General features: G+C 31.6%; 49 protein-coding genes and 1 riboswitch (1 of these 50 only partly in view). Of the genes, 19 read left to right on the top strand and 30 right to left on the bottom strand.

Translation table 11 applies throughout. The features are described 5' to 3' along the window. The 11 genes from NRK67_02250 to NRK67_02200 all read right to left on the bottom strand — a co-directional run. Window positions 1-75, bottom strand: the 5' end (the start) of a protein-coding gene (locus NRK67_02250; GenBank protein UUV17679.1) for an energy-coupling factor ABC transporter ATP-binding protein. Its footprint begins 654 nt before the window's first position; the window shows 75 of its 729 coding nt (coding positions 1-75); the start codon lies at window positions 73-75; the stop codon falls past the left edge of the window. Between the two features lie 70 nt (window positions 76-145). Then, window positions 146-952, bottom strand: a complete 807-nt coding sequence (locus NRK67_02245; GenBank protein ID UUV17678.1) for an energy-coupling factor transporter transmembrane protein EcfT — start codon at window positions 950-952, stop codon at window positions 146-148. Between the two features lie 71 nt (window positions 953-1023). Then, window positions 1024-1986, bottom strand: a complete 963-nt coding sequence (gene cbiM / locus NRK67_02240; GenBank protein ID UUV17677.1) for a cobalt transporter CbiM — start codon at window positions 1984-1986, stop codon at window positions 1024-1026. Between the two features lie 265 nt (window positions 1987-2251). Further along, window positions 2252-3835 (bottom strand): L-lactate permease, encoded by a 1584-nt coding sequence (locus tag NRK67_02235; protein ID UUV17676.1) that lies wholly within the window; start codon window positions 3833-3835, stop codon window positions 2252-2254. 113 nt (window positions 3836-3948) lie between these two features. Next, entirely contained in the window at window positions 3949-5355 is a 1407-nt protein-coding gene (locus NRK67_02230) for an FAD-binding protein (GenBank protein UUV17675.1), read from the bottom strand. Between the two features lie 13 nt (window positions 5356-5368). After that, entirely contained in the window at window positions 5369-6571 is a 1203-nt protein-coding gene (locus NRK67_02225; GenBank protein UUV17674.1) for an electron transfer flavoprotein subunit alpha/FixB family protein, read from the bottom strand. A 9-nt stretch (window positions 6572-6580) separates the two neighbouring features. Then, a complete protein-coding gene (locus NRK67_02220; protein UUV17673.1) occupies window positions 6581-7363 on the bottom strand; it encodes an electron transfer flavoprotein subunit beta/FixA family protein in 783 nt (260 codons plus the stop codon). Window positions 7364-7717: 354 nt separating this feature from the next. Then, window positions 7718-8398: an FCD domain-containing protein gene (locus NRK67_02215; GenBank protein UUV17672.1), complete on the bottom strand. Its 681-nt coding sequence runs from the start codon at window positions 8396-8398 to the stop codon at window positions 7718-7720. A 216-nt stretch (window positions 8399-8614) separates the two neighbouring features. Further along, window positions 8615-10798, bottom strand: a complete 2184-nt coding sequence (locus NRK67_02210; protein UUV17671.1) for a transporter substrate-binding domain-containing protein — start codon at window positions 10796-10798, stop codon at window positions 8615-8617. A gap of 159 nt (window positions 10799-10957) precedes the next feature. Further along, a riboswitch (cyclic di-GMP riboswitch) is annotated at window positions 10958-11042 on the bottom strand. Between the two features lie 150 nt (window positions 11043-11192). Beyond that, the gene (locus NRK67_02205; GenBank protein UUV17670.1) at window positions 11193-12035 is read right to left on the bottom strand and encodes a patatin family protein; all 843 of its coding nucleotides are present in this window, start codon (window positions 12033-12035) and stop codon (window positions 11193-11195) included. Window positions 12036-12182: 147 nt separating this feature from the next. Next, on the bottom strand, window positions 12183-12476 hold the full coding sequence (locus NRK67_02200) for an antibiotic biosynthesis monooxygenase (GenBank protein UUV17669.1): 294 nt from the start codon (window positions 12474-12476) through the stop codon (window positions 12183-12185). 281 nt (window positions 12477-12757) lie between these two features. Between NRK67_02200 and NRK67_02195 the strand changes: the two genes are divergently transcribed. Together NRK67_02195 and NRK67_02190 are read left to right on the top strand one after the other, a co-directional pair. Continuing rightward, window positions 12758-13069 carry a helix-turn-helix transcriptional regulator gene (locus tag NRK67_02195; protein ID UUV17668.1) on the top strand — a complete coding sequence of 104 codons (312 nt, stop codon included), beginning with the start codon at window positions 12758-12760 and terminating at the stop codon, window positions 13067-13069. 181 nt (window positions 13070-13250) lie between these two features. Next, entirely contained in the window at window positions 13251-14099 is an 849-nt protein-coding gene (locus tag NRK67_02190) for an EamA family transporter (protein UUV17667.1), read from the top strand. A gap of 88 nt (window positions 14100-14187) precedes the next feature. Here the strand turns inward: NRK67_02190 and NRK67_02185 are convergent, their stop codons facing one another. Beyond that, the gene (locus NRK67_02185) at window positions 14188-14562 is read right to left on the bottom strand and encodes a lipocalin family protein (GenBank protein UUV17666.1); all 375 of its coding nucleotides are present in this window, start codon (window positions 14560-14562) and stop codon (window positions 14188-14190) included. 297 nt (window positions 14563-14859) lie between these two features. On the opposite strand from NRK67_02185, the gene NRK67_02180 reads away from it, so the two are divergent. From NRK67_02180 to NRK67_02140, 9 genes are all read left to right on the top strand, one after another. Further along, a complete protein-coding gene (locus NRK67_02180) occupies window positions 14860-16236 on the top strand; it encodes an MATE family efflux transporter (GenBank protein ID UUV17665.1) in 1377 nt (458 codons plus the stop codon). Between the two features lie 95 nt (window positions 16237-16331). Next, window positions 16332-16598: a metal-sensing transcriptional repressor gene (locus tag NRK67_02175; GenBank protein ID UUV17664.1), complete on the top strand. Its 267-nt coding sequence runs from the start codon at window positions 16332-16334 to the stop codon at window positions 16596-16598. Between the two features lie 223 nt (window positions 16599-16821). Then, window positions 16822-17016, top strand: coding sequence for a hypothetical protein (locus NRK67_02170; protein UUV17663.1), 195 nt, complete (start codon window positions 16822-16824; stop codon window positions 17014-17016). A gap of 262 nt (window positions 17017-17278) precedes the next feature. Continuing rightward, window positions 17279-17983: a 2-phosphosulfolactate phosphatase gene (locus tag NRK67_02165; protein UUV17662.1), complete on the top strand. Its 705-nt coding sequence runs from the start codon at window positions 17279-17281 to the stop codon at window positions 17981-17983. Between the two features lie 73 nt (window positions 17984-18056). After that, on the top strand, window positions 18057-18959 hold the full coding sequence (locus NRK67_02160; protein ID UUV17661.1) for a hypothetical protein: 903 nt from the start codon (window positions 18057-18059) through the stop codon (window positions 18957-18959). Window positions 18960-19064: 105 nt separating this feature from the next. Beyond that, window positions 19065-19949: a hypothetical protein gene (locus NRK67_02155; GenBank protein ID UUV17660.1), complete on the top strand. Its 885-nt coding sequence runs from the start codon at window positions 19065-19067 to the stop codon at window positions 19947-19949. 34 nt (window positions 19950-19983) lie between these two features. Beyond that, complete coding sequence (locus NRK67_02150) at window positions 19984-22875, top strand: hypothetical protein (protein UUV17659.1); 2892 nt, start codon at window positions 19984-19986, stop codon at window positions 22873-22875. A gap of 11 nt (window positions 22876-22886) precedes the next feature. Further along, complete coding sequence (locus NRK67_02145; protein ID UUV17658.1) at window positions 22887-24641, top strand: hypothetical protein; 1755 nt, start codon at window positions 22887-22889, stop codon at window positions 24639-24641. Between the two features lie 50 nt (window positions 24642-24691). Beyond that, window positions 24692-25291 (top strand): hypothetical protein, encoded by a 600-nt coding sequence (locus NRK67_02140; protein UUV17657.1) that lies wholly within the window; start codon window positions 24692-24694, stop codon window positions 25289-25291. A gap of 577 nt (window positions 25292-25868) precedes the next feature. Here NRK67_02140 and NRK67_02135 read toward each other — a convergent pair. The 13 genes from NRK67_02135 to NRK67_02075 all read right to left on the bottom strand — a co-directional run bounded on the left by NRK67_02135 (window position 25869) and on the right by NRK67_02075 (window position 40328). Continuing rightward, a complete protein-coding gene (locus tag NRK67_02135) occupies window positions 25869-26531 on the bottom strand; it encodes a phosphatase PAP2 family protein (GenBank protein UUV17656.1) in 663 nt (220 codons plus the stop codon). 58 nt (window positions 26532-26589) lie between these two features. Continuing rightward, window positions 26590-26751 carry a hypothetical protein gene (locus tag NRK67_02130; protein ID UUV17655.1) on the bottom strand — a complete coding sequence of 54 codons (162 nt, stop codon included), beginning with the start codon at window positions 26749-26751 and terminating at the stop codon, window positions 26590-26592. A gap of 194 nt (window positions 26752-26945) precedes the next feature. Further along, entirely contained in the window at window positions 26946-27617 is a 672-nt protein-coding gene (locus tag NRK67_02125) for a response regulator transcription factor (protein UUV17654.1), read from the bottom strand. A gap of 16 nt (window positions 27618-27633) precedes the next feature. Next, window positions 27634-28956, bottom strand: a complete 1323-nt coding sequence (locus tag NRK67_02120; protein UUV17653.1) for a HAMP domain-containing histidine kinase — start codon at window positions 28954-28956, stop codon at window positions 27634-27636. Window positions 28957-29769: 813 nt separating this feature from the next. Beyond that, on the bottom strand, window positions 29770-30684 hold the full coding sequence (locus NRK67_02115; protein UUV17652.1) for a DMT family transporter: 915 nt from the start codon (window positions 30682-30684) through the stop codon (window positions 29770-29772). Between the two features lie 288 nt (window positions 30685-30972). Continuing rightward, window positions 30973-32277: a Na+/H+ antiporter family protein gene (locus NRK67_02110; protein ID UUV17651.1), complete on the bottom strand. Its 1305-nt coding sequence runs from the start codon at window positions 32275-32277 to the stop codon at window positions 30973-30975. A gap of 364 nt (window positions 32278-32641) precedes the next feature. Further along, window positions 32642-34330, bottom strand: a complete 1689-nt coding sequence (locus NRK67_02105; GenBank protein UUV17650.1) for an ABC transporter substrate-binding protein — start codon at window positions 34328-34330, stop codon at window positions 32642-32644. 199 nt (window positions 34331-34529) lie between these two features. After that, the gene (locus NRK67_02100) at window positions 34530-34721 is read right to left on the bottom strand and encodes a hypothetical protein (GenBank protein UUV17649.1); all 192 of its coding nucleotides are present in this window, start codon (window positions 34719-34721) and stop codon (window positions 34530-34532) included. Between the two features lie 21 nt (window positions 34722-34742). Continuing rightward, entirely contained in the window at window positions 34743-35708 is a 966-nt protein-coding gene (locus NRK67_02095) for an ATP-binding cassette domain-containing protein (protein ID UUV17648.1), read from the bottom strand. Beyond that, a complete protein-coding gene (locus NRK67_02090; GenBank protein UUV17647.1) occupies window positions 35708-36673 on the bottom strand; it encodes an ABC transporter ATP-binding protein in 966 nt (321 codons plus the stop codon). Before NRK67_02090 ends, NRK67_02095 begins: the two co-directional genes overlap by 1 nt. Before the next feature lie 12 nt (window positions 36674-36685). Continuing rightward, window positions 36686-37561: an ABC transporter permease gene (locus tag NRK67_02085; protein UUV17646.1), complete on the bottom strand. Its 876-nt coding sequence runs from the start codon at window positions 37559-37561 to the stop codon at window positions 36686-36688. 19 nt (window positions 37562-37580) lie between these two features. Next, a complete protein-coding gene (locus NRK67_02080) occupies window positions 37581-38543 on the bottom strand; it encodes an ABC transporter permease (GenBank protein UUV17645.1) in 963 nt (320 codons plus the stop codon). Between the two features lie 90 nt (window positions 38544-38633). Continuing rightward, the gene (locus NRK67_02075) at window positions 38634-40328 is read right to left on the bottom strand and encodes an ABC transporter substrate-binding protein (GenBank protein ID UUV17644.1); all 1695 of its coding nucleotides are present in this window, start codon (window positions 40326-40328) and stop codon (window positions 38634-38636) included. Between the two features lie 554 nt (window positions 40329-40882). Here NRK67_02075 and NRK67_02070 point away from each other — a divergent pair. Continuing rightward, window positions 40883-42115 (top strand): hypothetical protein, encoded by a 1233-nt coding sequence (locus tag NRK67_02070; GenBank protein UUV17643.1) that lies wholly within the window; start codon window positions 40883-40885, stop codon window positions 42113-42115. Between the two features lie 168 nt (window positions 42116-42283). On the opposite strand, the gene NRK67_02065 is transcribed toward NRK67_02070, so the two are convergent. Then, entirely contained in the window at window positions 42284-42700 is a 417-nt protein-coding gene (locus NRK67_02065) for a hypothetical protein (protein ID UUV17642.1), read from the bottom strand. A gap of 128 nt (window positions 42701-42828) precedes the next feature. Here NRK67_02065 and NRK67_02060 point away from each other — a divergent pair, with 128 nt between their 5' ends. Further along, on the top strand, window positions 42829-43245 hold the full coding sequence (locus NRK67_02060; GenBank protein ID UUV17641.1) for an FMN-binding protein: 417 nt from the start codon (window positions 42829-42831) through the stop codon (window positions 43243-43245). 599 nt (window positions 43246-43844) lie between these two features. Here NRK67_02060 and NRK67_02055 read toward each other — a convergent pair. After that, on the bottom strand, window positions 43845-44654 hold the full coding sequence (locus NRK67_02055; protein UUV17640.1) for a formate/nitrite transporter family protein: 810 nt from the start codon (window positions 44652-44654) through the stop codon (window positions 43845-43847). A gap of 387 nt (window positions 44655-45041) precedes the next feature. On the opposite strand from NRK67_02055, the gene NRK67_02050 reads away from it, so the two are divergent. From NRK67_02050 to NRK67_02025, 6 genes are all read left to right on the top strand, one after another. Further along, a complete protein-coding gene (locus NRK67_02050) occupies window positions 45042-45521 on the top strand; it encodes an NAD(P)H-dependent oxidoreductase subunit E (protein UUV17639.1) in 480 nt (159 codons plus the stop codon). Beyond that, window positions 45505-46770, top strand: a complete 1266-nt coding sequence (locus NRK67_02045; protein ID UUV17638.1) for an SLBB domain-containing protein — start codon at window positions 45505-45507, stop codon at window positions 46768-46770. Before NRK67_02050 ends, NRK67_02045 begins: the two co-directional genes overlap by 17 nt. A gap of 48 nt (window positions 46771-46818) precedes the next feature. Continuing rightward, window positions 46819-49497: a formate dehydrogenase subunit alpha gene (gene fdhF, locus NRK67_02040; protein ID UUV17754.1), complete on the top strand. Its 2679-nt coding sequence runs from the start codon at window positions 46819-46821 to the stop codon at window positions 49495-49497. Between the two features lie 878 nt (window positions 49498-50375). Continuing rightward, entirely contained in the window at window positions 50376-52277 is a 1902-nt protein-coding gene (locus NRK67_02035) for a hypothetical protein (protein ID UUV17637.1), read from the top strand. Window positions 52278-52280: 3 nt separating this feature from the next. Further along, window positions 52281-52985: an OmpA family protein gene (locus tag NRK67_02030; GenBank protein ID UUV17636.1), complete on the top strand. Its 705-nt coding sequence runs from the start codon at window positions 52281-52283 to the stop codon at window positions 52983-52985. After that, the gene (locus NRK67_02025; GenBank protein UUV17635.1) at window positions 52972-53808 is read left to right on the top strand and encodes an HNH endonuclease; all 837 of its coding nucleotides are present in this window, start codon (window positions 52972-52974) and stop codon (window positions 53806-53808) included. The genes NRK67_02030 and NRK67_02025 overlap by 14 nt, the downstream gene beginning before the upstream one ends. 15 nt (window positions 53809-53823) lie before the next feature. Here the strand turns inward: NRK67_02025 and NRK67_02020 are convergent, their stop codons facing one another. From NRK67_02020 to NRK67_02010, 3 genes are all read right to left on the bottom strand, one after another. Next, complete coding sequence (locus NRK67_02020) at window positions 53824-54405, bottom strand: class I SAM-dependent methyltransferase (GenBank protein ID UUV17634.1); 582 nt, start codon at window positions 54403-54405, stop codon at window positions 53824-53826. Then, window positions 54405-56777 carry a DEAD/DEAH box helicase family protein gene (locus tag NRK67_02015; protein UUV17633.1) on the bottom strand — a complete coding sequence of 791 codons (2373 nt, stop codon included), beginning with the start codon at window positions 56775-56777 and terminating at the stop codon, window positions 54405-54407. The genes NRK67_02020 and NRK67_02015 overlap by 1 nt, the downstream gene beginning before the upstream one ends. Before the next feature lie 211 nt (window positions 56778-56988). After that, window positions 56989-57513, bottom strand: coding sequence for a nitroreductase family protein (locus NRK67_02010; GenBank protein UUV17632.1), 525 nt, complete (start codon window positions 57511-57513; stop codon window positions 56989-56991). Window positions 57514-57671 lie beyond the last annotated feature (158 nt).

Raw genomic sequence — 57671 nt, 5'->3', positions numbered from 1 at the left:
TATATCAAGATTGATATCCTGTAGGACTTTTCTGTTTCTATATTTAAAGTTTATATTTTTTAATTTTATATCCATAAATTCTCCTAAGTGATTTTTTTTAATAGTTCTTATAAAGAGGTAATATAAATTTAAACCAAATACTCTATTATTTTAATTTATATACTTTGATAATTATAAAAAGTGATACGATAAGCATATTTACCAATATATATATATAGTCTAGTGACTTTAGTTCAACCTTTTGTTTATAATGATATTCACCTGTAAATCCTCGACATTCCATGGCACCGATCATTTCTTCGCTTAGTTTAACTGAATTTAAAAACATATTCCCCATTATCGGGAAAAGACTTTTTTTAGTTCCCCTGCTTTTTCCAATAGATTTTATTTTCAAAGCTTGTAAAACTTCAAGAGAGTATTCACCTAACAATAAAATATATTTCAACGTCAGTTCCATTATCCATATAAACATATCCGGAACTAATAAAAACTTTAAAGATTTTATAAAAGCTTGTCTAGTTGCAGTGGTAGAAATAATATTTATTAACAAAATATTTATAAAAACTTTATATATTAACAAGCCACTATGAAATATATTTCCTTTTATTATAGCCGGAATAAGTATTATCGATGTAAAAAAAGGAAAAATTAAACTTACTAGCATTATCCTAAGTCGCTTACTTTTGTCTATACTGAGCAGTAAAGACAAAAGTAAAATATTTAAGACCCCAAGAAATAAAAAATTTCTTGATAGAGTAATCAATAAAATATTTAATACTATGGAAAACATTTTAACTGTAACATTTATTTTATAAATATAAGTATTTCCTTGCTCCTCTTTTTTTATATTATTAATTATTTTTAAAAACGAAAAAATACTTTTGTCTATAAATCTTTCTTTGGTATCGTTAGGTTCATATTCTTCGCTTTTTAATAACCAATTTTCAATCATAATTTATATCTCTCCATCTTAAAAAATTTATGGTATTACTTTTTAACACCGTAAATATTGAGTTTCAAACTTCATTTTAAATTTTTCTTAAATAATAATTTTGTTAATACAAATATCAGAGTAATTCCTGTAATGGCAGAGAGTATATATCCAAACATTTCACCTAACCCTGCTATTGCATAATCTGGCATCATAGATTCAAAATTAAATCCACTTTTAAAACCTTTGGGAATAAAACCTACAATCTCTCCAAGTTCTTTAGCGCCCCATTCCCCCCATGCTGTTCCCGTAGCAATGAGTCCAATAGGAGTGATTAAAGCCATTGACCCAATTAATATATATAGAAGCTTAATAGAAAATTCATTTCCTTTATAAATAATTTCAGGTGAAACCTTTTTAATATAAGAATATACAGATGATGTTACAATACCTTCAATTATTCCTGCTAAAAGTAGATGTGGTATTAAGATTGCAGGGAGAGCAATATCAAGTCCATATGGGTTATAAAGTGGTAATCCGACTGCATCCCTAAACATATATGGCTGTATTCCAAATTGAAAAGCCGTAAAAAAAGCAGATATATTAAGGGATATATATCCTGCAGCGAAAGTTGCAATTAGCTCTTTTTGCTTGAAATTGGTTTTGTTCATTATAAATTTATAGATATAGTAACCTGTAAATGGCATAATGAAAGCCATATTAAAACAATTTGCTCCAAGAGCTAATATACCACCATCACCAAAAAAAAGTGCTTGAATAGCTAGAGCTATAGTAATTGCTAGTACGGCAGCATGAGGACCTAAAAGTATTGCTACAAGGGTAGCTCCTACAGCGTGTCCCGTAGTTCCCCCAGGGAGAGGTACATTAAACATCATTATTAAAAATGAAAAAGATGCACAAATCCCAACTAAAGGCATTTTTTTACTACTTATTTGCTCTTTTACTTTTTTTGTAGCTCTTCTCCATACAGGAATCATTATTCCAAACAATACTGCACACGTTGATGGGCTTAAATAATTATCAGGTATATGCATATTTGATCACTCTCCATTCTTTTATTTTTTATACACTAATTACAATAATTAATATTTGATCTATAAATTATAAATCAAATATTAACTCTCAGGAATTTTGTAAATTTACAAAGTTCCTAATATATAAAACATAACAAGTTAACTATGAATTATAAAAGTTAAAATAAATTATTTAGTCTTTCGTCATTAAATGACTTTCCTCTATACCATGAAAATCAATGAAAATGGATCTATAAACTAATTAAAAATTAAATTAGTTATGAATCTAACTAAAAGCAAAGGCTACAATACCTATACCTAATGAATAGAAGATACTAGGTATGAATACCTTTCTAATTACTATCCCTTCTTTACCAGATAACCCAACAACAGTACACGCTGCTACAACTACATTAATACAAATTATATGTCCTACCCCTGCTCCAAGAGTTTGCTCTGCAAGGATTAGTGTCGGATTTAAACTTATGATATTTGCCACATCATGTTGAATAGCACCAAAGGTAAGATTTGATACTGTACCACTACCAGAGATAAAGGTTCCGAGCATCCCTATAAATGGAGCAATAAAGATCCAAGAGTCTGAAAATGAAGAACTCATTGCAGTGGCTATATATTGCGGCATCGATATATAACCAGTAGCATTGATCCAGGAATTTGAAAATATCTGTACCAATGCCAGTGTAGAAAATAGAATCAATGTAGTATTTTTTACTTGGCCAAATGAAGTGAAACAGGCTCTTTTAAATGAATCCAAATTTGAATTTTGAATGAATATAGTTAAAAATGCTACTAGTATTAATACAGTTCCTGGAGAATATAATAAAGGCCACTTCCCAGAGATTTGTTCAAACCCCATTATATGTTTCCAAGAAAGGTCTATAGCCGAAGTTGTGAAACCTTTGATAACAGGAAATATTCTAGTAATTAATAGAGTTATAACTACAAGGATATATGGGACCCAAGCTCTAAATAACGACATCTCATTTTTAGAGTCATTTTCCTCTCCCTTTGATTCTTCATCTAAAGCTTCTAACCATACATGCTTAGGAATTAAAAATTTCATCTTACAAGTAATAGTTGCTACAAAAAGTCCAGTAATAGGAGCAAGAATCGAAACAAATTCAGGTCCCACAAGGTTTGCATATAAGTATGCAGAGAGTGTATAGACTAGACCTATCAAAATAGACCAAGGAGCCATTTCAAGGATAGATTTTATCTTGTTTTTTTTACCAAATGATAATACTAATACCACTACAAGAAGTAAAGGCATAAAGGTACCAAGAAAGATATCTAGCTTAGTTATTAGTGTTGCTATACTATCAAAATCTTTTGCTCCTAACTCTGAAATATTACTGAGTCCTACAAAAATTGGAGTTCCCACAGCTCCAAATGGAACTGGAGTACTATTTGCAATAAGCACTAATATAGCTGCAGTTAGTGGTTGAAATTCTAACGCAACCATTAAAGCACCAACAACAGCAACAGGAGCACCAAACCCAGAAACACCTTCTAAGAGAGCACCAAATAAAAATGCAAGTATTATAGCTAATATTCTCATATCTTCAGAAAGAGATTTAAATCCCTTGTTTAACCTAGTAATAGCGCCTGTATTTTTCAACATATTTAAAAGAACCATAGCACCAAATAATATGAGAAGTATCGTTAGTGCTTTATGGATACCCTGAAGTGATGAAGCAACCAGAACTTTAGACTCCATCCCCCAAATAAAATAAGCACCTATAAGTAGAATTATATAACTTAATGCCATTCCTTTTTTAGCCGGCATTTTTAATACAACTAAAAACAATAAGGGAAAAAGCACTGCAATAAGGGCTGTAAATAATAACATATTTGCCTCCTTTTTATGAAAAATTATATAAAAAAATACCCCCATCTATAGATGGTAATGGGAGTATTTATGTTAGATAGTAAAACCTTTTATTAAAAGAATTACTACTGATTCTATTGACAAACCTTTCCAGGATTTAAAATGTTTTTAGGATCAAAAGATTTTTTTATACCAACCATCAAATTAAGATGGCCTCCATTGTATTGATCAAACATATATTCCTTCTTGGCAAATCCAATCCCATGTTCTCCAGATACTAATCCTCCTAATTCCAAAGATTTATCATACATTTTTTTAAAGACATCCTCTCTTTTTTTAGTCCATAACTCCACATCCATATTATCTTTACAGATATAAACATGCAGATTTCCGTCTCCAGCATGACCAAAACTAGGTATTCTGATATCAAATTCTTTGGCTAAAATTTTTGTATATTTAATAAATTCTGCTACATTATTTCTAGGAACTACCACATCACATTCATCCATTTCATCGGTAGAACCATGTATAGCTTCTAAAAATGCTCCTCTAGCAGACCAAACAGCTTCCTTCCTTTCCTCTGTATCTACTAAGTAAGCATCCAAAGCCCCTATTTCTAAACACAAGTCAGCTACTTTTTCATAGTCTTTCTCTACCTGTTCCTTTGAGTTTCCATCAAAAGTTAATAAAAGATAAGAATCACTGGATTTATCTGGAAATACTTTCCCTAGATATTCCTCTGCAGCAAAAATTACTTCCCTCTGTAAGAATTCAATAGCTGTAGGTATGGCTTTAGATTTAATAATACTAGGAACTGCATCGATAGCAGTATTCAGCTCCTCAAATGGAACCAACAAACTTATGGTATGTTTAGGTAACGGTATTAATTTTAAAATTACCTTTGTGATAATTCCCAAAGTCCCTTCGGAACCTATAATTAAATCTTTAATACTATAACCGGAAGAGTTTTTTACAACTTTCCCTCCCAGTTCAATAATTTCTCCAGTGGGAAGAACTACTTCTAACCCCCTTACATAATCTCTAGTTACGCCATATTTTACAGCTCTCATTCCCCCTGCATTGGTACTTATATTCCCTCCAATTGTTGCACTTTTTTCCCCTGGATCTGGAGGGTAGAAAAAATCATGTTCTTCTACATATTTACTGATCTCCATAAGTAATACTCCAGGCTCTAATGTCAGAGTTAAGTTTTCCTCATCCAATTCCAAGATCTTATTCATTCCTGTAGTCTCGATAACTATTCCTCCAAAGAGAGGAACACATGCTCCTACAAGTCCTGTTCCTGATCCTCTGGCAGTTACAGGAATCTGATTTTCATAGGCATATTTCATAATATCTGAGATTTCTTTAGTGGTATAAACTTTTACCAATATATCCGGCATTTTTTCTATCCCGCCTAATTCATCGTGGGAATAATCTGGGTTGATCTCATCTTTAAAGAGTACTCTTTCTGTATCTCCAATTAACTTTTTTATATTTTCAAAATCACTCATGTCTATCTCTTTATATTTATTCTGCATCTTAGTCCTCCATTTAAAAAGTAATTTTTCTGTCTTTTTTTATTTCTTCTGTCAATTTTGGAATGACCTTATATAAATCTCCTACAATCCCATAATGTGCCACATCAAATATTGAAGCCTGTTCATCTGTGTTTACAGCAACTATTGTTTCGGCTCCATTCATCCCAGCAGTAAACTGAACTGCTCCATGGATTCCAAATGCAAATAATAATCTTGGTTTTACAGTCCTTCCACTAAGTCCAACCTGTAGTTTATTGCTCATCCATCCACATTCGATAAGAGGTCTAGTACAAGCTATTTTTCCATCTACAAGATCTGCAAACTCTTGAATCATCTCAATATCTTCCTCTTTTTTTATCCCTCTTCCTATGGCAATAATTACCTCCGCATCAGCTATAGATACCTCTTTATCTTTTTTTACTACGTCTAAAACTTGAATTTTTGAATTTAATTTATTTATATCGATCTCATGATCTATTATTTCACCACTTTTTTCTACCGTTCTTTCAGGAGCATCAAATATCTTCGCTCTCACTGTACATAACTGAGGTCTATGTCTTTCTGTAACTATTTGTGCCATTATATTCCCACCAAATGCTGGTCTTATCTGCACTAAATCTGTATTATCTTTCATCTTTAAGATAGTACAATCTGCAGTAAGCCCCGTTCTAAATCTTGCAGCTACCCTTGGAGCCAAAGATCTTCCTAATGTTGTAGCTCCTACCAATATGGAAGATGGTTTTTTCTTTTCAATATAATCAGCAAATATCTCTGTATAATTTTGAACTTTAAAATGCTCCAATTCTTTATAGTCATAGACATGAATTTGATCTACGCCATAATGTTCTAATTCTTCTGCTATTTTTTTTACATTTGAACCAATTAAGATCGCCTGGACCGGATGACTGATTATTTCAGCTAATTCTCTGGCTTTACCTATCAATTCTAAAGATACTGGATTTATTACACCGTTAAAATGGTCTATATAAACAGTTATTCCATTCCATAACTTCTTATTCACGCTTGTTACAGTTTCATCTTCTACAAAATTAATAGTTCCATTACCATTTTTAACACAAAGTTTACACATCTTACATCCAGAATTTATATATGTCTGCCCCTCTTGTTCCTCGATTGCATTAAATGGACATAGGTCTATCAATTCCATCATTTTTTTATGATTTATTTTATCGTGATTTATAACTAATTTAGCCATTTTAACCTCCTAGATAATTTTTCTTCCTCTCAATTTTTCAAATAATTCAACTGCAGCTCCATCCCCTAAAAACATCTCTTTATCTGCATTTTTAGGAGGATTAAATATTCTTTCTACCTGGGTCGGTGACCCGTTTAAACCATATTTTTTTTCATCTTTATCATCTAAATCATCAAAAGTTAAAACTTTTATCTCTCTAGTAGCTGTATCTAGTTTATTTTTATAAGATGGCAGTCTAGGGGAATATATTCCCTTTTCTACTGTGATTAAACATGGATAACCAATAGTCTGTATCTCTATAGTTTCACCCATATCTGCTTCTACAGTTAGACTTTCTGAGGTTACTTCTAATATTTTACTTATATTCGAAATATGAGGGATGGATAAATATTCTGCCATCTCTGGTCCTACTTGAGCGGTGTCTCCATCGGTAGTTTGTTTTCCGCAGATTATTAGATCTATCTCACCCATTGCTTTTAGCCCTTGGGCTAGAGCATAAGATGTTGCTAACACATCGGCTCCGGCAAACTTCCTGTCAGAAAGTAATACACCTGTATCTACTCCCATAGAAAATGATTCTTTAATCACAGCTTTTGCTTGGGGGGGCCCCATAGATAGGACTCCTATTTCACTACTGACTTGATTTTTTATTTGAAATGCAGATTCTAAAGCATAAAGATCGTATGGATTTATCTTTGAATCAACACCATCTCTTAATAGTACTCCTGTAACTGGATCAACTTGAACATTAGTACCTCCAGGCACTTGTTTTATACAAACGGCAATTTTCATATATATCCTCCTTGTATTTTTAAATTGGTATGACCAATTTTTTTTTGTAAAAATTAAAAACAAATAATCAAAATTTGCTTCCTTTAAAAGGTTACTTTACGATTCACTATTATGTCAATAAAGTTATTTTTTTATTTAAGTTGTTTTTCCAATTGCAAACATCTATATTATAAAAATCCTATTTTTTTATTTTACTTACATGTCTTTTAGACCTATTTTAATACAAATAAAAAAAATCGTTTGAAAACAGAAAAATTAATTTAAATTTAAACATTGATTATAATTCATAAGTAAATTATTTTTTTCACATAATTAAATAAAAAAAACATCTCATAACAAAGATGTTTTTTTTATTTAATTTAAATTTGGCAAGCTTTTCTCTATATTATCAAAATGAATACTTAAACTATTTTTTAATCCTTCTTCATCTCTATTTTTTAAGGCTTCTAAAATCATCTTATGATCTAAGTCTATTTTTTTCTTCCCGAATTTTTCTAAAAACATACCTCTAGAAGCTATTATTGATTCTTCTAATAGTTCAGATATAGCAGAAATAATCGTAGTTAATAAAATATTTTTAGAGAATGACATCATTAAAAGATGAAAATCTCTGTCTAAGTAAATTAATTTATCAATATCATTACAATTTAACATCGTCTCATAGATTTTTTCAACCTGCTCTATCTCCTCTGAAGTTACCCTCTTAACCACGAATTCCACATTAGAGAGTTCCAACATCTTTCTGAGCTCAATAACGTCTCTTATTTTTCCCTTTTGCAATTCAAAAGCCAGAGATAATGGATTACACAGCATATTTTTAAAGTCATTGGTGATATAGTTTCCTCCGCCTCTTCTACTTTCAATTAAACCAATTATTTCCAATATTTTGATCCCTTCCCTCACCGATGATCTCCCAATATTTAAATTTTCAGCCAGGGTACGTTCGGGGTATATCTGGGATCCATTTTTTAAATTGCCTGATTTTATTTCCTGTTTTATATGTTTTATTAACTTATGAAATTTTCTTTCCTCCATCTCTCTCTCCCTTATCTGCCTCTTTTATTTTCTTTAGTTATTTTATCAACCTTTATAAAAAAAGACAACTTTTAAAAAATAATGAGCTGTCTATATATAAGAAGAAAAATGAAGAGTTCTAGATCCCACCAAAAAATCTCACTATTCTATTAATAGTGAGATTTTTTTTAGTTTATATTTTCATAATTTTTTTATTCCATTAAAGATAGAATTATTTTAATTTCCCTCAAAAATTCTTTCAAAATGTCTATGTTTTTTTATAAAAATTTTAACTATTCTAGGGTCAAAATGTTTACCGCTTTCAGATCTTATTATCTCTACTGATTTTTCATGAGTGAAGGCTTTTTTATAAACCCGTTCCTGTCGTAAGGCGTCGTATACATCTGCTAAAGCCACTATTCTGGCTTCGATTGGGATTTCTTCCCCCTTTAGTCCTTTCCCATATCCCAAACCATTCCATTTTTCATGGTGATATCTGACTATATTTAAGGCTACTGGACTAATTCCCAGATCCTTCATGAGATTATACCCTATTTCCACATGATTTTTCATTGTCTCAAATTCTTCCTCAGTCAGCTTTCCGGGCTTTTTTAATATGCTATCAGATATCCCTATCTTCCCCACATCATGAAGTGAAGCATATAACCCGACTTCATTTACAAAAGAGTTTGACATTTTAAGTTCTTCAGCCAATAATTCTGAATATTGATTTAACCGCTTTATATGTGCCCCGGTATCTTCATCGTTAAATGTATTGGCGTTTTCCAAAGTTTCAACCAGACCAATAGTTAATTTTTTTAATTTCACAGAAGTATTTTTAAACTTTCTTAAATGATTATAAACAAAACTTAGTAGAAAAATTGAAAATACTGAGATAATTATGGAAAATTTATAATCTTTTGCTATTTCTATTTTCTCTATAAAAAATTTATTTTCTTCTTCTTTTATTCTATAAGAAAATTCATCATTTAATGAATTTATTAAAAAATAAAGGATTTTATCTTCTTTAGGTATTCCAAAACTTAATTCCAGCTTATCCTGAATGGTTCCTGCAACTTGAAGATTCTTTGCACTATATAGTTTTGAAAAATAATCTATTTGCTGTAATTCTCCTATTAAAATATCCGCTTTTTTAGAACTTACCGCTGCCAATACCTGTTCTATATTTTTAAATCTTATTAAGTTCCCCCCTAACCCTTTATACAAAAGATATTTTTCGATAAAAGAATCTTTTACTACAGCAATTCGATATTTTTTTAGGTTATCAAAATATGGAACGTAGCCTTCATCACTACTGCTAAAGATCAATAACGGCATCTGGGTGTAGGGTTCGGTTATAAGTATCTCTTCATTTTCAGGTATCAATTCTTCCCCATTGACACTCAATATAAATGGGTCTATGTCAAAATCAGAATCTGTATCTTCTCTTTCAAATTCTATTTTTAACCCTAATATTTTATCAATTTCATAGAAATAGTTATCTAAAAATCCTTCAGGAACTTTGTTTCCATTAATATAATAAAGCTGTGGAAACTCTTCAAAGGAAGGGAGTAATACTTTTATTTTTTTTCTCTTCTTAATATATTTTTCTATTTCAGCAGATATTTCCAGCTTATTTTTTGTATAACTCAACGTTTCCTCGTGAAAAAACTTCATCGTTAAGTCTTTATTATTAAAAATTCTCTCTACTATATCTAGCAGCGGCTGAAACTCTGCCTTTCCTCCAGTATAATAACCTGTTTTAATAATTTTTGAAAAATAATTTAATTTTACATTATTATTTGGATTTTTGACTAAATATTTTAAAGCCTCCTGATAATCTTCGATATAGATATCTGCTTCCTTAGACAGGATCGCTTCTACAGCTTCTTTTTGATTTGGTTTAGATATCAGTGTAATTAGATTCCCGTATTTTTTTATAATTTTATTTTTTATCTGATCTCCCTCTTCATAGACAATTTTTTTCCCAAAATTATCTTCTTTAAAATCGATGGAAGGATAATCTTTCCTGGTAATTGCAACTCCATCTAGCTCAATAGGTATATCTATATATTTGTACTCTTTATTATTTCTTTTATAATCTTCTACCCCCATTACTATATCAGGAACTCCTAAATCTACAGAACTCTCAAATATTTCAGTTTCTTCATCGATTATTTGAAATTTTAATCCTGTATTTTCTTCCAATAATTTAATTATATTAGGAAAGAAACCTTTTCTTTTTCCTTCTGAATCATAATTTAATATCCCCCTGTCTTTATCCAAATAAACCGTTATAATTTTGTTTTCATGTGCTGAAATCCATTCTTTTTCATCTTTGTTAAATTGAAGGTTTAAACCCTCTATCCCATAGATAGAAACATTCAATAAAATAAAAATTGAAAATAATAACTTATACATAACTCCTCCATTTTTTCATATATTTACCTTTTATTCCTTGCTAACGTTTTCAGTAACGTAAATTTTACAAGCTTGAAAGTATTTTATTTTTTGTTAAAATTAAGTAAATAAAAAAGAGGCTACATTGTAATTATACAAATAGCATCTCTCTAAAAAAGTTGTGGTAACTGGCTGTCATATCATAATAGACTTAGACCCTTTAGTTTTGCGTCATAGAATTTCTCCTGTTTTGCCTTTTTCAGAATTATTCTTTTAGTTATTTTAAACAAAATATTATAACTTTATCTTCATAATAACAGAATAAAATAAAAATTTCAAATTATCCCTAATAAAAGGTGAGAGATAATTTATAAAACAACTTTATACTTGTATTAAATATTTTTCCTGTATTTTCCTAGCCATTTAAAAATAATTGGATCTCCTCTGCTTTTTTTACAACTTTTTCATAACCTTCACTATAACTCTTATTTAATTTTTCAAAATCTCTGGTTAATATGGAGATATCTGTATCGGGTCTTATTATATATGCAACTCCTTTTTCTTCTAATTTTTCCAGCTCTCTCAGAGTTTTATTATATTTTTCATGTCTTTTTTTCAATATCTCTATTAAATTAGGATATTCCTTGTAGACTACAGATGAGGCATTCAGATACCAGGGAGACCTTTCAACATATCCTTTTGGGTGAGTTAAAACAATCAATAACTTTTTATTCCCATCCAGGAGAGCCTTCTTATATGGGATAGGATCGGATACTCCCCCATCAATATAGTATGTATCACTAATTTTGACAAAATCTGTCAATCCCGGATAAGCACAGGATGCCTTTAAAGTTTTTTCAAAACAATTTATCTTGCTTTTTTCAAAATAGTGGGGCCGGCCAGTCTCAACATTTGTTGCTACAGATAAAAATCTTTTAGTACTCTTATTGAAGGCACAGTAATCAAATGGATTTTTAAATTTATTCATCATAATAAAAACAAAATCAGAGTGTAAGATACACTCATTGGTAAAGATCCTTTTTATATCAAAGAAATCATCGCTGAGAATGCACTCTATCAACACCTCTTTATTCCTGCATTTTTGATTGGTTATATATGATGCACCAGTATAAGCTCCCATGGAAACACCTATAACATAAGGTAGATGAATATCCTTTTCTAAAAAAGCATCTAAAACACCAGATGTAAAAATCCCTCTCATACCTCCACCTTCGAGAATTAAAGCACTATTTTTCATATTTACCCTCCGCAACTAACAACTATTAAATATTTATCCATAAAATTCCTTTTTTTTTAAATTTATTTTTAGGTCTTTAGTATAAACTCCAAAACAAATAAATTTTTATTTTATAACTATCTCCTCTTCAAAAAAATACTCCCTCCCTTAGGAGATAATCTCATATTTTTTATATAAAACTACTTCTCCTCCAACTTGATATTTACAGATTTCAGGATATAATTTTTTAAAATGTTCAGAGTTTAAATGATTATCTAAATCTTCCTTTGTTTCCCATTTTTCAATCATAGACATAGATCTTTCGTCGTCTATATCTATATATAGATCATACTCTAGGCATCCTTTTTCTTTTTTAGTTTCCATTACCAATTTTTCTGCTATCTCTTTTACCTTTTGAATATTATGTTCCTCTGTTATTATTTGAGCTACCACTGTAATCATATTTATTCCTCCTAAATATTTTAATACCATTCTACAATATTTTTTATTGACTGTCTTGTTTTTTCAAAGGGTTTGTCTGTTCCATACCCAAAAGCATTTATACAGGTGATCCCATATTCATTTTTAGATCACTCCTTTTTTATTTTTTTATAATCTAAGGATAGCATCTAAAGTTTTTTATGTGAAGTAGTTTCCATATGGTTATATAGTTTCATTTAGGAAAGTATTGATTCTTTATTCCCACTGTAATATAATATAATAAAAAAACGGAGGAGACAGACATGGATAAAATATATTCAAAGGGATGCAGAATAGAGGAAACTCTTAAAATTTTAGGAAATAAATGGACATTTTTAATAATTAAAAACCTTATGGGAGACAAGCTGAGATTTAATGAGCTGTTACATCTTTTAAACGGTATAAGTCCAAAAACCTTGACTGAAAGGTTGAGAAGTTTAGAAAAAGAGGGAATAATTACAAGAAAGATATATCCTGAAATTCCTCCTAAGGTAGAATATAAACTGACAACTAAGGGAGATGATCTAAAAGTCATCCTTGATACTCTAAATCAATGGGGAAAAAAATATATTTAGATTACTTATTCGACTTATTGAATAAAAAATTAATGTTTCATTTATCGTAAAATAATAAAAGCTCCACCAGAAAACAGTAGAAGTTTAAGGTGGAACTTTTTTTATTCGGTTTATTTTTATAGCCTAAAGTTTAAAATTATGGTATAGTACGCCTAAATATATAGTTTAGGGGGAGTAAGATATGAATATAGGATATCTATTGATGATATCATCAATGATTATATGGGGGAGTGTCGGGATATTTGTGCGATATATTGACCAGCCTCCAGAGGTTATCGTTTTCTTCAGAGTATTTATAGCATTTATAGTCCTGGGAATATTAAAACTTACAAAAAAGAAAGATAGTATAGATAATAAATTATCTCTTAAAGAATATTTAATCCTTTCTATGAGTGGATTATTTATTGCACTCAATTGGTTTTTCTTTTTTCGGGCAATCAAAGTTACAACCATTGCTTCAGCAACAATGAGTTACTATGTAGCACCTGTTATAGTTACTCTCCTTTCTGTTTTTTTATTGAAGGAAAGCATCAACAAAAAAACTTTAATTGCAGTTGGGTTAAGTTTTTCAGGAATAATTTTAATGACCTTAATGGGGTCTCAAAAAGAAAGTGGTTTTAATATCTTAGGTGTTGGATATGGATTGATCGCTGCATTTTTTTATGCCTTAGTAACAATCAGTGTAAAAAAATTAAAAGACGTCCCATCCCATAAGATCAGTTTATTTCAAATGGGAATCTCCTCCCTAATCTTTTTACCTGTAATCAGACATATGAAAAGATTTAATACTATGTCTTTAACTTTAATGATTATAGTGGGGGTTATCCACACATGTATAGCTTTAAACCTTTATTTTGAAGGAATAAAAAGAATAAAAGTTCAGCATGTAGGAGTTTTATCCTATATAGATCCATTAGGAGCTGTTATATTAGGAGGCCTTTTTTTTAATGAAATGCCAGGAATCTCAACAATTATAGGTGGGGGGATGATTTTATCAGCGACCTATATAATTTTAAAAAGAAAGATGTAAAACCAAATGGGACAACCAAATTCCCTAAGAAAAGATCTTCAAACAATAAAAAGAGAGCCGAAAAGCTCTCTTTTTTAGATATATTTTGCTACTTCATAAAGATCATTCCTTCTGTTTCATATCCCAACCTTTTAGCCATATTTAAATATTCCTCCACTAACCCCTTAGTGATCTCTGCCTCTCTTCTCCTTAGTATCCATAGATATTTACTTGTACCTCCTCCAACTAAGGCATACCTATAGTCCTCATCCACAGAGAGAACATTATAACTTCCATAAAATGGTCTGAAAAAAGATACCTTTAATCTCCCTAATTGGGGAGTTTCTTTTATATATCCCTTACTCGTCTTCCATTTCTGTTTTTCCTCACTCCACCCCTTATTGATAGCTATAATTTTATTACCTTCTTTCGATCTCTTATTAACGAAGATAAAATATTTGTAATCTCTAAAAAGACTATCCAAAGAATAAATTTCTTCCCTTCCTTATTATTGTTCCTGCAATGACGATTTTAACTTCGGTCTCTATATTTAGAGATTCATATTTAAAATTTATTCTTTACTATCTCTTACTCTACTTCCCCCCCTTTCCTCCTTACTTTTTTCTTCAATAAAAAATCAAAATTTATTCCAAAATAAAAAAAGAAGAATTCTTCCTATTTTTTCTTTTAATTTAAATACAACCTTGACTTTTCTTTTTTTTAGTTGTAATATCTTTCATATCCCCCCATAGGGGATACGAAAGAATGAGGGAGGATTTTTATGAAGGAAAAATTACAGTCTGTTAAAATAATCATTGCTCTAGCTGTCCCGGCTATCCTTGAAAATACCATGCAGATATCTGTAGGATTTATAGATACATTTTTTATAGGTAAAATTGGTACTGAAGCACTAGCAGGAGTCAGTGCTACCAATAGTATTATGAATATATATATATCTTTTTTCTTGGCTGTCAGTGTAGGATGCAGTGCATTGATGACCAGAAATATAGGGATGGAGGATTATGAAAACACCAACCATATACTCCACCAGTCTATAAATTTAGCTATGGTAATAGGTCTTCTGAGCGGATTGGTTAATATAGTCTTTGCAAAACCTCTCTTATCCTTATTGGGATTAAGCTCCAATGTCGTTAAAATTACCCTGCCCTATTTTTGGGCTGTGGCCATTCCCGGAGTTTTGATCTCCCTTTCTATGATCCTATCTAGTGCATTGAGGAGTAACAAAGACACCAAAACTCCCATGAAGGTTGGATTTATTGTAAATATTTTAAACACTATTCTTAACTATTTTCTTATCTTCGGCTTAGGAAGCTGGAGCGGATTAGGTCTTTTAGGAGCCGGAATAGCTACAAGTATTGCCAGAGGACTAGGAGTTATCCTCCTATGGAAATCTTTAACCGCTTCTAAAAAGAGCAATACCCATAGATCATCACCTGATATCCTCATCCAAAAAAATAAACTATTTAAAGTGAACTGGGAGACTACAAAAAATATAAGTATTATAAGTATCCCTGCTGCAATGGAAAAATTAATTATGCGTACTGGACAGCTGATCTATATATCTATGATTATCTCCATAAGTGAAGCTACCTATGCAGCTCATAATATTGCCGGAGTTATCGAATCTTTTACCTACCTTCCTGCTATGGGATTCGGAGTTGTAGCTGCTACTTTAGTGGGGCAACAGCTGGGAGAAGGAGATATAAAATCCGCGAAAGAATCTGGAATCCTATGTTATATATTGGCAGTAATTTTCATGAGTATTGGAGGTGTCCTTCTCTTTATTTTTGCTCCCTATTTAACAGATATATTCTCAGAAGACCCCAATATTATAAGGGATGGTACAAAAGCCCTCAGAATAATTGCATTTGTTCAGCCTGCTTTAGCCGCAACTTTTGTTATCACTTCAGCTCTTCAGGGAGCCGGGGATACTAAATATCCCATGTATATAACATTTATTGGGATATGGTTTATCAGGGTAGCTGGAATATATATCCTTGGTATAAAATTAAATATGGGTATCACAGGAGTATGGCTGGCTATTGCTGCTGATATAGTCATCCGGGGATCCCTTCTCCTCCTAAGGTTTATTAAAGTCAAACCTTTAATCGAAACCGATATCAATTACATTAAATAGTTGTAAATTTATAGTAATTACTGTATATTAAAATAAAAGTTCTATAGGTTGTTTAGCTAAATACATTATTATTTTATAAGAAAGGAGAGATCAAAATGGGAAATCATCCTAATCAAAAACAAATGATCAATAGATTTTCTAGAATTATTGGTCATACTGAAGCTATAAAAAGAATGATCCTCGAAGAAAAAGAGTGTGAGGATATATTGATACAAATTGCAGCTGTTCGTTCTGCCCTTAATAATGCAGGTAAGATCATACTAAAGGAACATATCAGTCACTGTACAGTAGATGCTGTAAAAAATAATGACCCTGAAGCTCTAAATAAATTAAATAAAGCAATCGATAAATTTATGAAATAAATTTTCCATCCTGAAAAGAGAACTGTAAAAGGTTCTCTTTTTTATTTATTTTTCAATATAACTTAATTTTTTAAATTCAGACTATTTATTTATAACTTTTCCGTTTTTTTGACTATTTCTTTAATCTTCACATTTATTTCACATTAAAAGGTTAAAGTATGTTAAAATAAATTAATAAATTAATTTTTTTTAATAATCAATAAAATAAAACGGAGGTATAGGTATGAAAAGAATAATATTAGGTATGATGTTGGTAATGGGTTCTCTATCTTTTGCTGCTAATAGTGATGTATCAGTAAAAACAAGTAAGATTTCTGATAGTTTAAAAAATGAAAAATCCCAGGATCAAAATTCGGAAAAATCAGTAAAAATCAGTAATATCTTTGATAATTATAAGCCATTAAACACAAACAACTAATAATTATTATTTGTATGGTTTAAGAAAATAAAAAAATTTCATACTCTCCCTACTATAAAACTTAAGACTTTTTATTTTTTTACAAAATTAAAAACAAGAGTGAATTTCTAATAAAAAAATTCTCTCTTGTTTTTTTATACTCAATATTAAGTCATATTATACCGATATATTTAACTAATATATATACCTTCAAGGTCTATAAAAAGGATTAAATATGGTATATACTTTAGGTTGAATAATTTTAATGTTAAAGGAGTTAACTATGAATATAGACGTAATATTTTCTGCCAATGAAGTAACAAAAGATAGAGTCGAAGGAAAAATAGTTGTGGTGATTGACGTTTTAAGAGCTACCAGTGTTATGCTTACAGCCATGAAAAATGGAGCCAGGGAAATAAGACCGTTTAAGGAGATCGATAAATTAATCTCCTATACCAAAGATCTCAAAGGGGTCTTGAGATGTGGAGAGAGAAAGGGAACTAAGATAGATGGTTTTGATCTGGGGAATTCTCCTTTGGAATATAAATCAGAAATAGTTTGTGGAAAAGTTATCTGTATGACCACTTCAAATGGTACAAATGCACTGGTTAACAGCAGTTATGGAAAGAAAATATTGATAGGGAGTTATTTAAACCTCGATCTACTCTGTAAAAAAATAGATGAAATAGGTGAAGATTTAGTAATAGTTTGTGCTGGAACCAACGGTGAATTTTCTTTGGACGATTCCCTATGTGCAGGGGAAACAATTAAAAGATTAAAGTATAAAACCCTCAGCGATAGTGCCAGAGCAATGTATATGATAGCTTCTACTCCTGGGACTCTAAAAGAAAAATTAAAAGAAACTAAACACTATAATTTTTTAAAAAAATTAGGAGAGATAAAAGATTTAGAGATATGTTTTTCCATAGACAGTCAGAACATTCTCTTGGAATACAGAGACGGTACCATAAAGAAGTATGAGGAATAATTAAATAAAATTTCAAATATTAATAAAAAAATTAAGACATAAATACTTAGATAAATATAGGGGTGGAGGAGTTATGAAAAAAATATTGGAAGAAAACAGAGTAGTTGTAGATATAAAAAACGAAGAGGAGTTATTAAAAACGGCAGATCTCATAATAGATATGTTAAAGGATAAAGAAAGTGTAAAAAAAATAAGTGAGTATAATGAGGAAGTAGAAGGTTTCATCCTTCAATTTGGTCATGAAGTCCAGGATGAATTTGTAGAATGGGCTCTGGAAGACATAGAGAAAGAATTAGATTTTGAATTTTATGAAGAGGATATAAATGAGAGCTATCTGACATATTTATTCGCTCTGGGAGAGATAGATGGCGGGAAGGAAAAGATCTTGGAGATACTAGATATAATTATATCAGATGAAGAGCTGTCTGATATGTATGAAAATGAGTTTATCTATATACATGAAACTCCATTTTATGTATTATCTAACCTCTACCCAGAGTATTCATATTATCTTGGTACTATAGTGAATGAGATGCCACTCGCAGTGAAGGACCACTGGTATTTAGAACTAGGTAGGGAAACTATTCAAAAAATGGATAAAGATATGAATTCATTGAAATTGTTTTCCCACCTTTTTGCCAGTCATTGCATAGTTGAACTATTTGAAGAGGAATACGAAGAACTTGGAGAAGAGTTAGCAGGAGCAATAATAGAGGATGAAACTAACTATAAATTATTTATGGAAAATTTTAGTGCCAGAATATTTGATAACCACCTAAAGAGTGATGAGTCTGATCTTAAGACCTATGTGGAAACCTTTATAGGGGAGAGAAATGAACATGTAAAACAGCTTATAGAAGATGAATTAGAGATAGATAATACAAAAGAATTAATGGATCGGATAGAGATCCCTGAAATCTTAGAAAAAATCCAGTGGGTAAAAGCTGCAAGAAAAAATATGGAAAGAAATAATTAAAATAAAAGAGATCTAATTAAAAGGTCCATATAAAATAACAAAATAACATTAAAAATTATGAAAGATCATATTTATTTTAACTGTATCGATCTACTAGGAGGCAGTATGTATAAGATAGTTCTAGACATGGAGAAAAATGAAATTGACAGGTATAGGAAAGCTGCTATAGAGTTAATAACTCTCATAAGAACCTTTAGAAAAAAAAGTTTTAAAGAATTTAAAATAAAAATAGAGACAAGCACAGGAAAATTACTGGATATTTCTCACCTGGAAAACAGAGATCTATATAACGATTATTCCAAACATTGGAAGGTTCACGGTTTAGAATTTATATTTGTACTGAAATTAATAGAGCTGAATATGGAAGACCGGGCCAGTGATGTAGGGTGGGAGATAGTAAAAATAGCTCAAAGTGTTCAATCTCCTAATTATCTATTTGTGGAAACCGGTTATACCTTTGGACTGGATATCTTATATGCTGTTGCCGGAACCTATCCAAATTGGACGAAATTATTTAAGGGTTTCCTCCAAGAAAGCTGGGACTCCAGCCTGATTCCCCCATACTCAGATATGATGAAGGATATCATTGAAAAACACCAGGAGAAAAAACCAAGAGCATGGGTTAAATCCTACGGAATCTTTGGGTTTGCCAGTGATTTCATAGCAGGTGTAAATATCAGTCTGACTCCTCCTAAACTTAATAGGAAAGCTGAGATAGGCAGCTATATAGGTTGTGTCTATACCCTGGCTGACAACTTATTTAAAGACAACTCTCAAACCCTCAATATATTTGTAGGTGTAGAGGTGAAAGATTTTGAGGGAAGGGTGGTCCATACAGATAGGTGGCCGGATATAGCTTTCAAAGGAAGAAACAATAGTTCTTGTTTTGTGGCAGAGGAAGGGGAATTATTTGAAGGGCATTGGAAGTTTACAGTTACACACAACGGGAAGGAACTATATGAACAGACTATCCCTGTTATGGTAATGTAAAAATTAATGATAATTAAATATAATAGGAGACCTTATGATAGAAATTCAAGTAGATATAGATGATATAGCCAGTATTAAAGATGCACTGATAGAATATGCAAGAACAATAAAAAATAGAGAAGCTATAAACAGTGGTGAATACGGAGGTGTTCTAAACCTATCTTTTATAGGAATAGATGGCAGCAAATTAGGAGTAGAAACGATAAGCTCTGAAAAGATTCTCAAGGCCTTTGAGGGATATTGGATGTATTCCTATGGGGGAACTACCAATGAGGAGATATTTTTTGCTATAGCTATGGAGTATGATGAGTTAAAAGAACCTATCCTAGGAGTCTTCAATGAGATAATTGATTACGCTAGGGAAGTCAATGACACAAGTGACCTGTGGAGTGATGATGATAATAACCTTCTTGGATTGGGAAGTATCTATGGGTTTGCCAGATTATACCCAGAGTATACCTATTTACTCGGTCTTTATCTAATTCCCTATTGGGACGATGAACATGCGCCATTTGCAATCCACGCAATACAAGATTTAACTATGAACATGGATATATCCAGAGATACCCTAAAACTCTTTTGTTATTCAGACAACTATGAAATAAGAAATCAAATTTTTAATAATATGACCATTTGGTTTAGGAAAAATAAAGATGAATATGAATGGTTTAAAGAAACCTTAAAGGAACGATTTAGGGAATATCCATTTTTACCACAACATAGTGATGCCGAGGTGGAGCACCCAGTGGATGAATTTTATCTGTGTTTAATCAGTGATAGATTTGATTATGAAACCTATGAAGATGGCGAAACTACTAATTTTTCTGATTTTTTTGTCTATGACAACGGGGATATAGAAGCTGGTGCCTTAGAGGCAGAGATCTTAGAGATTACAGACAAACCACTAATTTATGTAACAAAGAGGAAAGAGATAACAAAAAAAAACAGTATCAATCCAATAATAGCCTGGGAAAACTTTATAATAAATGAGTTTAAATTTGGTGTGGAGATTTGGAACTATATTATCTCTGACGGAGACAGAGATATCCTAAGGTCAATAAATAATCTATATAGTGAGGATCTATACGAGCTTATCCATAATTCTGACTATCCTGTAAAAAAATATATCCCCAGCTGGTGCCAAAATACAAAAGATTTATGGGAAAATTTGGATCATTTCACAAAAATAATATTCACTAAATTTATGTATACCTATACCCAGGTATATGGCGATATCATCCTCAGGCTCACTGATTTTTTATTTGAATTATTCGACAGAAGACCCTTTGAGGAGAGTTTTATCGACGAATTAATCAATGAATATGAAGTTGCAGATAACGAAACCTTGGAAGAAAGATACCCTGTTCCTATAGAACTATTGTTAAAAAAGAATATAAAAAATTATATAAAAAGATCCAAAACACCCTTTAGAAATGAAATTTTAGCAGTAACTAATCTAATAGAAAAGACCAGAGAAAATAATGAGCAGTTAGTTATTACAGCCTTTGAAGAAATTTTAGAAGGGAGAGTAATCGATAAAATAAAGGTAGAAAATTTATTTGAAGATACAGAAAATAGTTCAAAGATTATATTAAAGCCTAAGAAGGCTGCTAAATCACTAATTTTATTAGCCGAGATCCTTAGAACAGATCTTAGAAAAAATAGAGATAATCCATTGACTAAATTTAGTAAGGGTCTTCTAGAAGATAATTTAATAAAAATATTTTTAGAAGGTTTAGAAGAAAACTTAAATTATAACTATGATAAAGAGGTCTGGTCTGAGATCCAGGAAGGAATAGAAAACGGGGGGAAAAATCCATGGGACAAATATGAAAAAATATTGAAAAAAGATGAAGACAATAACTTTGCCGGATCAAATTTTGATATCTATGAAAGCTGGGAAGCAGGGCAGAAGATACTCCAATCTATATATATTTTAACTGAAGAAGGGGTAGAGTTAAAGGCGCAGTACAGACTCATCCTCAACTTCTTTATGGATGGAAACCCTGTAAAAGGTATTAACGCCATAAGTAAATTATATAGAGATAGATATAAAAGCGATGAGATTTTTGGTGGGATGGATTCCTTTGTAGACAAACTTAAAAAGGTCGGAATAGGTAAAACCCACATACTGGCCTGGCAAGGTTATTTTTACAATGAAGAATACAGTAAGCAGAGTCAACAAGATTTTATAGATAGATTAGTCAGAGAGAATAGGGAACTACTAGAAGAGGTTCTTTCCTACCTATATGAAGAGATCCGATTTGCATACTATAAACTCCTCAAAGAAATCCACCCTCAATTAGATTTTATTACAAAAATTTTATTTGATACTCTCAAAGAATTTACACTCCTAAATATTGTGATTGTTTCTGAAAAAGAGTGTAATAATCAATCGATAGAACTAAAAAAATCTCAAATATCCAAAGATCTAGAGAGATACTTTCAAGGAAGATCTGATTTTGAAGGGGTAAAACCTCATATAGATTTTATGAAGGAGGATTATTTTTTTGAAACAAGAGGTAACTATACCATTGCAGATGCATTTTTAGATATGGATAGTGAATTAAGAAAAAGATTTTTAAATTTTTATCTTAGAACCAAGGCCGATATTTATAAGGTGATCTTTTCAAGAAGATATGATGATACTCTCTTAAAGGAAGTTATAGACCAGATAGCAGACCTTGACCTTCCATTGAAGCCTATACTAAACGAATTTATCGAAGATGAAAATCCTGAATCTATAAGGTTATTGATCCAAAAACTCGATATAGTCGGGATAATAAAATCCTATCCAGATAAAAAAAGATTGGAAGCCGTCAATGTTTTAAAGAATAACAGATATTTCAGAGGATATATAAAACAATTTGAAGATGACAAATCCAGGAGGATCAGGGATTTAGTTGCAGATTATTTTAGATATTAGGAGGAAGAATAGTGAAAAAATTACTGATAATAATGATCTTGTGGTCATTTAGCATATTCGGGGAAGTTCATCCCAATATTTCTTTGAAGTATCTTCAGGAAGATAAAGAAGATTCCTTTCTTGGAGATATGATAGAAATTGATGAGAGTGAACTTCGATTTGAAAAAAAAGATGGCAGATATATGGTTTTCATCTATGACAATAATGGCAGAAAAAATCACATAGATTCCTTTGAGGAAGAGAGGGAGATTTTAAGTGTATTTTTCCATGAAATCAGCGGAGATAGTCTCAAAGAAATATTTATGATTACCAAATACAGAGATAAATATGAGATCTTCTCATATGGTGTTAACTACGATCGTTTCTCCTATTTTTTTGGAAGTTTAAACAGGTTGAATAAAGTTTTAAATAACCACTTTAAAAACGCTAAAAATTTAAATGCTTCTATGGTAAAAAAAGAACTAAAAGGGATAATTCCGCTAGATTATGGCAGCCTGGAATTTTGGTCTATAGATAAAGACAGTTTCTATAGGGAGCTTGATTTTTTAAAGGGTGAATTTTTAGGTTATTATGATCACAAAGGAAATAAGGTAAAATCTTCTGATAAAGCAGATTATTATCTCAGAAGATATAGAAATAATATCTATGGAAAGTTTGAAAAAGTCGAATCTTTTTCATTGTCATCGGTATTTGAAGGCCGAGAGATAGATCAGCCTCCATATTATGTGAAACAGGGGAAATATAGATCCTCATATGGTAACGGCTATGAGGAAGGCTCCTATACCAACGATATAAAACATGGAAACTGGGAGACCAGCGGAAGGATGTATCATACCTATGGAAGGTATGATATGGGAGAGAAAATCGGAGAATGGTGGCTCAATGGCTATAAGGGAAAATTCGTCAATGACTTGAAAGAAGGATTATGGATCAGGGAAGATGGTACAGTGAAAGAGCTATATGTACAAGGGAAATTGAAGGAAAGTCGGACCTACAATCAGGAGAGTAAGGAATTGACAGAAGAAACTGTTTATAATGGAGATGGAAGCCATCTAACCCAGGAGTATTCAGGTCCCACAGTCATAAAAAAAAGTACCAGAAGCAGCGGAGGAAAATATAGAATAGAGGAATATAATCGGGATGGAAAAATGATTTATCTAACAAAAAATGATGGTGCAAGGATAAAGATCGACTCGTATAAACACAGTCAGCCTAAAAGCCTCTATGAATCTACTGAGTGGGATGAGTTGGAGTATCTGGGGGAATTAAAGGGTTATGGACAGATAGCTTTTTCCCATGCTTATCTGCTAAAAAATAGTAAAAACGTCAATGCCTATAGAGCAAGAATCTATAAAAAAAGCCTGGGAGATAAAGATATTTTCTTCATGGCAGTAAAAAAAGATAGAAGCAGATATTATTGGATCCGTGAAATTTTTGAAGGTTATATGACAGAGGGAAAATTCCCCTCTAATATTGTAAGGGAAGGGAAAAATGAATTGTTTACCTTGGGAGAAAATATTATAGAAACCGGTAATTATAAAAACAATAAATTAAGTGGAGCAATGCTGAACTACAGCTCGGGCAAGGTCTATCAGGAGATAAATTTTGACCAGGGAAAATGGCATGGAACATATAAAGAATATGATCAGGATGGAAATTTGATAGCACACTCTAAATATGAGATGGGTAAAAAGGTAGAAGAACTTAAAGACATCGATATAGACGCTGCCGTCAATGAATTTTTTAGAAATTTGATTTATGAATAAAGACAGGTGTCGATAAAATAAATAAAATTAAAGGATAGGGGAATCAAATAATGAAGAATTTTATGTTAATAATCATAATATTTTTAGGGTTTAATAATATTATTTTAGCAGACAGCCCTATAACTTCCACTAATTTTAGTGAAGCTTATGAAGATATTTTTATAGTTCAAAGGGCATCAAAAGCTACATATTTGACAGGAGAATTAATCGAGTATTTAGATAACCATAATAATCCTATCGATGTAAAAGTTGCACTAATCAATGAATTGGGATGGGATAATAAAAATCAAAATAATTATAGTTTATTTTTAAAATATCTTATGGTGAAATATTCTTATAAAGATTTTAGTGAACTTGTTTCTAAAGCTTCGGGAGATACACTTATCTCACTGGCTTATTTAAAGTCTATGGATGATTATTTTAATGTTAAAGATTCTGTTTTATTAGCAGAAATTGCAGTAAAGAAAAAAGGGTATAGTTATACTATAAATATTATTTATGGATTAATAATGGGTCAAATTTTCACGGATGAAGACTGGAGTAAGGTTAATCTCATAACAAGTTCTGTAGATAAAAACAGGCACTTAAAGAGAGATATGAGAGAGGATGCCATTAAAATCATTTTTAAATATATGGATATATATAATTAAAAAGATCTATAATATGATCAATTATAGGATACAGAAGAACTATATTTATTAATAAAGGAGGTTACAAATAGGAAAAATAATTATTATTTTATTTATAACAGCATTAATAGGAGTTTATCTCTGCTTATCAGCTTATAAAAATGATGACAAATTTTTTAATTTACCCCATCAGAGAAGAGCGGTTAATATTTTTGGAGGAAAAGTTGCCAGATTATTTTACTTCGAGTTTGGACTTGCCGTAATTATTTTTACTTCAATTTTAATTATTAAGATAGCGTAGCAATTTTTATATTTACATCTAAATCTTGATTCTTAAAACTAAAAAGGCTTTTAGAAGAAATCTTCTAAAAGCCTTTTTAGTTTTATTATTCCATCTCATATATAATTAAACTCCCACCGATAAAGTGTCTTATTAGATTAAAAAATTTATGGAGATATGAAGGGAGGGGAGTTAGTTCCAATTCATAAAATTTATATTCTTGATTTTCATCTATTTCTAGATCAATATTTAAAATGCCCAATTCTTTCTCTATATGATTAACAATACTTTTGCCGGAAATATTTTCACGTAAGGTGACTATTTCTCTAATAAAAAAACCGCCTCTGCAACAGAGACAATTCCGTGTCCCGAAGGAAGGCTGGCACTGGAACTATGAAATGGATTCACACTTCCATTCCCGTTAAACCATGAAGCCCAGTTAAAAAATTGATATGGGAGCATGTTGACATCCGGCCTCAACCTTGAAATTATATACTTTAATAAATTCACTAAAATTCCAGAAGCTATGACACTGACCACTGCATTTTTAGAAACCTTCATCAATTTTTTATTTTTCAATAGACCTCCTATCAAAAGGATTACTATCACTGAAGCTCCTGCCACATCCCCGTCACCCTGATCGGCTAAAAATCTTTCATATTTGGAATATTTTTCCTTGTTTATATTTTCTACTTCTATTTTCTTTTTTAACTCAGCTATCTCCTCTAGATTCGCAGTTCTGGCTCCATTTTTTATTCCCTCTAGAGTTTTAGCATAATATTTATTGGAAAACTTTTTGGCTACAGGAAGATCTAAATAAACTATACTAAGTACAGTTAGGATTATTCCTATTACCGCTGTCTTTTTATACTTTATAAGATTTTTATAAAGTGCCCCTATAAAACCTTTCAGATAACCTTCCCTTAAAATTTCCAAGGCTATTAGGATTATTATTATTACCATCAATGTTTCTTTATTCATAAACTGCTCCCTTTTATAGACATCTATTAATTAGATAGATTTATTTTTACCCTCATATTTAATAATACACCCTATGTTTTCTATACCTCATCATAATTTTTAAAAGTACATCTACAAACCCTTCTACAGATCCTTTTAGATATCCCTTTAAGTATCCCTCTCCTAAAATTTTTATTCCCATAAAAAAAACTATTATTCCTATAAAAATTTTCTTACTCATAGACCTCACCCTCACATTTTTTAATTTTTTCTATACGATATAGGTGCCTCTCCTAAAATTTCTAGTATATTTTTCCTTATTCCAACCTCTTAAAAAGCCAAGTTTCTATTAGGCTCTTTTAGAATATACCTTATAATAACCCGCATTAATGAAAGTTTGATGAAAGTTTCATATTTTTATTTTCCTCTTATCTACTAATTTTTACTTTCTTTAAAGATATATCCAACACCCCTTATAGATAATATCAATGGCCTTTCTAGTTTTAATTTTTTTCTCATATTCTTTATACATGCATCCACAATACTCAGATTTCCTTCAAAGTCATATCCCCAGACAGATTCTACAATTTTTTCCCTGGACAGGACCATCTCTTTATTCAGAAAGAAGTATTCTATTAAGTTATATTCCTTCTTACTCAAAGATACCGATTTCCCTCTGACAGTTATTTCCTTTGAATCTCTTTTTAATCCGATCTCCCCATATGTTTCAAACCCGTCTGTAAGGTAGTGACTTTTATTTCTCAGGATTACCCTTATCCTAGCAAAAAGTTCTTCAATTTCAAAGGGTTTAGTGATATAGTCATCAGCTCCTATATCGAGTAGCTGTATCTTTGAGATCAGACTATTTTTTGCTGTGAGTACAATTATGGGGATATCAGACTCCTCCCTTATTTTTTTGCAGAGATCTTCCCCTGATATGTTGGGAATCATAAGATCCAAAAGCATTACATTAAAAAAGTTCTTTTGTATCTTTTCTAAAGCACTTTTACCGTCAAAGGCTAGTTCTACCCTGTATCCCTCCCTTAAAAATTCTATCTCTAAAAACTTACTTATTCTTTTATCATCTTCTACTATTAATATTTTCAATTTATCCTCCCTCATATCAATTGTTAAAATAGAGTTTTGAAATAACTCCTGATTCCTCTCTGTTTTTTATCTCCACCTGGAAACCAAGCTTTTCTGAGATCACCTTTACTATAGATAATCCCAGCCCATGACCTGCAATCTCGTTATTTCTGGATTTATCTTCCCTGTAAAACCTGTCAAAGATCCTGTTTAAATTTTCTTCCTCAATATGACTTCCAGAATTTGAAATAGACAAAAAACTGTCACTGATCGTAATCTCCACTTTTTTATTATCCCCATATTTTATGGCATTTTCTATCAAATTAAGGAGTAATAACTTCATTAAAACTTTATCTGTGGATATATCTCTGTCTCCCTCTATCACCAGTTCACTTCCAGGGTATTTTATCAATAATTTCATGTAGATATCCCTTACTAATTTTTTAAAATTCAAAGTTTCCAGAGTGAGTTCTATATCATTTTGAACCAAAAATAAAAGTTTTTCAATGAGTTGTGTACTTTCATTGATGGTATCAGAAATGACTCCTACATACTCCTTTATAATATCTTTATCTCCATCATCTATGGCCCACCGTTCTAGCATCCCTGTATAACCCTTCATCACTGTAAGGGGAGTTTTCATCTCATGAGATGCACTATGAATAAAATCCATCTGCTGGTTTTTTTGATCATTTAGTCTTATGAGCATATTGTTGGTGGCATTGATTATATTTTTATTCTCCTCATAATAATTCTCCTTACTTTCTATCAGTTTAAAACTTTCTCCGTATATATCCAGGTTATTAAATTCTTCTTCTATATTTTTAATCTGAGAAATCATATGTTTATAAAAATATTTATACAGAAATAAAACTGTCAGATTCAATAAGATAAAAACCACTGTAAATATTAAAAATATATCCACAACAAATTTAATGTTGTCCTCTAAATTTTTAACCACAGTCACCTGAACTGAGTTGTTCTCATCATCATAGATAACATCGTTATAGATATAATATTTATAAAGTCCATAAATGGTCACCTTATCCCTTGCAGGGAGATCCTCAAAGACTGTATCTCCTTTTTTTAAATTAAAATTCTTATTTTTTATAATGATAGAAAGGTTTTTAAACCCTGGAACCTCCCCCAATGCATCTTCAACCTTTCCCCTCAAATCCAGTTCCTCTGGATCAGATATCTCTTTTTTTAAAAAATCAACTATAATCTGAACTTCTTTTTTTCCATTTTTTTTGCTGTGATTCCAGCTGAACATGGTTATTTGAATAAATACAGCTAAGATCACAGCTACAATTATGAAATATGACTTCTTTAAATCTTTGCTTATATATTTTTTTTTCATATATTTATCTCCCTTTATATCAAACTTTTTAATAACTTAATTAATCCTTTCAAATTTTTTTTCATTATCCCTTTAAAGTTTAACTTAAATGAACTCTGATTATTTAGTAGTTCCCTTAATAACATATGTAGGGGGAAAGTTTAAATAAATCTTTTTGATTTTAGAGATATTTAAAATAAATTTTTCAACTTTGATGTATATTGAAATAAAATTAACTCTCCTTTATAAAAATCCTTGTTCCTCCTCCTAATTTAACTATAACATCAATTTCTTTAAAATTTATTTCTTTTACTATTTCTCTTGATAAAAAATTTTAACATCTATGACCACTTTTATAAAAATAATAAAATCATCTTTAAATATAATCTTATAAATATCTTCTTGCATCTATTATTAAGGATTATAGCTAACTAAAGATATAATACTACTGTTAAATGAAAGTTTAATGAAAAAACTATTATTGCAATATAAAAAATCAATCATTCTAAATTTCAAAGAAAAAAAGAAATATTTCCGTTTTATAAGTAATTTGATCATAGGACTTAAAAATCAAAGACACTTAAATTAATTTGTTAACAATAAGGTTCTGGTGAATCTTATTTTTGCATGATTGTTGCACCAGAACCATTTTTTAATTATAGAAGAAACTAAAAATAAATATATAGGAGAGACATCTCCTAAAAGGGAGATAAATAAAATGGAATTTAAAGAAGAAAACTTAGGAAATGGGATCATTAAATAATAGAATAGGAATATAAATATCAAGTGCAGAGGATAATAATTTATTATCCCCTTTTACTTAATTAATAAAATTTATGTGGTTTTATTTTTAACAGTATAAATAACACCTGCTATAACTATAATCCCAGCCACAATTTTTTCCAAAGAAATATTTTCTCCTAAAATTAAATAAGATAATATTATAGAGTATAACGGGATTAAATTCATGTAAAGAGAAGTATTTATAGCCCCTATTTTTTTTATCGAAACTTGTTGTAATAAATATGCAAATACAGAAGCAAACACAGCCATATACACCAGGCTATACCATCCTTTTATTGTAACACTTCCTAGATATGAAGCTGGATTATCATAAATCAATCCAGGAATCAACAAAAATGTTGCAAACAATGAAATATATGCTGTAAGTTTTAAAGGTTCCATAGTTTTTAAAGATTTTTTTAAAATTATAAAATTGATAGACATAAAAAATACCGCACCCAGCATAAATAAATCTCCTACATTAAAATTTAAAGATTTAATTACCTCTATGGATCCATTAGTTATTATAAAAAAAACTCCAACTATAGAAATAATTATCCCTAAAAAACTTTTGAAGGAAATTTTTTCTTTTAAAAAAAATAAAGCCATTATTGTAGTCATAACAGGTGTTATAGTCAATATTAAAGAAGTATTTATAGCCGTAGTGTATTTTAGAGCTTTAAAAAACAGCAGTTGGTAACCAGTCATTCCAAAAATAGCTAACAATAGAATACGAAAGATTTCTTTTTTAGGTAGTTTTAATTCAACTTTTCTATAAATCAAAATTAAAAATAATAAGATTGTAGCGATAAAGAACCTATAAAAAGTTAAAGAAAATACCGGGAACTCTTCCACAGAAAACTTTCCTGCAATAAATGCCCCTGAAAAGAATAATGCAGATAAAACCATTGAATAATTTGAAAAAACAAATCCATCTTTTTTTACTAAAGTTACTTTTCCCGACATAAACAACACTCCTTTATTAATTTGATATTATTTAATATACATTGTCTATGTGAAGTTTAAGTGAAGTAAATAAAAAATCTAAAAGAACTTTTTTTACTCTTAGAAAATTTGTTTATAAAAATACTTATCAAAAATATGGTGCTAAAAGTATTTCATTTGTAGACAAAGAACTACTAGATCGGACGAATAGTTAAGAGGACTTCAAATTTTCAGACCATAAAAAGGCACTCCTAAGAGTGCCTTTTTATAATAAAGTTTTTATTTAATTTTTCATTGAAAAATTATAGACTAAAAGATCATTGCTCCAATTACACCAAATATTACAAGGGGTATATTAAAATGTAGGAAGGTCGGGACACATGTATCCCAGATATGATCGTGCTGATTATCTGCATTTAATCCTGCCGTAGGACCCAATGTACTGTCGGAAGCAGGGGATCCCGCATCACCAAGCGCTGCTGCTGTACCTATAAGTATTGCAGTTGCAAGGGGACTAAACCCTAATTTTAAACAAAGAGGTACATAGATAACTGCAATAATAGGAATCGTACCAAAGGAAGTTCCTATCCCCATAGTTATGATCAATCCCAGGATAATCATTATAAGGGAAGCAAAAAATTTACTTTCACCGACTATTCCTGCTGTTACATCAACTAAGGCCTGAACTCCTCCAGTTTCTCTGATTACCGCTCCATAACCTGAGGCAACCAGCATTACAAATGCAATGAATCCCATCATATGTATCCCATTGTTGGTTATATCATTGAGACTCTTCCACTTTATTGCCCCGAAGGTTACCATTATTCCCAGACCTACAATTGCACCTAGAGGCAGAGAACCTATAGTTAACTGTATAACCAAAGCTGTCCCTGCTCCCAGTAAGGCAGCAAAGTGTGATCTTGTAAATTTAATATCTTCATCTTCACTAAGATTAGGTTCAGTAAATTCGACCATTTCGTATTCACGAGGTTTTCGATAACTAATAAATATTGCTACCAAAACACCGACTATCATTCCTATAGCCGGAAAAGCCATCCCCTTCCAGATTATTGATTTAGAAATTTCCATTCCATTTGCCGTCATCTGATCAGCTATAATCCCGTGAAAGATCAGTCCAAATCCCACCGGCAGTGCAATATAAGGAGTTTTCAGACCAAAGGTAAGGGCACAAGCTGCTCCCCTTCTGTCAATTTTCAATATATTCATAATTTTTAATAATGAAGGTATAAGAATTGGGATAAAAGCAATATGAACCGGTATAAGGTTCTGAGATAAGCAACTGATAGATGCAATAATAATTAAAAGCACAGCCCTTTTCCCCTTTATTGTCTTGGCAATTTTTTTAGATAATAATGTAGCCAGGCCGGTTTCATGAATCGCTGTAGCCAGAGCTCCAAGTAATATATAACTAAGTGCCGTTTCAGCATTTCCTCCCATCCCTCCTACTAAGATATTCATAACTTCATTTAAAGGGATACCTGATAGAAGCCCTCCACATAATGCAGCTATAATCAGAGATAGTATGACATTCAGGTTCAAAAGGCATAAAACACTCATCAGAATAACTGATAATAAAACTGGATTTGTTAACATAAAATTTGTTCCTCCTTTTTTCTTTGCTTTTATACAGTAATATAAAGATAATATAGATATACCATATATCTGCTACATGAAATGATATCCTATTACCTAAAAAAATACAACCTTAAAGATTATTTTTAATTTTGTTTTTACGAAAAAAATTAAAAAATAGATTAGGTAGAAACCAGCTGAAACAATTTTATTTATATGAGAAGTTCGTAGTGAAAAAGATTATATTTTGATACTAGAAATAATAAAGATAGGAAAGTATATATTTAGGAAAAAAGAGGAGTTCTAAAACTAAATATAAATAGAAAGAAAGACTTGTAAACTCCTCCCCTCTATCTAATATTATTTTTAAGATAATCTCAAGTTTTTACTTCTCAATTTTTACTTTGTTATTCTTAACAGCATCTCCAAATCCCATATCATTCATATAATCTAATCCACTTATCCTTTTATTAATTCCAACGACACCAGTCCCACTAACTAAGAATATATACGGGAGATCTTCATTTATTTCCTGCATTAATTTATCGTAGATTGGAGCTCTTTCTTCAATTGTATATTTAGTTAATCCTAATTTAGATAATCTATCTACATTTTTATTGGAGTATCCCATAAAGTTATTAGAACCTTCAGTTGTAAACATATTAGTTGGATCAGGATCTGCAATTGTAGTCCAAGATAATGACATAGTATCATATGTAGGATTATCACTGTCAATATCTTTAATTAATGCATTAAAATCTATCAATTGCATATCTACATCTACACCTATTTCATTCCAATTTTGCTTGATAAGTGCAAGCCACGTTTTACCTACCGAACTCTGACCATAACCAGTTGTTGATTTATATGAAAATGCTAATTTTTTACCATTTTTATATCTAAATCCATCTTCACCTAATTTCCATCCATCATCTTCCAATATTTTTTTAGCCTTTTCTGGATCATAATTATAAGGGTTCACATTCTTTGAATAAGCCCAATGCTGAGGTACTAGTGGTTGGTTCACAACTTTAGCATATCCCTCTAATATCTTATCAGCATAAAGCTTTCTATTTAAACCATATGCAAGGGCTTTTCTAAGGGCTTTATCTTTGAAAATATCTTTTTTCAAATTAAATCCAATATATGAATATGAGCCAGGAGGTGTATTTTGAAAATTAACCAAACCATTAACAGAAGCTAATTCTTTTTCTCTGCTCTTTCTACCTGGCAGAGTAGCAATATCCAAGCTTCCTGTTCCTAAAGCTGGGGATGTAGAATCTATTGGTGTATATCTTAATATTATTTTCTTTACATCTGAAGTTCCACTGTGATATTCTCCAAATCTTTCTAAGATAACGTATTCCCCCGGTTTATACTCTGATAATTTATAAGCTCCAGAGCCTATTGGTTTTTCATTCTTAGTTAAATATTGAGTTTTATATTCTTCTGGAGAACTATATTCATAATAATGTTTAGGCATAATTGCAGCTACAAAATTATTTAGTGATCTAGCATTTAAATTTTTCATATTAAAGATAACTGTATATTTATCCGGTGTCTCAATACCACTTATATATCTCGCTTTTCCATCTGCCACTTCTTGAAAACCTTTTATTGAAGCTGATACAAATGAAGATCTTCCGATATCTTCAGGTCTGGCAAATAAACTATAGGTAAATTTAACATCTTCAGATGTAAGCTCTACACCATCTTGAAATTTAATACCTTTTTTCAGATGAAATATATATTGTTTTTTTTCAGGTTTAAATTCATAACTTTCAACTAGATCTCCAGGTTTAAATTTAAAACTATTATTATAAGTCAGTAATGTTTCAAATATGTAACTATTTACTGTATTATCGTAAGTTGTAGATGATAATCCTGGATTGAACTTACCATCAAATTTGCCACTTACCGCTATACTAACTGTCCCTTCCCTTTCCTTAGCAGGATTTTCAACTTTTTTTTCTACAGCTGTACTAGCAGCTGCCTCTCCCTTTGTTTTTTCCTTGTCTTGTCCACAAGCAAGCAAGGTTAATCCCATAATAGTTAATAATAATATTTTCTTCATTTTCCTCCTTTGTATAATGAAATAGAGCTATATAAGCGCTATCTCTAATTTAATTAATTTAAACCTAATATTTTCTGCAATTAAAAATTGGTATCTATTATCAGTTAAATTATAGATTTCTTTCAAATTTAAAGAAACTATAAAAAATGCCTGTTAAAAAGACTATTTAGTTTTTTAACAGGCGTTTTTACTTAGTATTTTAGTAAAAAAAATAAAATAATGCAGCCATACCCACAATTCCTGCTATAAGCAGGCACAATAGGGGAACTGTTTTTTTATAAAGGTTCATTACTAAAAAAAATATCTCTTTATTTGTAATAGTTTCCCTGTTAAAATCTATATTTTTCTTTTCTTTATCGGTGAATTCACTATATTTTTTTAATTTCTTCATATCATTCCCTTATTTTAAAAATCAATCTACCTTATAACAGGCTATAAAATGTCCATCTCTAACTTCAATCATAACAGATTCTGTGTCTCTCTTCTTTGGATCCCTATCATCAATTTTATAACCAGCTGGTATCTTTACCCATTCCGGTGTTTTTTCACTTACATAGTTCTTTGTATTCTTTCTCGGGTGGGACTTCGGTATTGCAGATAATAGTTTTTTAGTATAAAAGTGAACAGGTGATTCAAATAATTTATTTGTTTCTGCCAACTCTACTATCCTTCCAAAATACATTACCGCTATCCTGTCAGATATATGTTTTACAACTGACAGATCGTGGGTTATAAAAAGATATGTAAGTTCCTCCTCTTTTTGCAGATCCTTCAACAAATTTATTACCTTTGCCTGTACCGAAACATCCAGAGCTGATACAGACTCATCACAGACAATAAATTTAGGATTTAGAGCTAATGCTCTGGCTATTCCTATCCTTTGCCGCTGCCCACCACTAAATTCATGGGGATACCTGGTCAAATGATCGGGATCTACACCGCATCTGCTGGCTGTTTCCCTGACATGGTCATATAATTCATCTTTTTTCTTCATCTTATGAAACCTGACTGCTTCTCCAATGGTTTGCTCTACAGTGAGTCTTGGATTTAACGAGGAATAAGGATCCTGAAATATTATCTGCATCTCCTTTCTCAGTTCATTCATCTTTTTCTTATCTGCGTCATGGATATTAGTGCCTCCATAAAAAACTTCCCCGCCACTTTTTTCATATAAGTTCATCAAGGTTCTTCCAAGGGTAGATTTTCCACACCCAGATTCTCCTACAAGTCCTAAGGTTTCCCCTTTTTTTATATCAAAAGTTACTCCATCCACAGCTTTTACATGATCTACTGTTCTTCTCAATACACCTTTTTTTATTGGATAGTATTTTTTTAAATCCTGTACTTCTATTAAGTTTAATCCTAAATTCTCATTCATTAATCAACCTCTTTTTTTAGATGAACTCTCAGCTCTCTATTTTCTAATGTTATCATCTGGGTCTCATCCTCATAATAAATTTCATCTGTAATTTCATAGTTCCCATCTCGATCTATTACTATAGGGTGTCCGATTTTTTCCGGCATTGAATATAATTCCTCACTATCAGTATCTATACTTGGCATAGAATTCATCAGTCCCACCGTATATGGATGGATAGGGTTGTCAAATAGATCATCGATTGTAGCTACCTCCATAACCTTTCCCCTGTACATAACTACTACTCTATCAGCTACCTCTGCAATTACTCCTAGATCGTGTGTTATAAATATAGTAGAAGTTTTGAATTCCTCCTTTATATCCTTTAATAGTTTTAGGATCTCTGCCTGAATTGTAACATCCAGAGCTGTGGTAGGTTCATCTGCAATAAGTAGCTTTGGTTCACATAAAAGTGCCATTGCTATTACTACCCTCTGCCTTTGTCCACCACTTAAGTTGTGTGGATATCCATTATAAACTCTTTCTGGTCCTGCTATCCCTACTTTTTCTAACATTCCGATAGCTTTTGCCTTGGCATCTTTTTTGGATAATTTCTGGTGAAAAAAGAGTACCTCTGTAAGCTGATCACCAATAGTTAATACTGGGTTCAGAGATGTCATGGGCTCTTGAAAGATAACCGACATATCACTTCCCCTCATATTTCTAAGTTTATCAGGATCCATGGAGAATAGGTTATCACCTTGAAACCTTATCTCTCCTCCCTCTATAAACCCTGGCGGCATAGGAACAATCCCCATTATTGCCATGGTAGTAACACTCTTTCCACTTCCGGATTCTCCTACTATTCCCAGAGTCTCCCCTTCATACATATCAAAACTAACACCATCTACGGCTTTTACTATAGATTTATCCTCTTCTAATCTAAAATAAAACTTTAAATCATCTATTTCTAATATTTTTTTCATGAATCAACCTCATTATTTTGATTTTGGATCCAGTGCATATCTAAGCCCTGATCCTACTAAGTTAAAGCACATTACCGTAATAAATATAGCTACTCCTGGAGTTACCCATATCCACCAATAATTCTGGATTGTGTAGATCGATCTGGCTCCATTTATCATATTTCCCCATGTAGCAGCTGTAGGAGAAACCAATCCTAAGAAGGATAGTGTTGATTCACTTAATATTGCCCCTGCCATTCCCAACGTGATTGAAATAATTAGATATGATATTGTATTCGGTACCAAATGTACAAATATTTTCCTGGCATCGCTAAGTCCCAATGCCTTTGTAGCCAACATAAATTCCTGTTCCCGGAGGGTTAGAAGCTGACCTCTTATCTGTCTTGCGATTCCTGTCCACCCTACAACTCCTAAGACTATCATAATCATATAAATATTGGGTCCTGTAATAGCTATCAATGTGATAAGTAGTACCATTACCGGTAGTACATTTATTACCTCGATAATCCTCATAATAATATTATCTATTGCTCCTCCATAGTAACCTGCTATTCCACCCATTATTACTCCCAATGTAGTAGAGATACTTACTGCTACCAGACCTATTGTCAATGAGATCCTACTTCCATATAGAAGTCTGATAAATACATCCCTTCCAGATTCATCGGTTCCTAAGATGTGGTTTCCCCCTGGTGAAAACGGAGAACCATTCATTAGTACATCCATATCTATATCATCGGGACCTATCCCAAGAGCCTTTGATATTAAAGGTGTAAATAATGCAAGTACTGCAATACATCCTAATAAAGTTAGTGCTGTTAGTGCTATTTTATCTCTTTTAAATCTCTTCAGCATAATTGCTAAAGGAGATTTTGATTTATTATTCATCATCCCTCTCCCTTATTATTTAATCTAACTTAACTCTAGGGTCTACAATACCATAGACAATATCTGAGATTAAGTACCCCAATAACATCAACGTTGCAAAAAACATATTTGTTGCCATGATAAGGGGATAATCTCTAAAGGTTACCGCTCCTAAAGCTATGGTTCCCATACCAGGCCAGGCAAACATACTCTCTATAATGATACTTCCTCCAAATAAACCTCCTAATATCCCTGAAAACATAGTTACTATAGGGATCAATGTATTTCTAAAGGCATGTTTATAGATAACGGTCCTCTGAGGAAGTCCCTTTGCTCTAGCTGTTCTTACATAATCTTGACTGAGTACATTTAACATAAATGATCTAACAAACAGAACCATCCCTGCTATTCCAGTAGTTACCATAACGATCAATGGTAAAGATGCATGGCGTAAAACATCAAAGAAATAATCTACCCCTGCATATCCTCCTCCTGGTGTTACCATCCCAGAAAATGGAAATAACCCAAAATCCATAGCTAATTTTTTTATAACCAAAAGAGCTATAAAAAATGATGGACATGATATCCCTGCCAGAGTTATTAACCCAATGGCTTTATCGATATATGTATTATGTTTTACAGCTGAGATAACCCCCAGTGGTATAGAAATTAAGTTTGATATTATAATTGCCGGGACTGCCAGGGTGAAACTATTCCACATATAGGTCTTTATAACTTCTACAGTTGGTTTACTGAACTGGATTGAATACCCCATATCTCCATGGAGTGCTGCCCATAGCCAATAAAAATACCTCTTATATACTGGCTGGTCCAATCCATATTGTGCCCGCAATTTTGCCATCATTGCGTCGGTCATATTTGGATCCATCTGACTTCCCACAGGATCTCCAGGTGCAAATGCAAATATGGTATATATCATAACCGACATTACAAACAATACAAATATTGATACTATGACTCTTCTAATTATGTACTTTAACATCTTCTCCCCCAATCTTTAAATTTATTCTCTGATAGAGGGGATAGAAAAATTTTCCCCCCTATCAATATTATTTTTAAGTAGTATAAAGTTTTATCTTTCGAGTTTAACTGTATTATCCATAACTGCATCTCCAATAGCCATGTCGTTCATATAATCCAGTCCGCCTATCCTTTTATTGATTCCCTGTACTCCTGTTGAACTAGTTGTAAAGATATACGGCAGATCCTCATTTATTTGCTGCATCATCTTATCATAAACTTGAACTCTCTCCTCACTGGTATTTTTAGCTAACCCCTCTAGACACAATTTGTCTACAATACTATTGGAATACCCCACAAAGTTATTAGATCCACCTGTTTTAAAGGTATTGGATTGATCTGGATCTGCAATTGTAGACCATCCTAACATCACAGTATCAAATGTAGGTTTTTCACTGAAAAGGTCTTTAATCATTGCATTAAAATCTACCAACTGGATATCTACGTCTACACCAATATCTTTCCAATTTTGTTTTATTAGGGCTATCCACGTTTTACCTTCGGAACTCTGGCCACTGGTAGCTGACGTTTTAAGGGAGAAAGCTAATTTTTTGCCATCCTTATATCTGAATCCATCACTGCCTACCTTCCAACCATCGTCTTCTAACATCTTCTTAGCCTTTTCAGGGTTGTAAGCATAATCATTTACGTTTTTAGAGCTGGCCCAATGCTGGGGAACTAAAGGCTGATTTACTACTTTTGCATAGCCTTCCAAAACTTTATCTGCGTAAAGTTCCCTGTTTAACCCATAAGCCAATGCCTGCCTTACCGACTTATCCTTAAACTTATCCTTTCTCAGGTTAAACCCAATATATCCATATCCACCTGCAGGAGTGTTTTGGAAGTTAACAAGGTTATTTGAGGAAGCCAGTTCCTTCTCCTTACTCTTTCTGCCAGGAAGACCCGCTATATCTAAGTCTCCAGTTCCTAAAGCTGGAGATACAGAGTCACTAGGAATATATCTGATTACTATTTTTTGAACCTCTGAAGGTCCCTGGTGGAAATCTGCAAACCTGTCTAAGATAACATATTCCCCCGGTTTATATTCGGTTAATTTATATGGTCCCGATCCCAATGGAGTCTCATTTTTAGTTAAAAACTCAGTTTTATAGTCTTCCGCTTTTGCATATTCATAGTAGTGTTTAGGCATTATCCTAGAGACAAAGTTATTGAGGGATCTGGCATTGGCCTCTGTCATATTAAAGATAACTGTATATTTATCTGGAGTTTCAATCCCGCTTATATATCTCACTTTCCCATCTGCTACCTCTTGGAACCCCTTTATAGAAGCTGAGGCAAAGGATGATCTTCCATCATACTCAGGTCTTGCATACAGACTGTAGGTAAACTTTACATCTTCAGATGTGAGCTCTACCCCATCTTGGAACTTGGTCCCTTTTTTTAGATGGAAGATAAACTGCATCGTCTCAGGTTTATATTCATAGCTCTCTACTAGACTTCCAGGTTTAAATTTAAAATCATTCCCATAACTTAACATTGTTTCAAAAATATAGCTGTTTACCATAGTATCATAAGATGTAGATGATAGAGATGGATTGAACTTCCCCTCAAATTTAGCTGTTATAGCTAAATTAATAGTTCCCTCCCTTTTTTTAGCCGGATTTTCAACTTTTTTTTCTACTACTGTGTTGGCACTTGCATTACTATTTTCTTTGGTTTCTTGATTGTCCTGTCCGCATGCAAGCAAAGCTAAAATCATGGTACTTAGTAATAATATTTTTTTCATTTTTTACCTCCCTAGTAAGATTTGTCAATTCGAGTTTAGTATATTTTTAAGATATATCCAAGTTTTTTTATCATTATTTAATTTTAATGTTTAAGATACAAGTTTTTTCTAGATTGAAACCATTTTAAACGCAACAAAAACCCTCAAACTAAGATCACAAAGGAAAGTTTTTTAGCTTTAAAATATTTTTTGGACACAAACTAAGGTCTGACTTTAATATTCTAACTTGTCTTTTGAACCTAATTTTTTTTCTAGATATTACTCTACTTCCTAGAATATTTCTCACTAGTTTCGTCGTGCCCATCATGCCCGTCAGACATATACTTTACTCTAATCCAAAAATGAATTTATATACTTGTTAATAATTATATGTTAATATATTTGTATAGCATGTGTTATATCTCCCTGTGGAGTTGTTGTGGTGACAATATTATATGACGTAGGCTATTTTTTTATCGGACTAACAAATCAGATAAAAACTAAAGGAAGAAAATAAAAACAGGCAAATTTAAAATATAGAAAATTTTTTAAATTTGAAAAATGAGGAGGTTCTTATGAAGAAGAATCTAAAAAAAGGTTTTTCAGCACTGGAATTATTGATAATAGTAGCAATAATAGGAATATTAGCAACAACAGTGGTACCTAAAATTCTAAATAATTTAAACAAAGCAAAGGTGGCAAAGGTATCTCAAAAACTAGGGTTAATCAGATTAAAATTGTCATTTGAAGAAAGTTTAGCGGAAGAATTTCCGGATCTGGCAAACAACGATACCGACCTGAAAAATACATTTGATGTGAAATCTACTGAACCCTTTTCATTTAATGAGGAAGGCTACGAAGAAACAGATAATATCGTGATATTCAGGGACAATAAAGGGGGCTGGATATATAATAGGGAAAATGGAGAGGTCTATGCCAACCTTCCCAATGGAGCATATACATCAGATGTCGACAATGAAATTTGGGGAGGAGAAACAGTTCCAATTCCTAAAATAAATTATACCGATACTCTATCCTACGGAAAATTAAAATTTTTAAATGAAGACGGAGAATGGGAAGATATGGTCGACGGGGAGACCTACCCGGCAGATGTAGAAATCGCATATTTTCCAGATTCAAGTAGTATTTCAGACGATACAAACCAGGTAAATATCGGTACAACCCCTGGAGAAACAGTTAGCTTAAGTGATTGGGGAACAGTTAACGGAAACACAGCAGTTTTGGAATCTGATGGGACAACTATTACAACTACAGTTTCATCTGGAATTTTAGAAGCATTTAACGGACCAAATAGTCATCTTGGAGCTGGAATAGGAACTTCTAATGGTGCATCAGGACTAAGTTCAGGTGATAATCTAAGAATAGATATAGACGGTGAAAATATAAATAAGGTTATCTTCACTTTAGACGGATTGGGAGGGTATTTTGATGCCAGTAGTTCCCATGCTACTCAGGTAGAAATTTCTGCCTTTGATGAAGGTGGAAACTTGATAGAAACACAGAGCAGTTATAGGGAGTCAGGATCATATTCAGATCAATATTCTTTTGAAATAACACAGCCCGTTTCTTATTTTGAGCTGGGAACAAAAGGAAGCAACGGTACCTATGTAGTACAAAATGTAAATTTAATAAGAAGTGCCCAGGATCAGGTTAATTTAACGATTCAAAATCCCGATGGGACAACAGAAGTAATATCTAAGGATATCCTTTTAGACGGGACAAATTCAGATGAAATTGTTACCATAAAAGAAAAACCAAAAGAAGAAGGCGAAGAGGATAATGGATAAGAAAAGAGACCCGTATCAAAGGCGGAAACTTTGGAAAACTTAATTTGTAAGACGACTCAGTAGAGTATTTACTGTGTAGCTAGATAACATTTAGAAAAAGAATTTAATTTTTACCAACCTAACCAAAAAAGAACCTAACCGTTACTAGGTTAGGTTCTTAAATATTTTCTAATTCTTAGGAAGTCTGTATACTCCTCTATTTAATCCATCTTGTACAGCAGATCTTATTTTCCCTCCACGAACAGTTGCTCCTGCCATGGGAATGTTTTCCGGTGTATATAGATCAGGCATTGTCTCCTCTAAATTTTTCCCTACTAAATGATTTAAAGCAGAAACATATTTTTCTTTCTCCTTTTTTAACTTAGGATCTTTCATATAATTTTGACCTTTAAAATTCAACATCCTCATAGATGCTTTCTTTACAATATCATTTTCAAGATCAAACTGGACATTCACTTGAACTTCTCCATTATAATTGCTGTCCCGATCGATAAAATTTCCTCTATAGGTTCCATCTGAATAAGTAGACCCAAAAGTAACTGCTGATACGGCGATAAGTGTGATTAAAATAATAATTTTTTTCATCTCTTTCCTCCTAATATTGTTTGTTGTTATGTAACCAAAATAATAATACCATAATTTAATTTGTTTTTCAAACTTTTTGTAGACTTAATCAAATTAAATTTGATATACTATAAAAAAAAGGAGTAAAGATGAAAAATTATAAGTTAAAAGATAAGATGTTTGAAATATGTCTCGGATTATTTTTTTTAATAGGAATATCTCTCAGTATCTGGGATAGTACCTCTAAAGAAAATTTAATCGGAACCGGTAAAGGTTATAAAGGTCCCATAGAAGTAGAAGTTACTTTGAGGGGAGAAAAAATAGTAGGTATAAAAATATTAAAAGAAAATGAAACAGAAGGGATAAAAGAAAAAGCATTTCGCGGCACTATAAACGACGTTATAAAAAAACAAAGTATCGCAATAGATAGTATAGCAGGAGCTAGTTATTCTTGTGTTGGTTTAAAAAAAGCTATTTTAAATGCTGTAGAACCCAAACAAATTTTTAACAGTGAAGAGGTTCAGCCCTACTTAAAGATAACGAGTGATTTTCTAGATAACGATTAAATATTTATTTTTTCAAATTTAAAAAAAATTTAAACTTTTTAACCACCTTTTACGACTAATTAGTATAAGTAAATGAAAATAATATTTTTTTCGTTTCTTTCTTTCCTAAATAAAAAATAAAAAACTCCTAACTGTACGACTATTATAGATAGGAGTTTTTTATTTTTTTGATTTATAGCTCCAGTGATAAACTGAAATTTTTACACTAAACTCATAAAGAAAAAACAGATAGATTCTAAAGTTTTCGCTTTTAATATGAGCTACCGATGCCACGATTATTAAAGTTAAGTTTAATTAAAACTAAATTTTAAATGTGGATAGCAAGAAAAAGTATCCAAAAAATGCCAAACTTTGAAAATTGTTCCTAAGTAAAATATTCGCATATCTGAAATAAACTCGTATTAAAGAGGAACTCTTTAGAAATTTCTTCCCTTCTTTTATGGATTTTTACAGATATTCAGATTATCTTTCTCTTAACTTTTTTATTAAAATCGAACCAAAAGATTTACCTCTGTGTATCTCCCTGTCCATTGTTTTTATTCTTACTTCCCTCTCCCCCCAGATAATAAATATTAGAAATAAGAAAAATCCTAAAAGATTTAGTTAACAGGTGCAGCTACAGTTGAAGGTTCTTTCTTTAAGTATAACCAATAGTAAGCAATAGGTACAAATATTCCACCAGAGAGTATATTTCCAATAGTTACAGGAATATAGTTATTCATAAACATATTTGAAATACCAACAGTTTCAGGTGAAACCATCCATCCAGCAGTAATAACAAACATATTAGCAACCACATGCTGATATCCAGAAAGAGCAAACATCATTATAGGGAACCAGCAAAGCCATAGTTTTCCAGTGGCATCAGTAGCAGCAAAGGTCATCCAAACAGCTAAAGCTACAACAATATTACATAAAAAACCACTGGCAACAGCTTGAGCAAAGCCTAAATGAACCTTACCTTCTGCAATAGCCACAACTTTGGCAGCCATAGGAGCACTCTTGAATACTCCACCAACAATAGCAACCCATGCAATAAAGACACTTCCTACAAAGTTACCTAACCAAACCATAGCCCAGTTTCTCAAAACATCCTTGAGAGATGAATCGCCGGTAATATAAGCAATAAAAGCTAAGTTATTACCTGTAAATAGTGATCCCCCCGCAAATAAAACTAGCATGATTCCAACCGGGAATACAGCAGCTCCAAGAAGTTTAGAAAGTCCAGGATCCACATTGGCTCCAAGAGACTGGGTAACTGTAATATACGCGATGAAAGCTAATCCGATAAAAATACCCGCCATAATCCCCAGTACGAATATTTTTGATGATTTTGTTTTTGTTTTTTTGATAGCCATTTGTACAACTGCTTCGGCTACCTCCGCTGTGTTTAAAAAAGTTTTTGACATAATTTCCTCCGTTTTATTTAATTTTTATGATAGGTTAATTCCCCCCTGCTGGTATTTTAGGATTCAATAAAAAATTATTAAATTAAGATCCTAACTAAATCAACCCTACAAGGGGTATATTACTATTTTTATTTTTCTAAGTCAATTTTTTTAGTACTACTGTGTTATTTTTTTGTGAAAGAAATATTTTTGTAAAAAAATATAAAATTCCAACTTTATATTTTTAAGGCGTTCTGTGCAAAAAACATGTTTTTTTTTTCACTACCAATAAAAAAAATATTTTTTTCTAAACATTTAGTATATAATTAATACAATTAGTATCGATTGAAAACGAATTTAAGTAAAATAAAATAAATTTTTATAGATTTTTAAGGGGGGATATTTAAGGTGGATAATGGATACATTGATAACATATTATCTGATTTTAATTTTAGTAAGATAGAGCTACTTCCAATTCTTACTGAGATTCAAAGACAAAATAAAGACAATTATATTTCAGATGATATATCTGATTATGTGGCTACAAAATTAAAGATGCCAAAAGCTAGGGTAGATGAGGTGATCACATTTTTCTCAGCTATAAACACCTGCAAAAAAGGAAAGTTCGTTTTACAACTATGTGAGAGTACTGTCTGCGGTGTCAAGAAAAAGCATCTCATGGGAGAAGCTATTGAAAAAAAATTAAATATTAAATTAGGAGAAACTACCTCTGATAATTTATTTACTTTCGAACATACTCCATGTTTTGGAGCTTGCGATATTGCACCTGCTATGAGAGTTAATGGTATAGTTCATGGAAATCTCACAGTTGAGAAGATAATAGACCTAATAGATCAACTTTCTGGGGACGGTGAGAACAATAAATAATAAATTTAATATTAAGATGATCAGTGAAAATTTTGGTCAATATAAATATAATGAGATCGATAAATATATAGAGCTCGGTGGATTTACCGGCCTTAAAGTAGCCTTTGAAAAAGGAAAACAACATGTTATAGAGGAATTAAAAATTTCCGGACTTCGTGGAAGAGGGGGAGCTGCTTTTCCTACTTGGCAAAAATGGGAAGGGGGAACTCGTGAGTTAGATGAAGAAACTTTTGTTATTTGTAATGCCGATGAGGGAGAACCTGCCACATTTAAGGACAGGGAACTATTGTTACAGGATCCTTATAAAGTTATTGAAGGTCTAACTATTTCCGGGTATATGCGAAGTGCAAAAACAGGAGCTATTTATTTAAGGGAAGAATATACATATATGAAACATCAGCTGGAAACTGCCATTGAACTATCCAGAAAAAAAGGATATTTAGGAAAAAATATATTAGGAACAGGGTTTGATTTTGATATCAGAGTATTTTCAGGAGCTGGAGCTTATGTTTGCGGTGAAGGATCTGCTCTTATTGAATCTATGGAAGGTAAAGCAGGGAAACCCAGACTTAAACCACCTAGAATCGGATCTAAAGGATACCTTCAAATGCCTACACAATCTAATAACGTTGAAAGTTTAGCAGTAGCTGCTACTATTCTTAAAATAGGAGCTTCTGAATATGCCAAACACGGATATGGAGATAGTATCGGGACTAAATTAATCAGCATCTGTGGTAACGTCAACAAACCTGCTGTATATGAGATCCCATTTGGTATTACTCTCAGACAAATTATTGAAGATGTAGCCGGGGGCGTTGAAGACAATAAAAAAGTTAAGTTTCTGCAGCTTGGAGGAGTTTCCGGTCCCCTTGTACCTGCCAGTCTATTAGATACTAGATATACATATGAAGATCTTTGGGATCTGGATCTTGGAATAGGATCAGGTGCTATCTTAGTGGCCGACGAAGATATGTCAGTTATAGAATATATTAAACTAGCCAATGATTTTTTCCATCATGAATCTTGCGGAAAATGTATTCCCTGCAGAGAAGGAGTTCATGCATATAAAAAAATAATAGATAAACTTATAAATAGAACTGCAAAAAAAAGTGATATAGATTATCTTTTAGAGGTTGGAGCTCTCATGAAGGAAACTTCTTTCTGTGGTCTTGGCCAGACAGCGGCTACTCCTGTTTTAAAAGCTATTAAATACTTCAAAGATGAACTATATACAGCAACAATTGATTAACTAAAAAATTTTATGCCCTAGGAGGAAAATGTGGAAAACTCGGTTAAAATTACTATAAATGATAAAGAATACAGCTTCCCTAAACATACAAAAGTTTTAAGAGCCTGTGAAGATATAGGTATCAAAATTCCCACTTTTTGTGATGATAAAAGACTTGTTCCAACAGGAGCTTGCAGGATGTGTGTTGTAGAGATAGGTACTGGAAGAAGGTCAAAACTTCAAACTTCATGTTCAACAGAAGTTAAAGAGGGAATGATTATCAAAACAGAAACAGAAAAAGTGGCAAATGCCAGAAAAACTATATTAAAACTTCTTTGGGCCAGTCATCCCAATGAATGTCCCACTTGCGAAAAATCAGGAGAATGTAAGTTACAGGATTACTCCTACGAATATGGTGTTGATATCGATGCCATTGCTGATATTCAGGAACATAGAGGTATTCCTAAAAATAAAGATGCTAAATTTTATTCAATTGACAGCAATAAATGCATCTCTTGTAATAAATGTGTAAGAATTTGCAGTCAGCTGCAATGTAATGATGCATTGGGACTAAATAATAGAGGTCCCCATACTGTTGTTGATAGAGCGAGTTTTGATGGAAATACCAATTGTACAGAGTGTGGAGCCTGTGTTCATGCATGTCCTGTGGGATCTCTTATGCCTAAATCTAAAGAAAAATTTAGAAATTGGCAGGTTCAAAAAACCCAGACAACATGCTCATATTGTGGTGTAGGCTGCCAGTTAAATTTAGTTACAAAAGATAATAAAGTTGTTAGAGTTGATCCTGTTATGGATAAGGTCAACAATGGTCTTTACTGTGTTAAGGGCGTTTTTGCATACAACTTTATCAATCATAGAGATAGACTTAAAACTCCTTTAATAAGAAAAGACGGGAAATTAACTGAATGTTCTTGGGAAGAAGCCTATGAAGCCATTGATTTTAATAGAAAGAAAACATTAGCTGAAAAAGGCGGAGCCGGATTTGCCGGGCTGGCCAGTGCCAGAACAACAAATGAAGATAACTACCTTTTCCAAAAAATGGTTAGAGCCGGATTCCAGACAAATTCTATAGATCATTGTGCCCGTCTCTGACATTCTTCTACAGTTGCAGGTCTTGCAGCTATGCTTGGTAGTGGAGCCATGACAAATTCCATAGAAGAAGTAGTAGATAACGATACTATATTTGTAATCGGAAGTAATACAACAGAAGCTCACCCTGTTATTGGAGCCTCTATAAAACAAGCCGTAAGAAAGGGAGCAAAATTAATAGTTGCTGATCCTGTTAGAATTAAATTAGCTGAAATTGCAGACTGCTATCTTCAAATTCAACCTGGTTCAAACACTGCCCTTTTAAATGGAATGATGAATTATATTATAGAAAACAACCTCCAGGATCAGGAGTATATAGATAAAAAAGTTAATAATTTTGAACTTTTAAAAGAAACTGTCAAGGAATATACATTGGAAAAAACATCAAAAATATGCGGCGTAGAAGAGGAACTTATTGCAAAAGCTGCCAGAATATATGCTGATAGTCCTGCTGCAGGTCTATACTATGCAATGGGAATTACACAACATTCAACAGGTGTTAATAATGTAAAATCTTGTGTAAACTTAGCTCTGACTTGTGGAAATATAGGAAAAGCCAACGCAGGGGTTAATCCTCTGAGAGGACAAAATAATGTTCAGGGAGCTTGTGATATGGGAGCTCTTCCAAATAAATTTCCCGGTTATCAAAATGTTATTGATTCAGAGGCTATAAATAAATTTCAAACTGCATGGGATGCAAAACTCAGCACAACTAACGGAATGAGATTACCAGAAATGATGGATAAAGCTGCCAATGGAGAGTTAGGATTTATGTATATTGTAGGAGAAAATCCTATGATCTCTGATCCCGATACACATCATGTAACTAAGGCATTAAAAACAGTAGATTTCTTAGTTGTCCAAGATATTTTCTTAACAGAAACAGCTGAACTGGCAGATGTTGTATTACCTGCAGCTACATTCGCTGAAAAAGACGGGACATTCACAAATACAGAAAGAAGGGTTCAAAGGGTAAGAAGAGCTATTAATTCCATTGGGAATTCTAAACCGGATTGGGTTATCTTCAGTGAACTTTTAGAAAAATTTGGAATAGATCCTAAAGATAGATACAAAACTTCTAAAGATGTATTTGAAGAATTGTCATCTTTAACTCCTCAATACAATGGAATTTCATACGATAGAATTGATTCTCTAGGATTACAATGGCCTTGTCCTACAAAAGACCATCCTGGGACTCAATTTTTACATAAGGATAAGTTTATGAAAGGTGAAAAAGTAGAATTTATGCCTGTAAAATATATAGACCCCATAGAAAAAGCAACTGAAGAATATCCTATTATAATGACAACAGGGAGGATATTAGAGCATTATCATACCAGGACTATGACTATGAAAACTGATGAAATAGATAGTGAATTTAAATCCAGCTGGTTAAGTCTTTCTCGTGAGCTAGCCGATGAACTAGAGATAGAACATGAAGACAATATTATTGTTAACTCACCTAGGGGACAAATATTTACTGTAGCTAATATCTCTAATGATGTTTCTGGAAAAACAGTATTTATGCCATTCCACTTTGGAAATGGAGCAAATGTATTAACAAATGGTCAAGCCTTAGACCCTGTATGCAGCATACCTGAATTAAAAGTTACTGCTATAAATATCACTAAAGCTTAATTTTGTATAATCTTTTTATTGTAACAGATAATAAATTATGAATAATTTACGGTAGGTTGTTTAAACAACCTACCTATTTTTTTATTTGACAATATCCTTCATTCCTTATACATAGAATAGAATTTGATTTATTTTTAAAACTAAAACCATACACGAAGCTCACGAAGACAAAATGGTTATTGCTTCGGTTTCTTTTTGACACCATAATTTTCTTATAACTAGAAGAAAATTTCGTACTCATCAATCGAGAAACCATAAGATGGAGGCGTTCGCATAGATGTGTCTGTTTGCAGGCAGGAGGGGGATTGCTTCCTGCTTTTCTTTGCTTAAATTTTGATAAATTTTAAATTAATTATTCGTAAAAAGAAATGGAATAAAAAAATATAAGAATCAAAATATGGTCTATCTGATATAAAAGTAAAATAAATTTGCACATGGGCATAGACCATGATATATAATCTAGTCATTCAAATTAAAAAAAATTTATTTTTTTAAAATATTTTTTCTAAAACCTAAATATGAATTTATACTATAAAACCTTAGATTAGGATAGTCTAAAAAAGTATTTTTATTCCCTTTTGGAATCACTAATCTTTAAAACAGAACTAAAATTGATCTTCTTCTCTCTATTTTTTTTAAGTTTTGCGTCATTTTTTTTATTTAATTTAATATTTGTTTAATTATTTTATAGCTTTAGAGGGTATCGGAGAGCCCAAAAATATTATATACTTTAGATCGAATAATTTTATTTTTATAATACCTTTTTGAATTTTTTCAAAAATAGAGGTGATTTATAATAAAAATAAAATATAAACAAGGAGGAGAGCAAAATTTTAAAAGAATTATTAACACCATCAAACACACTTTTTACACTACTAATGGTTGGTTTATCTATTCGATCTGCTTGGAGAATAAATAAATACCCTAAAAAATCATCAGTATCACCTGGAATCATAGCAGCACTAGGAATCATAGGAACATTTTTTGGAATATTTATTGGGTTAATGAAGTTCGACTCCAACGAATTGGAAGCCAGTGTTCCAAATCTAATAAATGGAATGAGAACAGCATTTTTTACATCGTTACTTGGTTTAACATTCTCAAATATTTTAAAAGGATGGAAAGCTCATAAGATTAATCAACTTAGTAAAAATGAGAACAAAGAAGAGGATGTCTCTTTAGAAAGAATCGCAGAATTGATGAATATTATTAAAAGCTCTGTAATACAAAGTAATGAAGAATTAGTTAATAATATTAAAGAGATGAACAAAGGACAAGAAATTACCCAAATGAAAAATCAAGAATCCATGGACAGAATGGTCAAGGCACTAGTTGGTGATAGCGAAACCTCTATGACTACTCAAATGAAATTAATGCGTACTGACCTCGTAGATTCACAAAGAGAAGCACAGACTCTTTTAAATAGTGGATTAGATAAAATGGTAACACAATTAGGAAATTTAGTTGAAAGTAACAATGCAATTAGTAAAGAAATTGAAAAAGGAAATGAAGAATTAATCACTGAATTTAGAAGCTTTGCTAAAGATATGGCAGAAAATAATATGAAAGCATTTATAGATGCAATCGAAAAATCAATTAAAGATCTTAACACTCAATTAAAGGAACAATTTGGTGAAAATTTTAAACAATTAAATATAGCAGTTGAAAAATTATTAGAATGGCAAGTTCATTATAAAGAAACTATCGAACAAACTAATTCAACTCAAATTGAGTTATACGAAGGTATGTCTCAAGCAAGAAATCTTGTTAGTGAAATAATGGAAAATACTAAGCCAATAATAGAGGTTGCCAATAGATTGGGAGATAAAATAGTAACTTTTGATACTCAAGAACAAAAATTAAATTCTTCTATAGAAACCCTAAATAAAGTTTCTGAACATGCAGACATTCTCTTACCTAATCTAGATAATTACATTAAAAATTATCATGAGGGAAGCCAAATAACACTAAATAATATTGAAGAAAATTTAAATGTTGTATATAAAAATATAGAAGGTTATATTAAGAGTTCCGATGATAAAATCAGAGAAAATAGCATACAAGCAACAAATAGAATAACTGATCATGTTGTAGAGACAACTAAAAAAGGAATAGAAGAAGTTAATAGATCTTCAAACACTGTATTAAATGCCGTCGCTACGATACATGAAAAAGCGACAAATGAAATAACAGGATTATCTGGACTTATAGATAATAAAGTCGAAAAAATGATAGAAATAGTAAGTAAAACATCTAATAATTTATTTGAAAACACAGATAAACTATTAACCAATATAACTTCTACTACAAATAAAATTGAAGCTCAAATTTTAGAGAATGCAAATAATTTAGATCAAAGTAGAAATGAGATTTTAAAATTAACTAAAGTAGCAACCACTAATATCACTGAACAACAAAAACAAATCATGAATGCAATTAATGATATTACACAGGGAATAAAAAATACGAGTAACTTAAACCTTCAGGCTATTGAAAAGCAAATTGAAGTAATGGAAAAAGCCGTAACGAAGTTAGAGAATGAAGGATTTACAATAACTAAAAAAATATCTGATAATATTCAAGTTATGGTTGAAAACAACAATAAAAACCTTGAAACTAGTGTGAATAACTTAAACTCTCAATTAGGAGTATCATTAAATACATCTTTAGAATCATTAGGAAACCAATTAGCATCTGTATCAGAAAAATTTGTAACAGATTATACACCACTAACAAGAGAATTACAAAAAGTTGTAGAAATTGCAAAGAGGGTGGGATAACTAATGGCTACAGAATATGTTGAGGACTTTTGGCCATCGATATCAGATTTAATGGCCGGCCTTATGATGATTTTTATGTTAATAGCAATTTCTTTTATGGTTAAAGTCAATAAAGAAAAAGATAAAATAGAAGATATTGCAAAACAATATCGAGAGACTAAGATAGAAATATACAATGATTTAACAAAAGAATTTTCAAAAGATTTAAAAAAATGGGATGCTTATATAGATGAAGACACTCTTTCAGTTAAGTTTAATGAGCCTGATATTTTCTTTAAACAAGGAAAAAGTGAATTGAATATAAAATTTAAAGATATATTAGAAGATTTTTTTCCTCGATATATAAAAATTTTAAGTTCAAAAAAATATAAAAATGATATAGAAGAAGTTAGGATTGAAGGACATACGTCAAGTGAGTGGGTAAGAGGTATAAGTCTACAAGAATCTTATTTTAGAAATATGGAATTATCCCAAGGAAGAACAAGAAAAACTCTTGAATATGTAATGTCACTGAAAAAAATGAAAAAATATTCTAAATTTATGATTTCTAAAGTAACGGCAAATGGTCTGTCTTTTAGTAAAAGAATTATAACCAGTGGACAAGAAGATAAAAAAATGTCTAGAAGAGTAGAATTTAAAATCAGAACGTCAGCAGAAAGTAAAATAAATGAAATTTTAAAAAGCGGAGAAAAAAATGAAAATAATTAATTTTAATGATTTTTTACCTTTTAAAAAAATTAGAGAAAAATTAGAAATATCAGAAGATTTTAAACCTAATTTTGAAGGTAGTAAAGCTATCCTAGAAGCCATGAAATGGGAAGAGATAAAAACAAAAGGTTTGGATATTTCTATAGAGGAACTCTCAGTCGCAGATGATGGAACGTTAGAACATAAAGATTATCCAGGGCAAAAAATGATAGTTTATATAAGAGACTATAATGGAGGGTTTAAAAATAGTAGTTTACCTAAATTTCACATTTCTTGGTGTAGTACTCTTAAATCAATGACTGAAAGTGGTAGATATAGTAGATATGTTGTTTCTCAAAGAGATGACGGTATATTTTTATTAAATAAAAGTGTCTATGGAAAAATAGTAGAAAAAAATGTCGAAGCTGATCTAAACGTTTGTAAAAACTGTTTAAAAAAATTAAATTATAGCGATTATACTGGTTGGAATACAAACCCTCAACAAAAAGAGAAGATAGTAGAAGATTTTAAGGTCAGAGAATTTTTAGAAAAATATAATACTAATATCATAATAGAGCCTGAACACACTCAAAGTACACAGCCTTTAAATGAATATCCAAAAAACTGGGATGAAGTAAGTCGTAATTATAGAAAAAGTAAAAATTGGATATGTGAAGATTGTGGTATAAATATGACATCTAATAAAAGAGATTTACATGTTCATCATATCGATGGAAATAAATTTAATTTAAAAGCATCAAATTTAGAAGCTGTGTGCTTAAGTTGTCACAAGAAGAAACCAATGCACAGACATATGGCAAACAACCCAATGTTTAATAGATAAAAAAAGTAGCCTAGGCTACTTTTTTTTTACTACCACATTGAGCCAAAACTCATCCTGTCTGTCCGGTCTTACGTCTGCTGTTTTCCAAAATCTTTCAACATTAAAAATATCCAGCGAATCCAAAAGTTCCGAGAAGCTCTCTTCTGTATAGTTGGAAAAATGTCTGGCAGAGGTGATGGTTTCTCCCTCTCCATATTTAAAACTCATATACATAATCCCACCATCTTTTAGAGCACGGTATGAGTTTTCTAAAACTTTTCCTATCTCAGCTTTTTTTACATGGAGGATGGAAGCGCAAGCCCAGATCCCGTCAAATTTTTCCTTGAAATCCATCTTACGCATATCTAATTTAATAACTTCTTTATTTAAATAATCTCCTGCCATCTTCACCATCTCATCTGAATAATCAGCCGAGATAACTTCGTAACCGTAGTTGGAGAAGTGATAAGAATCTCTTCCGCTCCCGCATCCCAGATCCAAAATTGTATCCCCTTTTTTCAGATAGCTGTTGAATACCTCATAGGTCTCACTCATATCTGCATCTACAGTATTTTCAAAAAATCCTTTTGCATTTTCATTGTAAAATTCTACTGACATTATTCCTCCCCATATTTTCTTTTAAAATAACTTATTTTTCGATATTCCAATCTATCCTTTACTTTTTCAACAATACTTTGACTGTTATTCAATACCTCACAAACTTTTTTGTTGAGATAAAATATTTTTTTATCGCTATCATAAGTAAAGAATTGACCACTACTCTTGGATAAAAATTTAATCGGATTTTCAACTGCTAGTCTTTCAAAATCTTTAATTTCCCAAGTCGTCCAATTTTTATGTTTTTTATTATTTAAATCTTTTCCATGCAATTTACTGGAATAAAACTCTGAAAAGTTCTTCCCGATAGTCTTCGAAGAAACTTCTTCTATTATTTGATCCTCTACAACAAAACTAAGGAGTGTCGGAATTTTATAAGATTTAGTCATGGCAGTTTTTTCTAAAAAGATAAAAAAATCTCTTCCAATATTATCTTCCCATATCTTTAATTCTTCTGAACTGGCTCTCTCTATCTCCACTAAAAAATTCAGCCAAGATTTAAAAGTTTTGATATATATATCCACAGGATATTTCCCGTGTGCTTCTATATCCATCATTGAAGGTATTTTATTCCACTCCGTTTCTACCCTCATAAATTCATGGATCAATCTTTCTTTCAGCGGTTCTTTCTTCTCTCTCTCTTTTTCCAGATAATCAATCACTTTCAGATCAAAATTTACATTACATCCTTGGGGTAGTTCAAGGTCGATTGCAGAAATTGTTTTTTGTTTTGGATCTTTAGGGTTGTAGTTCCCTGTCAAAAACAGTGGTTTCCAATGACTGCCCTTATAGTTCCCCACAAAATCTAGAACTCTTAATTTCTCCTTCCCTTCGTTAGTTCTCAGTCCACGGCCCAACTGCTGGATAAATATAGTATAGGAAGTTGTAGGTCTTAAAAACATCATCGTTTCAATATCTGGAATATCTACCCCTTCATTGAATACATCTACTACAAAAATTAATTTTAAGTCTCCATTTCTAAATTCTTTAATTATTTGATCTCTTTCTCTCTTAGAAGTTTCTCCTAAGATCGTTGCACACTGGATCTTATTTTTTTTAAAATATTCTTCCATATGTTTAGCATGTTTTATACTTGCACAAAATCCAATGGTTTTATTCTTTCCGTAGGTTTTATATTTTTTTAATATTTCGGCACTTCTCTCTTCAACGATTAATTTATTTTCCAAATTTTCTAAATCATACTTACCGCTTCTCCAAGGGATAGAGCTATAATCAACATCATCATAGATTCCATAATATTCAAAGGGAACCAGCCATCCATTATTTATCCCCGTTTTAAAATTACATTCATAGGCGATATTATAATCACAGATTTCATATATATCTCCATTGTCTGCACGATCCGGCGTAGCTGTGAGACCCAGCAAAAATTCAGGTTCAAAATAATCTAGCAATCTTCTGTATGTAGGAGCATCAGCATGATGAAATTCATCTACAATTATATAATCAAAATGATCTTTAGAAAAATATTCCTCTGTTAAATATCTTTTCTTTCCCAGAGTCTGAATACTTGCGAAGATCATATCTCCTTCTGTTGATTTTTTATCCCCTGTAAAAAATTTAGCAGTTTTATCTTTATGCACACTTAAAAATGAAGTCCTAGCCTGTTCTAAAATTTCTATATTATGAGCTACAAATAATATTTTTTTATAGTTCAATGAATCAAAGGCTCCTAAATAAGTTTTCCCCAGTCCCGTGGCAACGGTAACCATGGCTTTTGTATGTCCTTCCTCTCTGGTTTTTGAGAGTTCATAGAGAGCTGGTATTTGAAACTTTATAGGTTCTAAATTCAGTTTAGGCGGGGTATCATCCATTATATCTTTATTTTTCCTGTATGTCTGTTCATATTTTCTCAGCCATTCAATGGTAAGAGTCACACTATTATCCTCATATAATTCTTCAAATTCATCCAAAAATTGAAAATATTCTTTTTCATGGGAACTTTTCTTAAAGGCATAGTTCCATTCTACTCCACTCATAAGGGCAGAATATGAGATATTAGAAGACCCCACTAAAACTTCTCCCTCGCCATCTTCATACTCAAAAATATATGTTTTAGGGTGGAAGGAGATCTTTGGGTTATTAAAGATCTTGATATTTTTATCATTTTCAAAAACTTCATAGAGCCTGTATAACGCATTGGGTTCTGTTATATTCATATAATTACTGGTAATTATTTTAATTTCTTTTCCTTCTAATGAAGCTTCCTTGATTGTTTTTATCAGTAGTTTCATACCGCTGTCTCTGATAAATGAAACTATAAAATATATCTTCTTAGCTTTTTTTATACAGTGCTGTAATTTAGGTAGGATCGGATGTTTATATCCTGTAAATACTGCTCGATTTTCCATTATTCACCTCTATTAGTTTAGATATTCTATAATAATAAAATTATAGCATATTTAATATCGGAAAATTAATTTTTATGGGAACTACATTGAAAGATACCTAGAAAAATATTATTAGAGTTATTATTAGAAGTATAAAATTGTTAGTGGTAGTCTTGAAAAATACTCCCTGGAATTAAAAAAATGGAGACTAATTCCAGTCTCCATTTTTTCTTTATTTTTTAAAGGAATTATAAACTACAGTTTCAGATATCTCAAACCTCTGGTCATGTAATGGATGAGGTGTACTTTTTTCATGGGGATACCCGATAGGAAATAGTGCAACCGGTATTATATTTTCAGGCAGCGAGAATGTATCTCTAATCTTTTGGGGGTCAAAATGACCAACCCAGGTAGTACCAAGGTTAAGGTTAGTTATCTCTAACATCATTTGAGTTGCTACAATAGAGGCATCAACTTCTCCCATATCCTTATCATCGTAACGCCTCTTCCAGCTTATGGTATTGTCATAGCAGACAAGGATTGCCAGGGGGGCATCAAAATGATATTTGCTACATTCCTTTAATTTCTCCAGACTTTCATCTGATTCAAGAACAAGAATCCTCTGGGGCTGATAGTTAACTGCTGTAGGAGCAAGTCTACCGGCTTCGAGAATCAGATCAATTTTTTCTTTTTCAACTTTTTGACTGCTGAATTTACGCACAGAATACCGTTTTTTTGCCAATTCTAAAAAATCCATAATAAAAACCTCCAAATTTATATAAATATTTCACTGCACTTTATTGTCTTATAGTAGAATTATACCTTAAAAAATTTCTTTCTGTGGGATCAGAATAAAAGAAAAATGATCACAGATTTTCTTAGTGGCCTCACTTTTTTTTGGTATAATTAAATAAA

It is taken from the genome of Fusobacteria bacterium ZRK30 (assembly GCA_024628785.1).
Classification (GTDB): Bacteria; Fusobacteriota; Fusobacteriia; order Fusobacteriales; family Fusobacteriaceae; genus Psychrilyobacter.
The sequence above is the reverse complement of the archived record's forward strand: the minus strand, read 5'-3'. Positions and strand labels throughout refer to the sequence as shown.

Bases quoted from the DNA above. Each gene is read 5' to 3' on its own strand.
- NRK67_02245 (UUV17678.1), bottom strand. From the start codon at position 952: ATGATTGAAAATTGGTTATTAAAAAGCGAAGAATATGAACCTAACGAT.
- cbiM (UUV17677.1), bottom strand. From the start codon at position 1,986: ATGCATATACCTGATAATTATTTAAGCCCATCAACGTGTGCAGTATTG.
- NRK67_02235 (UUV17676.1), bottom strand. From the start codon at position 3,835: ATGTTATTATTTACAGCCCTTATTGCAGTGCTTTTTCCCTTATTGTTT.
- NRK67_02230 (UUV17675.1), bottom strand. From the start codon at position 5,355: ATGCAGAATAAATATAAAGAGATAGACATGAGTGATTTTGAAAATATA.
- NRK67_02225 (UUV17674.1), bottom strand. From the start codon at position 6,571: ATGGCTAAATTAGTTATAAATCACGATAAAATAAATCATAAAAAAATG.
- NRK67_02220 (UUV17673.1), bottom strand. From the start codon at position 7,363: ATGAAAATTGCCGTTTGTATAAAACAAGTGCCTGGAGGTACTAATGTT.
- NRK67_02215 (UUV17672.1), bottom strand. From the start codon at position 8,398: ATGGAGGAAAGAAAATTTCATAAGTTAATAAAACATATAAAACAGGAA.
- NRK67_02210 (UUV17671.1), bottom strand. From the start codon at position 10,798: ATGTATAAGTTATTATTTTCAATTTTTATTTTATTGAATGTTTCTATC.
- NRK67_02205 (UUV17670.1), bottom strand. From the start codon at position 12,035: ATGAAAAATAGTGCTTTAATTCTCGAAGGTGGAGGTATGAGAGGGATT.
- NRK67_02200 (UUV17669.1), bottom strand. From the start codon at position 12,476: ATGATTACAGTGGTAGCTCAAATAATAACAGAGGAACATAATATTCAA.
- NRK67_02195 (UUV17668.1), top strand. From the start codon at position 12,758: ATGGATAAAATATATTCAAAGGGATGCAGAATAGAGGAAACTCTTAAA.
- NRK67_02190 (UUV17667.1), top strand. From the start codon at position 13,251: ATGAATATAGGATATCTATTGATGATATCATCAATGATTATATGGGGG.
- NRK67_02180 (UUV17665.1), top strand. From the start codon at position 14,860: ATGAAGGAAAAATTACAGTCTGTTAAAATAATCATTGCTCTAGCTGTC.
- NRK67_02175 (UUV17664.1), top strand. From the start codon at position 16,332: ATGGGAAATCATCCTAATCAAAAACAAATGATCAATAGATTTTCTAGA.
- NRK67_02170 (UUV17663.1), top strand. From the start codon at position 16,822: ATGAAAAGAATAATATTAGGTATGATGTTGGTAATGGGTTCTCTATCT.
- NRK67_02165 (UUV17662.1), top strand. From the start codon at position 17,279: ATGAATATAGACGTAATATTTTCTGCCAATGAAGTAACAAAAGATAGA.
- NRK67_02160 (UUV17661.1), top strand. From the start codon at position 18,057: ATGAAAAAAATATTGGAAGAAAACAGAGTAGTTGTAGATATAAAAAAC.
- NRK67_02155 (UUV17660.1), top strand. From the start codon at position 19,065: ATGTATAAGATAGTTCTAGACATGGAGAAAAATGAAATTGACAGGTAT.
- NRK67_02150 (UUV17659.1), top strand. From the start codon at position 19,984: ATGATAGAAATTCAAGTAGATATAGATGATATAGCCAGTATTAAAGAT.
- NRK67_02140 (UUV17657.1), top strand. From the start codon at position 24,692: ATGAAGAATTTTATGTTAATAATCATAATATTTTTAGGGTTTAATAAT.
- NRK67_02135 (UUV17656.1), bottom strand. From the start codon at position 26,531: ATGAATAAAGAAACATTGATGGTAATAATAATAATCCTAATAGCCTTG.
- NRK67_02130 (UUV17655.1), bottom strand. From the start codon at position 26,751: ATGAGTAAGAAAATTTTTATAGGAATAATAGTTTTTTTTATGGGAATA.
- NRK67_02120 (UUV17653.1), bottom strand. From the start codon at position 28,956: ATGAAAAAAAAATATATAAGCAAAGATTTAAAGAAGTCATATTTCATA.
- NRK67_02115 (UUV17652.1), bottom strand. From the start codon at position 30,684: ATGTCGGGAAAAGTAACTTTAGTAAAAAAAGATGGATTTGTTTTTTCA.
- NRK67_02110 (UUV17651.1), bottom strand. From the start codon at position 32,277: ATGTTAACAAATCCAGTTTTATTATCAGTTATTCTGATGAGTGTTTTA.
- NRK67_02105 (UUV17650.1), bottom strand. From the start codon at position 34,330: ATGAAGAAAATATTATTATTAACTATTATGGGATTAACCTTGCTTGCT.
- NRK67_02100 (UUV17649.1), bottom strand. From the start codon at position 34,721: ATGAAGAAATTAAAAAAATATAGTGAATTCACCGATAAAGAAAAGAAA.
- NRK67_02095 (UUV17648.1), bottom strand. From the start codon at position 35,708: ATGAATGAGAATTTAGGATTAAACTTAATAGAAGTACAGGATTTAAAA.
- NRK67_02090 (UUV17647.1), bottom strand. From the start codon at position 36,673: ATGAAAAAAATATTAGAAATAGATGATTTAAAGTTTTATTTTAGATTA.
- NRK67_02085 (UUV17646.1), bottom strand. From the start codon at position 37,561: ATGAATAATAAATCAAAATCTCCTTTAGCAATTATGCTGAAGAGATTT.
- NRK67_02080 (UUV17645.1), bottom strand. From the start codon at position 38,543: ATGTTAAAGTACATAATTAGAAGAGTCATAGTATCAATATTTGTATTG.
- NRK67_02075 (UUV17644.1), bottom strand. From the start codon at position 40,328: ATGAAAAAAATATTATTACTAAGTACCATGATTTTAGCTTTGCTTGCA.
- NRK67_02070 (UUV17643.1), top strand. From the start codon at position 40,883: ATGAAGAAGAATCTAAAAAAAGGTTTTTCAGCACTGGAATTATTGATA.
- NRK67_02065 (UUV17642.1), bottom strand. From the start codon at position 42,700: ATGAAAAAAATTATTATTTTAATCACACTTATCGCCGTATCAGCAGTT.
- NRK67_02060 (UUV17641.1), top strand. From the start codon at position 42,829: ATGAAAAATTATAAGTTAAAAGATAAGATGTTTGAAATATGTCTCGGA.
- NRK67_02055 (UUV17640.1), bottom strand. From the start codon at position 44,654: ATGTCAAAAACTTTTTTAAACACAGCGGAGGTAGCCGAAGCAGTTGTA.
- NRK67_02035 (UUV17637.1), top strand. From the start codon at position 50,376: ATGGTTGGTTTATCTATTCGATCTGCTTGGAGAATAAATAAATACCCT.
- NRK67_02030 (UUV17636.1), top strand. From the start codon at position 52,281: ATGGCTACAGAATATGTTGAGGACTTTTGGCCATCGATATCAGATTTA.
- NRK67_02025 (UUV17635.1), top strand. From the start codon at position 52,972: ATGAAAATAATTAATTTTAATGATTTTTTACCTTTTAAAAAAATTAGA.
- NRK67_02020 (UUV17634.1), bottom strand. From the start codon at position 54,405: ATGTCAGTAGAATTTTACAATGAAAATGCAAAAGGATTTTTTGAAAAT.
- NRK67_02015 (UUV17633.1), bottom strand. From the start codon at position 56,777: ATGGAAAATCGAGCAGTATTTACAGGATATAAACATCCGATCCTACCT.
- NRK67_02010 (UUV17632.1), bottom strand. From the start codon at position 57,513: ATGGATTTTTTAGAATTGGCAAAAAAACGGTATTCTGTGCGTAAATTC.